Source organism: Amycolatopsis sp. NPDC023774, assembly GCF_040639695.1.
Classification (GTDB): Bacteria; Actinomycetota; Actinomycetes; order Mycobacteriales; family Pseudonocardiaceae; genus Amycolatopsis.
Window position 1 is genome coordinate 55808 of the sequence record NZ_JBFAAJ010000024.1, and the last position, 57671, is coordinate 113478.

Below are 57671 nucleotides of genomic sequence, written 5' to 3' on the forward strand. Positions count from 1 at the left end.
TGGATGAGGAACTTCGGCAACTCGGCGTCCGGGGTCGGCTGCCGGGGGTCGAACTGCCCACTCGGAAGGTGGTGAAGCGGTCGACGAAGCGGCGACAGGACACGCCGAACCTGCCTCGCCGGAAGGTCGCCAAAACCACCGTCGGAAGGGAGTACGCGGGCAAGTTCCGGCCGTCGATGTTCGTCACCCTCACGTGCGACACCTACGGCCCAGTCCGCGGTGATGGTGCCCCGGTCAATCCGACCGCCTATGACTACCGGCGGGCGGCTCGGGACGCGGTGCACTTCTCGGCACTTGTCGATCGGTGGTGGCAGAACCTGCGCCGCGTCGTCGGCTGGGACGTGCAGTACTTCGCCACGGTCGAGCCGCAGAAGCGGACCGCGCCGCACCTGCACGCGGCTATCCGGGGATCGGTGCCGCACGACGTGATCCGGCAGGTCACCGAGGCCACCTATCACCAGGTCTGGTGGCCGAAACACGACCACGTCGTCTACACCGACCGGCTCCCGGCCTGGGATGGGCCGGAACGTGGATTTGTCGACCCCGACACCCGGGAACCACTCGTGTCCTGGGTTGACGCGGTCGACCAGGTCGAGGACCCGGCGCACGTGGTGACCTTCGGGCGTCAGGTGCACTCCAAGGGCATCTTGGGCGGGACTGAAGAGGCCGGCCGCCACATCGGCTACCTCACCAAGTACCTGACCAAGTCGACCGGCGAAGTGGTCGAGGCCGACACGGCGGCGCTGGCCGAGCACCACGACCGGCTGCACGCCGAGCTGGCCGTCACCCCGTGCTCGCCCCGGTGCGCGGTCTGGCTGCTCTACGGGATCCAGCCCAAGGGCGCCACCGGCAAGACCACCCCGGGCTACTGCAAGGGACGCGCGCACCGGCGGACCACCCTCGGCCTGCCCGGTCGGCGGGTCCTGGTGTCGCGCAAGTGGTCGGGTAAGACGCTCGTGGACCACAAAGCCGACCGCAAGGCGTTCGTCATTCAGGCGCTCGCCGCCGTCGGGATCGAGAAACCACAACCGGACCCGGCCCGGCTCGTCTGGCGCAAGGTCGACTCCGGCGACCCGCACGTACCACCCCGACCGCACCTGGTCATGCACGCGATCGCCGAACGCATCACGTGGAAGGCCGAATACGACCGGGCACTACTGGCGGCGGCCGGACCGCCAGAAACTTCGGCAACTCGGGAGGCCGCATGACGGAAGGGGGCTCGATGGAAGCACAAGTCAAGGTGGTGAGTGTCGAGGGCCTGTGGTCGCCCGACATCCTCGCGACATTCCTCGGCATCCCGGCGAAGACCTTGCGCGACTGGCGTTTCAAGGGCTACGGCCCGTCGTGGATGAAGATCGGAAAGCACGTCAGGTACGACCCTGACGCGGTGCGTCGATGGCTCAAGACGCTCGACGAATCAGCAGAAGCGGCATAGCCGCACACCCCGGCGACGGCCTTCCCCGTGTCTCGGACAAGAGGCACGGGGATCGGTCGTCGCCCCGATAACCAGGAGGTGACATGAAGGGGCACGTACAGGATCGCTGGTGGCGGCAGAAGAAGGATGAGAACGGCAAGTTTGTCTTCAACGCCAAAGGTCATCCCGTCAGGGAGAAGACCGAACTCTTCGGCAAAGGCGAGCGTTACAAGGTCCGGTACTACGACCCGGAAGGCAACGAGCGCTCGAAGGCTTTCGCCGACAAGCAGCTGAGCAAAGCACGCGCCTTCCTGACCGCGATGCAACACGACGTGCTGACCGGCGAGTACATCACGCCGGAGTCAGGCGCCGAGAAGTTCCGTGACTACACCGCGCAATGGCAGAAAGGACAGTCAGCCGACGCCGGTACCCGGCAGACGGTGAACAGCCACCTCAAGACCGGAATCTTCCCGTTCCTCGGCGACAAGCCGCTCAAGGTCGTCGAGAAGACCGACACCATCCGGGATTGGCTCGGCTGGCTGGAGCGGCCGAAGATCGAGGGCGGACGCGGGCTCATGGCCTCGTACCGAGCGGTCCTCTTCGACACGGTCTCGGCGATCCTCCAAGCCGCAGCCGACGACAAGAAGATCCGCTCGAATCCCTGCCGGGCCAAGAGCATCAAACGGCCGAAGCCGGTGCAGCGCAAGGTGATCCCGTGGCCGGAATCGCGGGTGCATTCGGTCCAGCTCGCGCTGCCGCCGGAGTACACCGTCATCGTGCCGTTGGGTGCCGGCCTCGGGCTGAGGCAAATGGAGATCTTCGGCTTGAGCCCAGACGACATCGACCGCGACGAGATGATCGTCAACGTTCAACGGCAAATACGATGGATCGGCGGGCAACCGGTCTTCTCACCGCCCAAGGGAGGCAAGACCCGAGTGGTCCCGCTCGGCGCGGGCGTACTCGACGCCGTCGACGACCACATGTCGTTGCGCGAGCCCATGACGCTCACGCTCCCCTGGCTCGAACCTGGCGGCCGTCCCGAGACCGTTCGGGTCCTGATCAGCCGGGCGCTTCGACGGACCCGCAAGTACCGCAACAAGCCGGTCTGGCACGTGACCCAAGGGGCCAACTTCACCAAGAACGAGTGGAAGTCAGCGTTCGGGACAGCGGGGCTGGACTACGTGGACCGGCGCGACGGGATGCACGCCATGCGCCACTTCTACGCGTCGACGCTGCTCGCGCAAGGTGTGTCGATCAAGGAGGTAGCGGAGTACCTCGGACACCACGACCCCGGCTACACCCTCCGCATCTACACCCACCTCGTGCCGTCGAGCCACAAGCGTGCGCGGGCGGCGGCCAACAAGGTGTTCACGCCCCGCAAGGCCGGCCAGGCCGCCCCGGACGAATCCGCGACGGCCTGACGACGGCCTGAGAGGGCCAAACGCAACAAAACAGCAGGTCAGAGGCGTATAGATTTCTTGTTCATGAAGTTCTCGCCGGTGAAGCGCGGGTTGTTCTTGCGCAGGTCGGTGTTGTCGAAGTGGCTGGTCGAGCGGATCTGCCCGGTGAGGAAGCCGCGTCCCAGCGGTGAGTAGGGCACGAAGCCGATGTTCAGCTCGCGCAGCAGCGGCAGCACCCGTTCCTCCGCATGCCGGGCCCACAGGGAGTACTCCGACTGGACGGCAGCGATGGGGTGCACGGCGTGGGCGCGGCGGATCGTCTCCGGGCCGGCCTCCGAGAGGCCGATGTGGCGGATCTTGCCCTCGGTGACCAGTTCGGCCAGCGTCCCGACGGTGTCCTCGATGGGGGTGTTCGGGTCGACGCGGTGCTGGTAGTACAGGTCGATGTAGTCCGTGCCCAGCCGCTTGAGCGAGCCCTCGACGGCGGTGCGGATGTTGGCCGGGCTGCTGTCGAGCTGGCCGGCCGGCCGGCCGGTGTGGGAGATCATGCCGAACTTCGTCGCCACTACGGCCTGGTCTCGGCGACCCTGGAGCGCTGTGCCCAGGAGTTCCTCATTGATGTAAGGGCCGTAGACCTCGGCGGTGTCCAGGAAAGTGACGCCCAGGTCCAGTGCCCGATGGATGGTGCGGATCGACTCGGCGTCGTCCGTGCCGGCGCCCGTGTAGGCGTAAGACATCGACAACACGCCCAGGCCGATACGGGAGACATCCAGGTCCCCAAGCTTGATGTGCTTCATCACAATTCTCCGCTTCTGGCATTTGTCGGACTTGCTGGACAGGTGGAGGATCGCGGCCGACCCTGGGGTCGACGACGGAATGGTCCTTCCCATGGAGCGTGGAGGACCGCGCACCCCACGGGCGCGCCGACCGTCCAACCTTCGGCCAGGCCGCTGACCAGTCCTCACGGCCGGCGGTCGGCTTGGGCTCGGGTCTCGCGCTCGATGGCCACGGGCCAACTTTACTACAACTCATATAATTGCAACTAGTACTGTTCTAGTTGTAACTTAAGTCGTGTCGCCGCCCGGCGGCACCTTTCCGATCACGAGGCAGGACCATGGCCACGACGACCGAGTTTGACCGCGCACGGCTGACCAGCGCACCGCGCGTTCGTTCGCTCCGCCTGGGCGAACTGAAGATCACCTATGTCCCGGATGGGCTGTGCCTGTGCAAACCGCGCGGCTGGCTGACCGGCACCACCGACGCAGACTGGGCGGCCAATCGCGATCATCTCGACGACGGCGGCTTCCTGCCCGCAGCCATTGGCGGGCTGCTGGTCGAGCGGGGTGATCGGGCGCTACTCATCGACACCGGGTTCGGACCCGAGTCCTACCCCGACGACCCGGCCAACCCGACGATTGGCAGCATCTACGGCGGTGAGCTGTTGGACGGCCTGCGGCGGCTGGGCCGCGAGCCGAGCGAGATCGAGGCGGTCGCCATCAGCCACCTGCACCTCGACCACCTGGGCTGGGCCTGGAGCGCCGAGCCTGGCACCGATGCGCCACCGTTCGCGCACGCCACCCACTTCGTCGCGGCCCCCGAGTGGGACCGGCGCGACCTGGCCGCCGAGGCCGGGGCGACCGAGGAACGTCTGGCCGCCTTCGCGCCCCGCGTCCGTACGGTCGAGGACGGCAAGGAGATCTTCCCCGGCGTGCGGGCATCGTTCTCGGTCGGACACACCTTCGGTCACGCCACGTACACCATCACCGGCGGCGGCCAGCGGCTCATCGCGTTCGGCGACGCAATGCACGCGCCGATCCAGGTCACCCACCCCGAATGGGGCTGCGCGCTCGACCACGACCCAGCCGAAGCCACCGAGCACCGTCGCCGCCTGGTCGAAGAGCTGAGCCGCCCCGACACCATCGGCTACGGCAACCACTTCGGGGACGTGGTCTTCGGACGCGCGGAACGCCGACCCGATGGCCGGTTCACCTGGGTCCCCGTCGCCTGACCGTTCGCGTATCGGTGGCGCGGTGCCTGGAACCGGCCGCGCCACTATGCGCCAAGGGGGCGAGCGCGGACGCAGCCGCACGGCGCGTCAACGAGTAGATCTTATTCGCCGGGATCCGCCTCTGGCCCGCCTCGCGCTCGCCGCGACCGTGGTCCTCGGATCAACTGTCGGGGTGATGGCCCCGGCGGTCGCTGCAGACGTGCACCTTTCACGAGCAGCCTTCGATCTTGCGTAGGTCTGAGGTCGTGTTGCTGGCCGGCCGTTGGCGTGGCGAATGGCACATGGCTGGCGTCCCCGGTCGTCGTCGGCGTCAGGTGACCCACCGCCGGCGAGACGCCACGTCAGATCATGTCGTGGCCATGTTTTCTGTGTTCGCTGACGTGACGGTGAGGACGGTGTCGAGGTCGTGGGCGATGGCGTCTCTGTTGCGGGCCAGGCATTCGACGCGTTCGGTCAGCCGGGCTTGTTCGTGTTGCAGCGTGGCAATCATTTCCGGTGTTACGTAGGGCGCGTAGATGGTGTGCGGCTTGTCCAGGCAGGGCAGCAGCCGACGGGATGTGCCGGTCCGCTTCGCGAATTCCCCAATTCTCATGTGCTCAAGTCTTCGCCTTGACCTTCACATTGGTGTGAGTGTTCAAGACTCACGGATGGGCTGAGCGCGGCGGAAGTCACGCCGCGGCAGCCCGATGTCGCGGTAGGAGTCCCATCCTGCCGTGTCGCCACACCCCAACGATTACGACGGAGAAGCAATGAAACTCGGACTTCGGTTGCCCCAGAGGCTGGGCGTGGACCTGCAACATGACGTGGTCGAAGCCGCCAGGACGGCGGAGGCGGCTGGCTACGCCAGTTTGTGGGTGTACGAACGGCTGCTCTTCCCGGAGACGCCTGTCGAACCGTATGCCCCGCCGAACGTGCCGTGGCCGGAGTCCTCGCGGCAGGCTGCGGACCCCTTGGCAGTCCTCACGGCCGCGGCGGTGGCGACCGAGAAGGTGCGCCTCGGTACCTCCGTTCTGGTCGCGCCACTCCACACTCCCGTCCAGCTGGCGAAGGCCCTGGCCACGATCGACCAAATCAGTGGCGGTCGCGTGGTCGCCGGGATGAGCACCGGCTGGTCCAGCGACGAATTCCAGGCCGCTGGCACCAGCCGAGCGGATCGCGGACGCTTCCTCGACGAGACGCTGGACGTCTTCGCTGCCGTGTGGGGGCCGGACCCGGTGTCGTTCCGGGGGCCTCGCGTCGTCATCGACAACGCCTCGGTCCTGCCTAAGCCCGCCTCGAAAATCCCCGTGATGCTGGGCGGCGGTGGCGCCAACCTGGGCCGCAGCACCAGTTCCAGGGCTGTGCGGCGCATTGCCCAGCGTGCGGACGGCTGGCTGCCGCTGCTCAGCACACCGGGGCCGGCCGGGGCCGCGGAATTGCGCGCAAGCTGGGACCGGATCCGGGAAATGGCTGCCGGGTATGGCCGGGACACGAGCCGGATGGAGATGGTCGTGGTGGGGAACGTGACCTTCACCGACCGTCCAGCCGGAGCTGACCGCTCGGCGTTCGTCGGCACTCTCGACCAGATCATGGACGACATCCACACGGCCGCCGAGGCGGGCGCGGACGAGCTCATCGTGGATCTGAATCTGCAGGACTGGTTCACGAGCACTGGGCAGATGCTCGAGACAGCGGTGGAGATCCGTGAACGCGCCGCAGCCTCATGACCGTGTTGTGGCTGGTGGGCCCCCGAGCAGCCGGCACATCCACGCGATCGGATAGTGGGCCTTCTCCGCGTCGATGACGGCGCAGCGCTCGGCTACTGCGACGTCCGCGCGAAGAAGGCCGCGGCTTTTTTCAGGAACTCGTTTTCCATCCGCAACCGGCGGACCTCGTCTTCCATCTCCGCCACCCGGGCACGTTCGGACGGGCTCACCGGCCGCTCAGGTCCCGGGTTCTCCCGCCGCCACGCGTTGACCCAGTTGGCCAGCGTGCCCGCGTTGATCTCCAGATCGCGGGCCACCTCAGCCACCGACTTACCGGTCTCGATCACCATCTGCACAGCCTCAGCCTTGAACTGCGCACTGAACCTCCGACGCTGCTCGGGCATACACTCATCCTCTCAAACCAGAGGCCCGGTCCAAGATTCTTGGTACACCCCAAGGTGGAACGCGGACGGCCCGCCGGAATCCCGGCGGGCCGTCGCGTCGTGCTGCTGTCGAGTTGTCAATGCTGACTCGTCAGTTGGTGTCGGGGCCGGGGAGGTAGGCGCCGGGCACCTGGTTGGGTGGGTAGATCTTCGTGTCGCCCGGGTAGGGCGTCTTCCATTGGTGGGTCTGGTACCAGGTGTAGCGGTTCATCTGCTCGGGGTTCGAGTAGTCCGGGATCGCACCGTTGCCGGTGGTGTGCTGGCCGGCGAGCCAGGTCTGCCACGCTGCGGCGGTGGCCTGCATGTCCGCCGGTACCGCGACCTTCTGAGCCTCCGCCTTGTTCAGCGCGGCCGCCGCGGTGCCCGTCTGGCCCAGGGTGTCGAGACCGCACGACGGCGCGGTGGCGATGCCCTCGGTGAGCGGAACTTGGTTCCGCACCGTGGTGAACGGCGTGTAGTCGGGCTTATTGGTGAAGGCGTCGAACATCGGCGTGGCCGCGGCGAGCTTCTCGTTGAGCGGCTGCGCGCCGAGCATCTGCTCGATGGTGCGGACCATGTTGATCTGCGAGTAGTAGGTGCTCACGGTCTTGCCATGCACTGCGTACGGGCTGATGACCTGGACCGGGGCGCGGTGTCCGTCGACGTGGTCGGCACCGTCCTGGCTGTCGTCGTCGACCACGAAGATGGCCGAGTCCTTCCAGTACTGGCTGTGCGAGATCGTGTCGACGATCTGGCCGATGGCGAGGTCGCCGTCGGCCACGCCCGACTCCGAAGTGGTCGGCCCGCCGGTGTGGTCGCTGGAGAGCCACACCATGTTGAAGTTGGCCGGACCGTTCTTCTCGAAGTCCTGCTTCCACAGCTGGGCGCGGTAGACGTCCGGGATCGACAGGTCGAACGGCGGGGACTGCGGGTCAGCGATCGCGTTCAACGACGGGATCGCCGAGCCGTAGTTGCCCTTCAGCGCGGGGGCGGTCAGCTGGCCGGCATCGCCACCGTTCTGGACGCTCGTGGCCGCGCAGTAGTACTGCTGCCAACTGCCGGAGGGCCTGCCCTCCATGTACTCGAACTCGCCGTAGTTCCTGGCCGTCTTGCCGGCGTCCTCGACCCCGGTCCACAGGAACCCGGCACGCTGGTGACCGAGGACGTCCTCTTCGGTGTCGTAGCTGCGCTGGTACTCACCGGCCGAGGATTCGGTGTACTCGGGGTTGTCACCCTCCATGAGCCAGTTGTGGCCCTCGGCGGAGTTCGTCGCGGGGTCGTAGGTGTTGTCGTAGAGCCCGAACTGCGTGGCCAGCGCGTGCTGGTTCGGCGTGGTCTTCGCACCGAACTGCGTCAGGGCCGGGTCACCGTTGCCCCGTTTCATGTCGCCGAGGATCTGGTCGTAGGTGCGGTTCTCATTGATGATCAGGAAGACGTGCTTGATCGTCGACGGATCGCCGATCCGCGCCGGCACCGGCACGGCCGCCGCTTTGCCGCCGTTGGACTGCCGGACGTCGTTCTTGCCCCAGCCGTTCTGGGCGAAAACCGTGTCGGTGTACTTGCCCGCGATGTCCTTGTCGCTCGGCATGGTGAAGCGGGTCAGCGACGCGGTGGTGCTGTGCGTGCCGTGGCCGGTCACCGGGACGGTGCCCGGTCCCTTGGACGTCGTGATGGCCGGGCCGAGCGCGTCGACACCGCGGGTGTTGGTGACCACGATCTGGCCGCCGACCGTCGCCACGTCCGACGGGTAGTAGTCCGTCGGCAGCAGGCCGATGTAGCTCACCGGCTGCTGCGGCGTGCCGTCGTAGCGGTAGACCGCGACAGCGTTCGCCCGGCCGAGGGTCACCAGCAGGTGCCCGTCGGCGGTCAGCGCGATGCCGGTGGGCTCATAGCCGACATTGGACGACGGCCACGGCTTGGTGTCGATCGTCTGCACGACCTGACCCTTGGTGGTGTCGACGACCGAGACGGTGTCGCTGTTGGTGTTGGCGATGAACAACGCGTTGTTCCTGACATACATCGCGGTGGGGTGCAACCCGACCGCGATCGATCCGACCGCCGCCGCTGGGTTCGCAGTGTTGATGACACTGACCGTGCCGGTCGTCGAGGCGCCGGTGTAGCCGTTGGCGGGCACCTGGGTGCCGTACGAGTCCATGGTGGTGTCGCCGGCCTGGGCCTGGCGGCCACCCTCGTTGCTGACGTAGAGCTTTCCGCCCACGAAGGTGAGTTCGCGCGGCGCGATACCGACGTGCCAGCTCCGCTCGACTGCACCGGTGGTGGGGTTGAGCGCCACGACCGTGTTCTGCCCGTTGAGCGCGGCGTACAGGGTGGCGCCGTCAGGCGAGTACTTGAGCTGGCCGACCAGCGCGGAGTTGGCCACCGTACTGCGGTCGTTACCCGAAAGGTGGGTGCCCGACGTCGGGATCGGGAAGCGGGTCGGCGTGCCGAGGGTGCCGTCGGCGTTGACCGGGAACCGGGTGATGGCGTCCTGCTCGGGCAGCCAGAGGAACTTGCCATCCGGCGAGTAGGTCGGCCCCTCTTGTCCGACGGAGCCGTCGGAGAGCTTCTGGTTGGCCGCGGACGCGGTGCCCACGGTCCAGATCAGCTTGTAGTTCTTCAGGTCGAAGACCTGCAGAGCGACCGACTTGTCGGTGCTGCTCGCCGCGAGGAACCGTCCGTCGGGGCTGACCGTCGAGCCCATGAACTTGCCGAACTGGGTCATCAACCGGGCGCCGATCGGGTTGATGAGTTGGTTGTCGGAGACCTGCAACCCGTTGCGGTACTGCGTACCGACCTGGTTGTCGCCCAGCGGCGCTGTGGTGGCGGCGGCCACTCCCGTGCCGATCGTGAGGACACCGGCCAGACCGGCCAGCACGATGCGGAGCCGTGGGCCGTTCTGGCGCGAGAGCCCGAACCGGGCTCGCGAGCCTTCTCTGCGTTGTCTCGTGACTTGCATACCTGTCCCTTTCTACCGGGCCAGCAGATCGTCCAGAGCACCGAACTGGCACATTTCGAACTCCCACAGAGGGTCGCGCGCACCACCCGCTGGGACACGGCCCGCGAAAGCTGCCGGCCTCCTGAAGATCGCGACCATCGGCGATCCATCACCCCACCTGGGGTGCCGGCCCGACTGGGGGGTCTCCAGGGCGCCGCGACCGGCCTCGGCAGCCGAGCAGTACCCGTCGCGGCGTCGCCTGACCGGCCTCGTCCGGCGCGACCAGACCAGGTACGTGGCATCCCGCGACATCGAGGTTCAGCCCGTTACAGGCGACGACCTCGTCGAAACAATTGTGGTCTCCGCGTGTTATGAGCGGATTTATGCATTTGGGCCCTCTACTGTGATCTGCGGCTTGAAGAAACCTAACTACACTCCATGGAATCGGCAGGGCGTACCAGGTGAACCTTGGGTAACGTGCCAATGACATTGAATGAACGAACTTCGCGGGTTAATCGTGACTATTGACAGAGAGGTCATGACGCTGGCCGCATGGCTCAAATGGTAAGAAGGACAATCGAGATCACCAAAGATACAGTAAAGCGCTGATCAGGTGATCGTGATCAGTCAAGGGTACGGAGACGGGCACACTGTCCGAAATGTCGCGACAATGCCTTAAAGGCGATACGGCACCCTGCGGAATGACTGATCCACTTGACCGAGACCGTTGGAAAGGCAGTACAACGCATCGGCAATGAACGTCTGATCGCAGTCGATGCGTCGGGGGCTGTGGCGCTCGTGCGGCATGACGACGCAATGGACGGCCTCCTCCGGGCAAGGCGCGACGGTGTCGACGAGCAGCAAGTAGTGGCCTCCTGGGATGAAATCGTTGCTTCCCGGTCAGTGCGTCGTCGTCACGCTTCGCGCTGCTGTGAGATGTCGGTGGCTTCGGCGTTCATGCCGCTGCCGTGCCGAGTCTATTGAGGCCTTCGAGCACGCGCTCCATCACGGGGCAGCCGCCGCAAGTCATCGCCTCGAGACGGCCGTCCGCGCGATCGGTGCTCGTGTTTGAGCGCGCCGGAGGTTCGCCGGCAGGTCGGGCAAGCTGGCTGGACTCAGGTGCCGGCGAGCTGGACAGGTGCGGCGTGGGGTCGCCTGCCAGCGTCGCGATCGCCGGTAGCGGATAGAGCTGCGTGGTCGGCGCTTCCGGGCTCGATGGGCCCACTGGCGTCGGGAGCTCTTCTACCCGCGGCAGCAGGATCGCCGAAGATTTCGCGGTTGTCGGTGGTGGCCTCATCGGTCGTCGGGTAGCCGAAGTTGTCCGCCCCGCCGAGTTCCTGCCCCTTGGCGGGGATGTCGCCCTGGATCTCGTGGGCACCGGGTAGCGGCGATGTAGTAGATCGAGGCGTTGTCAGGCGACTGAAGCCGTTGTATTTGCCCGGCGCCATCGGGAGCGACGGATTCGTCGTTGATCGGGAACCCGAGCGCGGCTGGGCCACCGAGTGCCTGTTAGTGCACGAATCGGGCCACTCATCAGCTTCACGCCGACGGCAGCGGAGCCATCGAGCGCACCGTGCTCGTAGTTCTGGCCCCGGCCGCCGGCGACGGTCAACTCCTCGCCGGCAGGCGCGCGCAGAGCCGACGCCACCCCATCCATCACGAGGTACGCGTCACGGCCGCGATGACGGCGTCGCAGGCGAGAACCGCCGCGCGCGAGGGGCGGGGCTGAGGGCGAAGAGCATCACGTGCAAGACGATGGCCATCGCGGCCCTGGCTGCGGCGAACCACAGGCGTACCGGCCAGTGGGCGATCAGCATCGGCAGAGTGGTGCGGCGCGCGAGCCCGAGTTGGTTGCGCGCCAACGGATTGCGTCATTCGTCCCGAAATGAGGTGAAGGACACAATTGCCGCCATCTGGGGCAATAGTCGGTGCTCCTTTCGGAGGGGACTTGTGCGCAGCTGGTCCAACGAGTTTTCGGACTGTTTCTCCGCGTATTGACACAGGTGGTTCAACGTTCATACGGTCTTGGCGTGAAGCGCCGATGCCGAGATGCGACAACGTGGACGAGTTCCGAATCCTGTCCACCGTTTTGCCGTGAACATTGACGGTTAATGGGCTTCTCGCGCCATCCGGGAGTTTGCCAAAAAAGATCCGTTTGAAACTCATGTGGAGCAGCGCGTTTCGTTTCGCGGTTTCCGGCTCCGAGCGAGCAGTGCCAACCAAAAATTAGTGGTTCCTCCGCGTCCTCAGTAAAGGATGTTCCATGACGACGAAGTCTGAATCCTCCGAACCCACCAGCCGCAGAGCTCTGCTGAAAACGGTGGCCACTGCCGCCGTCGTACCTGCGGCGACGGGGCTGTTCGGCGCCACCCTGGCGGGCTCGGCCAGTGCCGCCGAGTCCGACACGCTACCGGAATTCGCACCGGTTCCCGCCGCCTCGGCCGGGCCTGCGCTGAACGCGGACGGCTACTACGTCGGCCGGATCGAAGGAAACCTCTACTGGGTGACCGATTCGTTTTACCAGGCCATGTTCCTGACCACCGCTGAAGGAGTCGTGGTCGTCGACGCTCCGCCCACGATCGGGCACAATCTCTTGCGGGCTATCGACGACGTCACCAAGGTCAACGGTATGCCCAACAAGGTCACGCACCTGATCTACTCCCACTCCCACGCCGATCACATCGGCGCCTCGGCGATTCTGGGCTCGGACGTGGTGCGCATCGGGCACACGGAGACCCGTCGGCTGCTTCGCGCCGACGGAGATCCCAACCGGCCGGCCCCGACGGAAACGTTCGACGACCGCTACGTGCTCAAGGTAGGCGGTGAACGGCTGGAGCTCACCTACCACGGCCCGAACCATTCGCCCGACAACATCTTCATCCACGTACCCGACCACGAGACTCTCATGGTCGTGGACGTGATTTTCCCGGGTTGGGTGCCGTTCAAGAACCTCGCCGTTTCCCAGGACATCCCCGCTTGGGTGAAAGCGCACGACATCGCCATGGCATACCCCTGGAAAACCCTGGTCGGCGGGCACCTCGGACGCCTCGGTGCCCGCGCCGACGGTTACCTCCAGAAGCAGTACCTCGCAGACCTCGACCAAGCGGTCCGTGACGCGTCGGAAACGGTCGACCCCACGCCCTACTTCCAGAAGTACGGACCGAGCGGCAACGCGTGGGCGATCTTCAAGACCTACCTCGACGCCGTCGCCCGCCAAGCCGCCGAGCCGGTGATCGCCAAGTACACCGGCACGCTGGCCGCCGCCGACGTCTTCACCGTGGACAACGCCTTCACACTGCTGGAGTCCCACCGGATCGACAGCGATCTCCTCGGCCCCTTCGGCGTCCACCCGTGATGGCGGCCCCGCGTAGGTGGGGTCCCTGATCACGAACGTGATCCACGCGCGGACGTCGCCGTCGCGCAGCGGCACCTGCTTGACCCTCGGCCTGATCACGCGGCTGTCGCACCAGACCGTCACCGAGCGCACCACCGGCGTCGCGAGGCACCTCGACGCGAAGTGCCACTGACTCGATTCCGGCGTCGCTCGTGCTCACGGCCAGCTTCAGACGTCCACCACGGCGGGGGAGCGCGCCGGCTTTGCGGGCCGCCGGAATCCGTCGAACGGGCCAGCGTGATCAGGAGGTGCCTTTTCCAGCGGGGATTGCCGCGCAGGGTCGCGGTCGCGATGAGCGCCTTCCGCACCAGCCGACGCCGAAGCCGTAGTCCTGCTGTCGGGCGCGCAGCGGGGGATCACCGTGACCGCCCTGCTGGCCCGCGAGACCCGAGCCTCTGCTCGGCTCGGGTCTCGCGGACGTCCTCGGCTTCACCAGCCTCGCGGAGGCTTCGCGGCTTGTCGTTGTCTGTGGCGGTCGCGCTGGTCGTCGCCACGGTGGTGCAGATTGGTGCTGGGGGAGCCGCTTCCCGAGAACTTCACCATCGCCAAGCCGATCCCGTTGGCCCGGGCACTGAGCGGATCGACCTTGGTCCACCTCACGGTGGCAGGCCCGGTGCTCCGGTTCTTCGACGCCGCGGCCAACCGGCTGCTGCGTACCGTCGGCATCGAACCCGTCGAGGAGCTGCCGCAGGGCACGACCGAGCAGGACCTCCAGCGGATCATCGGGGAGTCGCACGCCCGGGGCCACCTCGACGATGAGCTGTCCCAGTTGCTTGACCGCGGCTTGAACTTTCGCGGACTGGTCGTCGAGCAAGCCATGACGCCGAGAGTCGAGGTGCACACGGTGCGAGCCGACGAGCCGGTGTCTCGCGTCGTGGAACCCATCGACACCGGAAACTCCCGGTTCCCGGTCATCGGCGAGAACGTCGACGACCTCGTCCGTGTGGTCGGGCTCGCCGAGGTGCTCACCGTCTGGCCTGGCGAGCGCGCGGCGACGCCGATTCGCCAGGTCGCCCCGGTGCCGGTGCCGGTGTTGGTGCGGGAACGGCTGCCGCTGCCCGCGGTGCTCGAACGCCTGCGCGCCGAGCACCGCCGGCTGGCCTGCGTCCTGGACGAGTACGGCGGGTTCGCCGCCGTCGTGACGCTGGAGGACCTCGCGGGGGAACTGGTCGGGGAGGTCCAGGACGAGGACGACCCCGACGACGGCGCCATCGAACGCTGTCCCGACGGGTCGTGGGCGGTCCTCGGACGGCTGCGGATCGACGAAATCGCCGACGCAACGGGGATTGCACTGCCCGAGCACGACGAGTACGAGACCATCTCCGGGCTGGTGCTGCGCGGTCTCGGCCGCGCGGCGCAGGCGAGCGACGAAGTCGCCCTCTCGCCACCCGGCTCCAGCGATGAACCCGCGTAGCAGGTCGTGGTGATCCGGGTCGACTCGGTTCGTCCGGCACGTGCCCCGCGCCGTGCAGTTGAGCATCCGCCCGGCACCGAGCCAGACGGGGGAGGAGGTGCGATGAGCACCGGCCGGTTGCGCTGTTCGGTTGTTCGCGCTCGTGAGGCTCCAGGTGGTGCACGGTACCGAGCTGCCACGCTTGCCGCAGACGTCTCCGGGCTGGCCGCTGATGACGGGGCCGTTCTACATCGCGGCCGCCGGGTCGGTGAGCTACCTGTTCGCGAACGTGTTCGACCCATCGGTCGGCTCCCAGTCCTTTACCCTTGCGCGGCTTGACGATGTTGCCCTCCCGATTGCAGCTCGCCGCCGCCGGCTTCACGGTCAGCACGGCCTCGCTGCTGGGCGCCCTCACCGCCGCGGTTGCCGCCCTGGTCCTCGCCGCGGTGGACATGCTGGGTCTCCCCATCGCCGCGGCGACCGGGCCGAGCGGGGCTGCGGCGGCTAAGCAGACAGCCTGCGGCGTCGAGTCGAGCCTGCCGAGAACGTGCGCCAGGTTGGGTTCCAGCGCGGCCGATGCCCGCCTCGCCCCAACGTCGTTTCGTAGCCTGGCCCCCAAACGGCACGTCATCACATGACCTGGCGCAGCTCACCCGCAGCTACGCCAAGTCAAGCGGCCGGGCCTGACCAGCGCTCGCGTTGTTTATCAGCGTCTTCCACCGCGAGGCCTACGCCGGCCATCGCAGCCCGGGATGGCCGAGATCGGTCGCGGTGGCCGGTGATCTCTGGTTGCGCACGGGCGACACCGCGTGCGCGTCCTCCCGACGCGGGCTCCACCGCACCGGAACCTCGCCGCCAACTGACATCGCGCTGCTGTGCTGGGATCGCCATCGAGCTGAAATGGGTGTAAGCAGGAGGCCTCGAGTCCGACGGTGGAGGTGCCGGATGGGCGAGGGTGAACTTCCGCTCCACGACCCGTCCGGGCGGGTCGAGATTCTCGACGAGAACGAACGAACCCGCGTCGTACGGCTGTTCCTCCCCGGGCGGACCGTGGTCGGCAAGCAGCCGCTCGGGCCGGACGCGCAGCGGCGGCTGCGGCACGAGCGGGCGGTGCTGGAACGGCTTCGCGGTGTCGCGGGTGTCGCGCAATTGGTGGAGGCGCCGCGGTTTCCGGGCTCAATCGTGCTGGCGGACGCGGGCGCACGGAATCTGGCGGGACTCTCGGAGCCGCTGCCCGTCGGAGTCTTGGTCGACGTCGGTCTGGGGTTGGCCAGGGCCGTCGCGGCTGTGCACCGTCGCGGGGTGCTCCACCGCGACATCACGCCGGCGAACGTGGTGATCTCTTCCGACGGTGCGCCGTGCCTGGTGGATTTCGCGTTGGCCACGTCTGTCGCCGAGGGCGGTGACCGGTCCGCCGATCGCGGCGAGATCGTCGGGACGCTGGCGTACCTGGCGCCCGAGCAGACCGGCCGCACCGGCCGTCCGGTGGATCGGCGAACCGACCTGTACTCGCTGGGCGCGACGCTGTACGAACTGGCGACGGGCGCGCCGCCGTTCGGCTCGGGCGACCCGCTGCGGCTCACTCACGACCACCTTGCGCGAGTCCCGACGCCGCCGAATGAGGTCAACGCGGCGCTGCCGCCGCCAGTCTCCGAGATCATCCTGCATCTGCTGGAGAAGGAGCCGGACAATCGGTACCAGACCGCGGAGGGCCTGGTCTACGACCTGGAACGGGTACGGAGCACCCGGGCCGGGCCGGCGACGGGTTCACTCCGCGTCGGTGAGCACGACTTCCCGCCCGGGCTGGCCGCGCCGCCCCGGCTGGTGGGGCGCGACGCCGAGGTGGCCGTGTTGCAGGCGGCGTTCGAGGATGCGCTCGGGGGCCGGTGCCGGGGGATGCTGGTCAGCGGCGCGGCCGGGGCGGGAAAAACGACCCTGGTCGATGAGTTGCGGCCGACGGTGGCGAGCCGGGGCGGCTGGTTCCTCGCGGGCAAGTTCGACCAGTACCGGAGAGATCTGGAGTTCGACGGGCTGTACCAGGCGTTCCGCTGCCTCGGCCGGCTGCTGCTGGCCGAGCCGGAGAGCGAGCTGGATCTGGTCCGGCGACGGATCGCTGACGCAGCGGGCTCCAACGCCGGTCTGATGACGGCGGTGGTGCCGGAGTTCGCCGCCCTGCTCGACGTGCCGCCCGATCCCGGCGACCCGCTCACTGCGCAATCGCGGGCACAGCACAACAGCGTTCAGGTCCTGCGGGCGGTCGCCTCACCGGAGCGACCGGTGGTGCTGTTCCTCGACGATCTGCAATGGGCGGGGCTTGGCCCGCTCGGGTTCGTCGACCTGCTGCTTGACGAGGAGCCGATCGCCGGCCTGCTGTTGGTGGGGGTGCACCGAGACGAGGACGTGGACTCCGCACGGCCGCTCGCGGCACTGCTTTCCCGCGCCCGGCCCGGCGTGCGGTCCCTGCGGCTGGGCGAGCTGCCCCTCCAGGGGGTGGCCGCCATGGTCGCCGACATGCTGCACGCCGACGCAGACGCGGCGGCGGGCCTGGCCGAGGTGCTCGCGCCGCACACCTCCGGCAACCCGTTCGAAACGGTGCAGCTGCTCAACGCGCTGGGAAGAGAGGGGATGCTCACTGTCAGCGGTACCGGCTGGCAGTGGGACCCGGCAGCGGTGCGGGCGCATCTGGGCCGGTCAGAGGTCGGCTCCCTGGTGGCGGCTCGGGTCGAGGCCCTGCCGGCGCCGTCCCGAGCGTTGGTGGAGGCGATGGCCTGTCTAGGCGGGCGCGCCGAGCTGAGCCTGCTGGGCACCGCCACCGACGAACCGGAAGCCGCGCTCCACCAGCACCTGTTGCCCGTCCTCGACGAGGGCTTTCTCGAAGTCGAGGGCGGGGAGGTCCGGTTTCCGCATGACCGCATCCGCGAGGCCGTGGTTCGCCGGCTCGGCCCCCACCGGCGAGGGGCCCTCCATCTGGCCATGGCCCGGCGGCTGGCCGGGGTGCCGGAGCTGTTCGCCGCCGCCGCCGAGCAGTACCTACCCGTCGCCGACGCCGTCGGCGACGCCGCCGAGCGAACACAAGCGGTGAAGCTGCTGCGCCGCGCTGCCTGCCAGGCACGGTTGATCGGGGACCACGCGCTGGTGCACGCGCTGCTGACCGCCGCACTGCAGCTGGTCGACCCGGAGACGATCGGCACTCGGGTCGAGCTGCACAGCGGCCGCCAGGCCGCCTTGTACAGCCTGGGGCGCCTGGACGAGGCGGCCGACGAGTACCGCAGGATCGTCCGACTGTGTCCCAGCGCCATGCAGCGTGCCGACGCCACCTGCTTGGAGGTGCGCAGTCTGACCCACCGGAAACGTTTCAGGGAGGCGATCGAGCTCGGCCGGGAGTCCTTGCGTGACTGCGGCATCATCGTTCCCACGACCGACCGGCTCCCCCTCGAGCTCGACGGTCAGTTCGACCACCTGTACCAGTGGCTGGACCACACCGGCCCCGCCGACGACCTGAGCCGGCCGGATCTGGCCGAGCCCACCTTGCTCGCCGCGTCCCGTCTGATCAACGTGGTTCTGCCGCCGGCCTACTTCGTCCCCGATGTCGCCCTGTACGGGTGGCTGAGCCTGGAGGCGTTGCGGATCTGGCTCGGACACGGGCCCGGCCGCACCCTGATCGGGCCGGCGAGCCACGCCGCCATCGCCGCGATGGTGTTGCGCGACGACTACGCCGCCGCATACCGCGCGATGCGCCGGCTCCTGGAGCTGGGCGATGCCCGCGGCTACGAACCCGACACCGCTCCAGTGCGCTCGGCGTTCGCCAGTGTCTGCTGCTGGTTCGAGCCGATCGAGAACGCCGTCCGAACGGCCGAGTGTGCCCGGGAAGCCCTGATCGCAGCGGGCGAGCCGGCCTGGGCCGGATACGCCTACGCGCCTGGCGTGGCGGGACTGCTGGAGTGTGCCCCCTCGCTGGACGACTACGTCGCCGAGGTGGATGCCGGCCTGACCTTCGTGCGCCGCACAGGTAGCGAACAAACCGCTCAGTGGCTCGAGAGCTATCGGTGGCTGGCGGCTGTCCTGCGCGGCGAAAGCCCAGTTCAAGCCGGTGACCCCATCCCCATCGCCAGGTATGCCGACAACCCTTCGGCGCTCCTGTTCGCCCACCTGGCCCGAGCGGTCGCCGCCGCCGTCTTCGGCGATCCGGCCGGCCTGGCGCGGCACACCGCGGCCGCGATGCCGATGCTCCAGGCGACCTCGGGCTTCTACCCGTCCGCCCTGGCCCGCCTGCTGCGGGGGCTGGCCCTGGCCGGCCAGGCCCGCGCCACCGACGGCGACGAACGTGCGGCGCTGCTGACCGGCCTGGACGAGGTGACGAGCTGGCTGGCCGCCCGCGCCGTCGACGCCCCGGACAACTTCCTGCACCTGCTGCGGCTGCTCGAGGCCGAACGGGCCTGGACGGTCGGCGACTTCCGCGCCGGCGCCCTGGCCTTCGACACCGCCCGCCGCGAGGCTGTCCGGCACCAACGCCCGTGGCACCGAGCCCTGATCACCGAGCGCGCGGCCCGCTTTCACCTAGCCCACGGCCTTGACCACACCGGCCAAGAACTGCTCATCCAGGCCCGCCAGTGCTACGCCGCCTGGGGAGCGACCGCCAAGGTCGCCCAGCTCGACTGGGCCTACCCCACCTTGCGACCCGGAACCGACACCACGCCAGGGCTCGGCGGCGAGCTCGCCGACGGCCTCCCTCAACGCTCGGTCATCACCACCGGCGCCCTCGACCTGCTCGGTATCCTGTCCGCCTCCCAGGCGCTGAGCTCGGAGACCAGCATCGGTCGCCTGCGCGCCCGTGTCGTCGACGTGCTCTCCGCGCTGACCGGAGCCACCGCCGTGCAGTTGCTTCACTGGAGCGACGATCTCAATGACTGGCTGTTGCCAACCCCCGGTAGCGACGTGGTGGACACCCTCGACGAACATGCGGCCCCGCTGTCGGTGGTGCGCTACGTCCAGCGGACGGGCGAGCCGCTGGTGGTCACCGACGCCACCCGCGACGAACGTTTTGCCCGCGACCCGTGGTTCGCCGACCTCACGTGCTGCTCGCTGCTCGCGGTGCCGATCCTGAGCCGCGGCGTCCTGCGAGCCGCTCTGCTGCTGGAAAACCGCCTGATCCGCGGCGCGTTCACCGCGGAACGGCTTGATGCCGTCAAGCTCATCGCGGGCCAGCTCGCCGTTTCGCTCGACAATGCCCAGCTGTACACCCAGCTCACCGCCTCACGGGCCCGCATCGTGACGGCGGCCGACCAGGCGCGCCACCGCATCGAGCGGGACCTGCACGACGGCGCCCAGCAGCGGCTCGTCTCGCTCGCGCTGCGGCTACGCGCGGCCGAGGCGGTGGAATCCGGTGAACTCGCCACCGATCTTGGCGAGCTCGCCGCCGAAGCCGTCAGCGTGATCGACGAGCTGCGGGAGATCGCGCGCGGCATTCACCCGGGAATCCTGGACACGGGAGGGCTCCAGCCCGCCATACGCACGCTCGGCCGCCGCTCACCGATCCCGGTCGACCTCGAGCTGCCCCCGCTGCCGAAACTGCCCAAGCACGTCGAGGTCAGCGCCTACTTCATCGTCGCGGAGGCACTCACCAACGCGGCCAAGCACTCGCGGGCATCCTCGATCGCCGTGAGCATCCGTTCCGACGCGGCGAACGGCGTACTGCGCATCGCGGTACGCGACGACGGCGTCGGTGGCGCCGAGCTCACCAGGGGCACCGGCTTGCTCGGCCTCAAAGACCGCGTCGAGGCGATCGGCGGGCGGATCCTTCTCCAGAGCCCACGCGGATCGGGCACGAGCCTGCAGGCGAAGCTCCCGCTCGACGGCACGGACTTGTCATCCACCATGGAAATCGATGCAGGGGCGATCAACTCGCCGGAGTGATGGTGCGCCGGCGCTCCCACGCGAGCGCAACGCCGAGTTCGCCGGCTCCGCGGGCCTGCAGCTGCGCTGCGCTTCTCCTTTGACCACGCCGTTGGCGCGGCGCGGGCAGGGTGCGCTTTCCCCTAGCTTGCTGGGATTCGGCAGGTCCTTGAGCGGGGTCAACGGCTGCTCATCCGCCTGTTCGGGATGTTCAACCGCTGCCGGATCAGCTGCCGGTCCTCCGCCTCGACGGCCTCGATCATCTCGCCATTCGGCGACCGAGCCGGACCTCGTGTGTTGCATCATCGGTGCGCAGGTACGCCCGGGGACGATCGACCCTCGCCCAGCTGATCACAGTCCGTGAAGGGTGATCGCGGCAGGGTCACCGCACCGCGAGTGCCACTTCCTGATCGATGATGCGGTAGTCGGAGGAGAGGCCCCCAGGATCCACCCAGGCCTCGATCCGTTCCCCCGCAGCGCACCTGATGGCGTGGTTCCGTTGTCAGCGGCGAACTCCGCCCTGTCGCCGCGGCAGCCCGCCACGTGCCATGCCGCGCGCGCCGGCAGCGCGGTGACATCATCTCCCGTCGGCCAAGGACTTGAGGACATCGGCTGAACTCGCCGAAATCGCCTAGCCCGACCGGTACCCCTACGAAGTCGACTCCCGCAGGTCCTGCGGGAACCCTTCTGGCGCCCGGGCCGCCATCGGCCTGACTTACCAAGCAGGAACCATGTTCTGGGCTGGTACCTGCGCGACCTCAGACACCAGCCCAGAACTGTGTTAGCAGCCGCACGCGACTGAACGCCACCAGGACGCCTGTAACGCCGCCTCGCGTTCAGCCCCGGTTCGCTCCGGCGGATCAGTACCAGGAAGGTCCCGCAAGCCGGCCGAAGCGGTCAAGATCGCGGACGAGCGGGGCCGGCTTCAGTACATGTCCCGCCAGGGCGCAGCTGCCAGGCCCGATCGGTCAGCCCCGTGTGCCGGCCGCGGCGCGTTCGGGACGGCGGAGACCGGTGAGATCGACTTTCTTGACGATGTTGCGGTCCACCACGTTGTTCCCCAACGCGAACTGCGCCCAGGTCCCTGCGAGCTCCTGACGGCTGCGCTCGCTCCACTCGCGGGCCAGGTCGCTGCGCGACTTGTGGAAGTTCAGCGCGAACCCCTCGCTGTGCAGCCGGAGGATCGAGAAGCCGCCCGGGTACTCCTTGGCCGCGGCGACTTCCTGCAGGGTCACCTGCGGTGTGGTCGGGCTGACCGTGTGGTGGTTGCGGTGGGTGTGTCCCGCGTGGTGGAGGAAGACGCCCGGGGTCTTCGCGTAGGTCTCCAGGATCGACGCGGCCTGGGCGGCGTCCAGCGAGCTGCTCGACTTGATCGGCTTCGACGACTCCTGGACGACCAGCGGGTGGTGACCGAACACGAGGGTCGGCTGGTCCTTGTGCTCGGCCAGGTCTTTCATGAACCAGGCGTACTGCTCCGCCGCCAGCGCACCCGCGTCGCCTCCGCCACCGGCCTTGTCGTAGGTGTCGAGTCCGATCACGTGCAGACCGGAGAGATCGGTCGAGGAGAAGGCGACCTCGTCGTCGGCGAAATAGCGGTCCTGGAAGCAGTCGTTGCCCTGCCAGCGACCGACCCGGCAGTTCGCGTATGGGTCACCGACGTGCGCCCTGTCGTGGTTGCCGCGCGTGACGAAGTAGTCCTCGCGGTACTTGCCGAACCGGTCGAGCAACTGACCGGCTCGGCTGAGGTCGCCGGGTACGGCCTCGGCGGAGATGTCACCAGCGGCCAGGAGGTACGTCGGGTCGAAAGTCCGGACGTCGCGCACCAGGGATTCGAGCATGACCTCGGGATACGGCGGCTCGCCCGGGACCTGGACGATCGGGATGGCCGACGGGTCCCCGCCGACGAGGCCCGCCTGCGTCTCGCCCATGTGCAGGTCGTTGCACAGCACCACGGAGAATAGGTAGCGCCCCGGCGGCGGGTGCGGCGTGGTGAACGAGAATGGACCGCCCGGCGTGCCGAGGCCGTAGTCGTTGGTGCCGACGGCGTTGCCGGCGATGAGCGTGAACACCATGGGAGCGGCCAGCTTCCCGCGGGAGCGCGCCTGGTAGTAGTACGTCTGGCCCGGCTCGAGGTCGGTCAGCTCGACGTGGTGGTATGGGGTAAGTTCGCGCCCCTGGCCGGCGACTCGGTTGAGCCGGCGGGGGTTGGTGCCGTACCAGACCTCGCCGTCGGCGGGCAGCGGCATCATCCTGCCCGGGCCGTCGTTCGTGCCGGCCTCGCCGGTATACCAGGTCACCACGGCCCGGTCCTCCGTCAGCGTCACCAGTTCCAGGTTGACCGGCACGACCTCACCGGTCCCGGCAGCGCCGGTGGACGCGTAGCTTCGAGCGGGGTCGATCACTCTCAGCAGCGGTATTGCTGCAGTGGCGATCGCACTCCAGCGGAGAATGTCTCGACGGGTCACATCACAACCGGGCATGCGAAAAAGTTATGCGCGGGAAGTGACATGATCATTGGGGCTGGTCAACTTCACGGTTTCCCGACGGCAAAAATCGCGGTGGTGTGAGGTGGCCAGAGCAATCACTCAAATATGCCAAACCGGACATCTCGATCCCGGGGCGGCGGGGCAGGTCCGATTTCGTTCCCCGTTCATGCCGCGCCGCCGAATCTGCGACATACTCTGCGTCTGACCAGGCAATACCAGTGGCTGTGATTAATACGTTCACCTCCGAACTGTCTCCAACGGTTTCTTTCGGACTGGCTCGAAACCGCTCGCGTTCTCGAATGCCGGACGACATCCCGGCATTGCGATCGCCATTCCCGAGCAGGAGAGGCGCCAAAGCTCGGCCTCCCAGCCTTCGGGCCGACCCAGTCGACGAGCCGACTCACGCCGGCTTGACGAACCACGACAACCCCCGCTACCCGGCCAGAGCGCGGGATCCTGCCCGGACCAGACCCATAGGGCGCCTGGGCAAAGCTGGGGATCGCGACGATCACATACGCACGTACTGCTCGATGTCTTCTCGGAACTCGGTGATGGCCGGGTCGGTGAGTGTGGGCCGAGTGTCGGCGATGGCGGCGAGGTAGTCCTCGGTGCTGGCGGGGGAATCGTAGCCGTGGACGACTTCGCGTTCGAACGCAGCCTGAGCACCCTTGCGGGCGGCGAACTCGATGTCGGCGGGCGTGAACATCTCGCTCGCCACCACCAACCGGCGCAGCTCGACATTTTCGGCCGCGGGACCCAGGTAGCGCCGCCAGATCGCCGCCCGTGCCGCCGGGTCTGGGGGGCCGACCGGAATGACGTAGTCGAACCGGCCCGGGCGCAAGAACGCCGGATCGAGAGAGCGGACGGAGTTGGTGGCGCAGATCAGCAAACGGTTGTCGTGGTCGCGAAAGCCGGGGATCAGTTTGAGCAGCTCATTGGTGACGCCGTGGCCAGGATCAACGGCCAGCCCGGACCGGACGCCGGCTATCTCCTCGACTTCGTCGATGAACAGCACAACGCTCTCGAGCCCCGCCAGATCGGCGAACACGTCCCGCAGCGAATTGGCCAGACCCCCTGCTCCCACCGACGCGAGCCTGGAAGGGAACAGCTCCACGAACGGCCACTCCAGCCGGGAGGCAACGGCTTTGGCGAAACTCGTCTTGCCGGTGCCCGGCGGACCGAAGAGTATGACTGCCTTCGGTGGCGTGACGCCATGCCGGTCTGCCACCGTGGGCTCGGCCAGCGGCAGTACTATCCGCCGCTCGATGGTTTCCTTCTCCTGCTCCATCCCGGCGAGATCGGTCCACAGGCCTCGCGGGAGAACCCGCCCACCGAGCTCCGCGAGCAGCCCGGCGTCGCTGGCACCGAGATGCTCGACCTTCTCGTAAAACACCAATCCAGCGCGAGCGAGATAGCCGGAGTTCTCCAGGGCCGTGGCTCCCGTCGCGCCGGGAGGCAGCAGTGCGCTGATCCGGCGAATCCCCTGCGCCCGCAGTCGCCGCTCGAGCTCGCCGACCAGGGAGCTGCCGATCCCGCGGTTACGCCACATCCGGGCGAGCGCCACCCCCACGATCCACGCCCGCTCCCCCTGGGCCTGCGCGACTGCCATGCCCACCACGTCATCGCCGACTGCCGCGACCACGACGAGTTCGCCGGTCCGGGTTGCGGCAATGACCTCCGAAATCGGAAACACCGGAGGCGAATCGTCCGCCTGCCGGTCCTGATCCCAAAGCTGGATGACGCGGTCCAGATCGTCGTCGTGGAAGTCCCGCAATCGCCACGTCGGCACCATCACCACCTTACCGGCAACTCACCATCGCGCCCACACCTTCGGGACGCAGTTGATCGCCGCGCTGCCCGTACGAGCCACGGTGCGCTCGCCGGACCGTGGCCGTGGTGCGGTCCTGGTAGAGCACCGGTGTCAGGTGAGTCGGACCGTGCCCATGACCGCATGGCCGGGGATGCCGGCGGTCGCGGACTTGCCGGGACGCGGCACCCCGGCGATCCACAGCTGCCCGGTCGTCGCCGTCGCGAGGCCGAACGCGACGGGCACGTTCCGCATTCGGAAGCCGACCGTGCCGCCGTCGGGCAGGACAGCCCGGCCCTGGAGGCGGACGAGACCACGGCCGTTGATCGAGACCATCCGGTCGAGCACCACGGCCAGCTCGGTCCAGGTGTCGGCCGCGAGTGGAGCGCGCAGCCGAAACACGCGGACCATCAAAACCAGCGCTAGAACACCGACGAACGCCGCGACGAACACTGCCCCGCCTCTGGCCGGTTGAAGGGCCGGCTCGTCCGGCAGATCCGCCGACGCCCAGCCCGCGAGGACGGCGACGACGCCGTATACCGCCGCCGGGTACCAGCACAGGCGTGCGACGTAGCGCCGATAGGCCGTGAGCACCGGATCGAGCCGCGGCGAGGTCGGCTCCCGGGAGGCGACCGGCAGTACCCGCGCACCGGGCAGCGGGCCGTCAGTGATCCGCGCCGCCCCGAGAACGCCGGACCCCGGCAACGTGACCATTGCCCGCTCACCCACCCGCAGCAGCCACAGCCGGCGCTCGCCGGCCAGCTGCACCCGCAGCGGTGCAGGCATCCTGGTGCGCAGCCACCGGCCGTCGGGCAGGCGGACGCCGACCTCGCGACCCGCGAGGATCACCCCGTCCGGCGCGCAGTCGACTGGTTCGAACCGGGCCCCGAGAAACGGCACCGCGCGGCGGAGTGTGGTGAGAATGGCGATGGCCGCGACCAGGGCGACGCCGAAGAACACGACGAGGAAGAGTGGCGCGGCGACACCCTTACCGGCGAAGAACAGGGCTATCCCGCCGATCACGAACGGCAGCGGGAAAAACAGGCTCGCAGCCGCACGGCGGCGCGCGCTCGTGTGGAGCTCGCCGAACACCGGTAGTGCACCGGCCGGCACGGCGGGGTCGGGCTCCCAGAGCCGGACGCGAGCGGATTCCGGACGAGCGGTCATTTCTCTCCCCACGGGCGCATAAGGTCACCCGATCTTCGGTACCCAGGCGAGCGGCGTTACATCACACCACTTTCCCAGCACACGGAAGTCAGGTTAGGCAGCTCGAGTGACAGCTCGGCGCCGTGGCCGGTCACCCTTCGTTGTGCGCTCGAGCCGCCTGCGGACGCAGACCCGCAGCGGTGATGACGCGCCTCGTGGCCGTCATTGCGCCGCTGTCGGCGCCGAGGCTGCGGTTGGCGTGCGCGTGGTGGGCGGTGACAGAAACCAGGCACACCAGCTGTGGACTGTCGCGCACATGAGCGACCAAACCCCGACGTCGCCCACGGCGCCTGGTGACAACCAGCGTGCACAGGCACAGTCGCGTTGGCTCAACGGGTGGTGAACACGACCGGCAGGGCGAGCCTACGGAGATGCTGACGCGACACCGGGCAGGGCATGTTGAGTTCGGCGGGCTCGCGCGATCCGGCTTACGGTCAGCGCGACGAGGCCCACCGGCGGGGTCGCACTGGGTGCGCGGTGACCGGCTGATGCAGGCACTCCGCGCGACGAAGCGCGGCGCCGGCTACCCGTGGACGACCACGCCGATCGAGGACACCCGTAGGCCGCGGGTTCATTGAGTAGTTGGTGCGGCCGAAGGTGAGAACCCTTGTACTGCCAGGGGAGTGGCATGGCCGGCGATGAGCAGTCATCGACGATGCGCGGATCGCCGCCGGTGCTTCGAGGGCTGCGTGGGTGGCGCCCGAGCGCGAGATCGCATGACGAGTGTTCCATCGCATTGGTCTCGTGGCCCAGGCCGACGTCGATGAGGACTTCGTCTTTGCGTTGCTTGTTCCAGACCTGGTGTCCGGTGCAGCGGGGGTTAATCAGGATGACGCCGACGGCGCCCTTGGCCCGAGCGCGGCCGGTGCGGTGGCGGTTGCGAGCCGGGTCGTTCCTCGACGGACAGGGGATGTCGTCGCCGGTGAACCCCTCGGCGATCGCGAATTTGCACGGCATTCCGTTCAACAACAGTAGGATCGCCCGCCGCAGCAGCGTCGAAGGCAGGTCCTCAGCTCGTCCACGCTTTGCAACTTGTGGACTGTTACCGCAGTTGTGGACGACGACGGATGTCTGCCGGCTTCGACGGATCCTCGCGCTCGTCGCGTTCTCCCGTCTGGACTGTGCAGGCACATGATCGAGGCGGTCGCGCGGCTCACGTCCTGGCGGAGCGACCGGGCACCGCACCGAGGGAGGAGTACGGCCGCCGGTCGCGGAGGGACCCTGACCGAGCAATGAGACGCCTGGAGTTCGGTCCTACTGGCTAGCGAAACGCCGCACCGTTTGGCGTCGCGGTACCTGGCGCATCCAGGTCTGGCCGGCCGGTCGGTCGGGGCGATCTCTGGTCTGGTCCCGCCAGGGGAAGCTCGAGGTGCAGGCTGGTGCCTGCGCCGGGTGGGCTTTGGAGGTGGAGTCGGCCTCCGATGGCTTCGGCGCGGTCTTTGAGGCCGAGCAATCCGGTCCCCCGGGTGAGGTCGGCGCCACCGACGCCGTCGTCGCGGACCGTGATGCGCAGGACGCCGGTCGCGGGGTCGGGATCGATGGTGACGGCGACCGAGGATGCGCGTGCGTGTTTGGCCGCGTTGGTCAGGGCTTCGGCGATGATGAAGTAGGCGCTGAGCTGGACGGGCTCCGAAAGGGGTGGCAGCGAGTGCAGGTCGAGTTCGGCCGGGATCGGTGAGCGGCGGGCCAGCGCGCGGACGGCCGGTGCGAGTCCGCCGGTGGCGAGGATGCCGGGGTGCAGGCCGTGGGCGATTTCGCGTAGCTCGTCGAGGACGCCGGTGGTTTCGGTGGCGAGGTTGTCGAGTTCGGTGGTGAGGTGACCGGTCCCCGGTGGCATTTCGGCTTGGATTGCGCGCAGGCGCAGGGTGAGGGCGACCAGCCGCTGCTGGGCGCCGTCGTGCAGGTCGCGTTCGATGCGTTGGCGTGCTTGGTCGGCGGCGGTGACGATGCGGGCTCGGGAGGCGGTGAGCTGGGTGTAGAGCTGGGCGTTGTCGAGGGAGACGGCGAGTTGGGCGGCGATGAGTTTGACGGCGTCGAGCCGGTCGGTGGTGAACGCGCCGCGGATCAGGCGGTTTTCCAGCAGCAGCGCCGCTCGTAGGGTGGCGCGGCTGAGGATGGGTACGGCGAGAAGCGAGCAGCCGGGGAGATCGGCGAAGCACGGGTCGTGGGCGAAGCGGTCGTCGTGGGTGACGTCGTCGACCACCAGTGGTGTCTCGGTCCGGCGGAGGTAGCGCAGCACCGACATCGGCACCGCACGGTCGTCGCCGGGGGTGCCCGTGAGTTCGGGCAGCAGCCAGTTCTGCTGGTCGTCGCTCCACAGCAGCAGGCGGACGCCAGTGGCCCCGGTCATCGCGCTGAGCACCTCGACGACGCGCGTGTGCAGTCGCTCGATGCTGGTCTCGGAACTCAGTGCCTGGGACGCGGAGAGAATGCCGAGCAGGTCGAGGGTGCCCGTGGTGACCGCGCCGGGTTGATTGGGCAGCTCACCGGGCTGGTTCACGGCCGGCCCGAGGCTCACCTCGAAGTGTCGTCGAAGGGTGGGGTAGGCCCAGTCGAGTTGGGTGACCTTGGCGCTCGCGCCCCAGGCGGCGTAGTGCCGGCGGGCCTGGGCGAGCAGTTCGCGACCGGCGTGGTCCAGGCCGCGGGCCAGGTGGAAGCGCGCGGCGCGCTCGGTGATCAACGCACGGTGCCAGGGCCGGGGGCGGCGGGAGACCTCGCTGCGGGCCGCATCGAACGCCAGCTCGGCGGCCTGCACATCACCCGCCGCCCAGGCCCGCTCGGCCTCCACCCACCGCAGCAGGTGCAGGAAGTTGTCCGGGGCGTCCGCGGCCCGGGCGGACAGCCAACCCGTCACCTCGTCCAGTTCGGACAGCAGCGCGGCGCGTTCGTCGCCGTCGGCCGCGCGGGCCCTCTCGGCGAGGGCCAGCCCGTGCAGCGAGCGGACCACGGCGGTGGGGTAGAAGCCGGCGGCTACCGGAAGCAGCCGCATTCCCGCGGTACTCTCCCGGCCCAGACCGGCCAGATCCCCCGAGACGGCGGCGGCGATCGCGCGGGCGAGATACGCGTGGAGAAGCGCGAGCGGGTTGTCGGTGAACCGGTCGAGCGTGATCGGGTCGGCCGGGCTGTCGCCGCGGAGCACGTCGGCCAGCCACCGGTAGGTCTCGAGCACCTGCCCGGTCTGCTCGTTGCCGGTCCGGTGCACGAAGTTCAGTCCACCGTCGACCTCGGTGAGGAGGCTTTCCAACGAGGGGGCGCAGTCCGCCAGGGACCGCACGGTCAAGAGGTAGGTGTACCCGGCGTTCGTCAGGTCGCCGCCGGCGATCAGCCCCTCCCGGGCCCGCTGAGCTTCGTGGACTGCGTTTTCGATCGGCTCCAGCCAGCAACTGAAGAGGGCGGACCTGTGGCGCGCCCGGGACATGCCGGGCTCGGCGCCACGGGCCTCGGCCCACGCCAGGAGCCGCCATGCCGCCCGGTACCCGCCGACGTAGTCGCCGCGCTGCGACACGGCGCAGTAGGCGGCGGCGCCGGCGGGCCCGAGCAAGGTGGGGCCGGGGCCGTGCTCGATCCAGATCCGCAAGCCTTCCAGCCCGACCCACGCGACCAAGGCGAAATCGGCGGCGAAGTAGGCCGCCAGGAACGCAGCGTCGAGCACGTGAGTCGCAGCCAGGAGCACGGAGTCAGTGAGGTCCGGTCGGGCCTGGTCGTCGGCGGGGTCGCTGTGCTCGAGCCAGTGGTGCAGCGCGGCGAACCCCCGGTCGAGTTCGGCGGGGAGCCGCTCCGTCGACGGGACGTCGAGCCCGCACTCTCGCAGCGACTGCAGGCTCAGGCTGATCGCCTCCCCGAAACGGCCCCGGTAGCTGAGGCTGCGCACGTGAATCGCGATCGCCCGCGCGCGGTCCGGTGTGCTCGGGCAGAGCCGCTCGATCTCCTGGTACTCCTCGTCGGCCTCCACCAGGCGGCCCAAGCTGAACAGCGCCGCCTGCCGGGCCGTGCGCAGCTCGAGCGCCACGGCGGTCTCGGCGGGGCCGACCAACTGCAACGCGGCCATCAGGAGCGCGTTCACGGTTGTGTGATCGCCGATCAATGCGGCCTGGTCGGCCGCGCGCCGCAGCAGCTCGGTCACCACTCGCCGCTCGCCGGGGTCGTCCACCGCGTCGAGCACCGGCAGGTACTGCTCGGCGGCGACCGCGAACAGGTCAGGTGCTCCGGCCAGCCGTCGTGCCACGGCCAGTTGCAAGGCGCTTCGCCGCTGTGGACTGAGCCCGCGCAGGATGGCCTCGCGGATGCGGTCGTGGCGGAACCGCACGGCGCCGCGCTCGAGCACGAGCAGGCCCTCGTCGACGGGCGGGGTCAGGCGCTGTGCGACCACGTCCGCCTGCTCGCCGGTGGCGGTCTGCAACAACGCCGTCTCGACCCGCCCACCCACGCAGGCCATCGCCTCGACCAGCTGCCGCGATGGCGGCGGCAGGGCTTGGATCCGCGACGTCAGCAGGTCGCCGCCCTCCTCCGGGCCCAGGTGGGCGCGCACCGCTGCGGGGTCCCACTCCCATCCCGCGGAGGTGGCGGTGAGGACGCCGTGGTGAGCCAGCGCGGTGAGCAGCTGCACGGTTTCGTAAGGATTGCCGCGGGTGCGTGGCGCGATCACCTCGACCAGGCCCGCCGCCGCCGCTGCGTCGGCGTGCAGCATGTCGGCGACCAGGGTGATCAGGCTTGGGGTGGGCAGGTTCTCCAGGTGCAGGTACCGCACACCGGTCCGGTCGCGTGATGGCGACAGCGTCGGTGGCTGTGCCGTTTGCCCATCGTGGTCGCGGTGCACGCCCACCAGCAGCAGGCCGGGGATCGGGTCGGTGTCGAGCAGGAGGTCGACGAAGCCGAGTGGGCCGGGGCCGGCCCATTGCAGGTCGTCGAGGAACAGCAGCACCGGCCGGTCCGGGGAGGCGATCGCGCGCAGAAGCTGGACGCTGTTGTGCTGCGCGCGCACTTGTGCGGTCAGCGGGTCGCCGGGGTCGGGCGGCACGGCCAGCAGCGCGGCGAATTCCGGCACGACCGCGGTGAGCAGGCCCGCGTGCGGCCCGACCGCGGCGGTGATCCGTTGCCGGAGCTGGGCCAGCTCGCTCTCCGGCTGGGCCAGCAGCAGGCGGCCCAGCGAGCGGAACGCCTGGAACACCCCGTCGAACTCCAGGTCGCGCCGGTACTGATCGAACTTGCCGGCAAGGAACCAGCCGCCTCGGCTGGTGACCGCCGGCCGTAGCTCGTGGACGAGCGCCGTTTTGCCGACCCCGGCCGCGCCGCCGATCAGCACGCCCGGGCACCGGCCCGCCAGCGCGCCCTCGAACGCCGCCTGCAACGCGGCCACCTCGGTGTCGCGCCCCACCAGCCGTACCGGGGCGACGGGCAGGCGCGGGAAGTCGTGGTGCCCGATCGGGATCGGTTCCGTCGCGCGCCCGGCCTGGGCGTCGCGCAACCGTTCCAGGTCGTGGATGACACCCTCGGCGGTCTGGTAGCGGTTGTCCGGCTCCTTTTCCAGCAGGTGCAGGATGATCTCGGACAGCGGGGCCGGCAGGGCCGGGTTCACCTCGACCGGGGGTGCCGGCACCCGGGCCAGGTGGTCGTGGACCAGGCGCAGCGGGTCCCCGGAGCCGAACGGCGGCGCGCCCGTCGCCAGCTCGTAGAGCGTGGCCCCCACGGCGTAGAGGTCGCTGCGTTGATCCACCGGACGGCCGGTCCGCCCGGTTTGCTCGGGTGAGAGGTAGGCCAGTGTCCCGACGATGTCGCTGCGGCCGGGGGAGGGCGGAGCTGGATCGGGGAGGGAGGTGGCGAGCGCGAAGTCGAGCAGGCACGGGGTGCCGTCGGGCGAGAGCACGATGTTCGCGGGGGTGATGTCGCGGTGCACCACCCCGCGCCGGTGCATCGCCGCCACGGCTCGGGCCACCCCTAGCCCGACCCCGAGCAGGACGTCGACGGGAAGCGGCTGCGCTCGTCCGGCCAGGTTTCGGTCGCCGGCGTCGGCCAGCACGATCGACCCCGCACAGCGTGGCGCGTCCAGCAGCTGCGCGACATTCGGGAGCCCGCGAAGCCGTTCCAGCATCGCGCGCTCGTGCCGCAGCCGCTTGGGTGCGTCCGGGCCCAGCGGCTGCTTGCACACCACGGTCCGCTCGCCGAGGGACATCCGGCAGACGCGCGTGTGCTCGGTCTCGCTCAGCACGGCAACCTGCGCGGACGAATCCCGCCCCGGCCGCCCACCAGTGTCCATCCGACACCTCCACGACCCACCGCGACTCCTGCCTACACCTGTTCCGGCCCGATTTCGACCCCCTCACACGAAGGTGAATCTATTTCTGGTTCGTCGCTCTTTCCGAGTTCACGGATTCCGCTCGGCGAGCAGCCGCAGCCGTGCCGGCGGACGCTGGCGTCGCCGTGGGCGTTTCAGGCCGAACGCACGAACAGCTCGAACTCGTGATGCCGGCAAGTTGTCGCGTCGAGGCTCGTCGATCGGGTCCGGGTACCAGGACGCGAATTCGCCGCCGAAGCGGTTGGCAGCCAGTCTGGGGCGCCTTTCGGAAAGTTCCTTTCCGAAGAACTGCTGACCGTTCACGCCGTCGGGGAAACGGATGAACCTGACCGGCCGGTGAGCAGGACATGGAGCAGTACCGGTGCGATCCGCAAGTAGTAGTTGATCACCTTGACCCGGAGTAAGCCGTCGTGGAGCGGGTGGGCAGATTCAGGTCTTTCTCGGTCGTCACGGCTGGGCTCTCACGCCTTCGGCTTGCCGGGCCAAAGAGGTTCGGGGAGGACCGTGCAGAAGCTCCTCGGTCACGACCCGCCGAGCACCACCGTCCCTGCAGTTCGTGTGGCACGCGTTGGCGGATATCGCGGTGTGGCTGCCGATCAGTTGACGATCGGGCACGTTGAAACACTCATCCGGGGCGTCGAGACGGACAAGCGAAACGGCACCAGATGGTCGTCGACGCGACCGGCTGCACGCCGAGTGCCTGGTCACAGCGCTGGCCGGCGTCCCGCTCATCGGAGTGGTGTCTTGTCGCTCGTCCGCGACCGCCCCCGTACGCGGGAAGAAAGACCGTCTGCCGCGGTCGGCCCACGTAGCATCGGGCGATGTTGTCCACCGGAAACGTCCAAATCTCGGACCTGCTCAACGTGACGCCACCCTGGATCCCTGAAGGTGCGCACGTGATGACGCAGCTCATCGAACTTCCGCCCGCGGATGCGGGACTGCCGCCACACCGCCATTCCGGACCCGTGTTCGGGTACGTACTGGAGGGCAAGATCCTTTTCGAAATCGAGGGCGAGGAACCTCGCGAGATCGCCGCCGGCGAGCCGTTGTGGGAACCCGGCGGCGACGTCGTCCACTACCAGATGGCAAACCTGGAACCGGATTCCTGGAGCCGGTTCTTCGCGGTCTGCATCTGCGCCCCGGACGTCGAAATGATCACTCTGCTGGAGCCGGAAGAGATCAAATCCCGCGATCACCTGCGTCATCCCAGCGCCAGGCAGCACGAGGAGTAACCCGACTCGGCCCAGACGGCAATCGCAGCGGCACGTGACGACGCCGTGCAGGTCTCGGAACCCTCGACCTGGGTGGCCCACACCTACCGTTGAATGAGCTGGGTCGCATCACCCTTGCCGCCGACGGCGACAGCAGCACGGTGACGGTCGACAACAATGCGGGCGTATTCGGCGCCGTAACTGACGCCGTTGCCGCCTCGCTGCGGACGACCCAGGGAGACGGCCTGCAAGTGCGCCTGCATCAACCGGCCACCCGCGGGGGCCGGCCGGATCTGGCGAGACGACGTCGTCGCCGATTGCCGGCGACGCATCACGCGTAGCCGTTTTGGCGTGCGGGAGACGGTTCGCCATGCGGCACATCCCCGGGGCCCGCCAGGCATTCGCGCACCGAGATCTGATCAAACGAGGTGACTTGTGCTCAAGGAGAAGAACATCCCCGCCTCGGACCTCGAGCAGGCCAGAGCGATCAAAACGGCTCCGCAAGGAAAGAGTTCCTGACGTGACTACGCCGGCGGGCCGGATCGAGATGCGGACCGATGCGATCGGCGCCGGCAGGGGCGCCGGAATCGCTCACCCCGCACGAAATGATCATTTCCGGTCCCGATGGCGGCCTGCGTCTGCGTGTCCTCCGCCCACCGGGCGACGTGCGTGCCGGTGATGGTCAATATCCACGGCGGCGGACGGGTCATCGGGCTGCCCGAACGGGACGACCTCATCTACCAACTGACAGCGAGCACGTATGGCGTCGCGACGGTCAGCGTCGACTACCGGCTTGCGCCGGAGAACCCCTATCCCGCACAGCTCGAGGACTGCCTCGCCTCCGTCGAGTGGCTGTTGGAGCACGCCGAGACCGAATTCGGCACCGACCGGCTGGTGATAGCCGGAAGTTCCGCCGGCGGGCACCTCGCCGCGATGACCTTGCTCCACCTGCGCGACGAACTGCGTGCGATCGACCGGCTCGTCGCTGCGAGCCTGGTGTCCGGCGTCTACGACGTAAGCCTGAGCCTCGCCGCACGCCTGGCCACGACGGAAACTCCCGTGCTCACGGCACAGTACCTCCAGGGCACCGCCGAGACGGTGTTCCCGATCGGATTGAAATCGTGGCACAGTCCGCGGTTCTCACCCTGTATGCCGATCTCGCGGGGTTGCCACCCGCCTTGTTCACGGTGGGTAGTCTCGACCCGCTGCTTGACGACTCGTTTTTCATGGGTGAGCGATGGAAGGCGGCCGGCAATGACGCCGAGCTGGGCATCTGGCCGGCGGCACCGCACAAGTTCTTCGGCAAGGTCCCGCCGGTGGGCAAGCACGCCCAGGCCCGGATCAATTCCTAGCTCGACGCGCGCCTCGACGCGTGACTGCGAGTCAATCCAGCGAACAAAACTGATCTTCTGAAGGAGCGACCGTGTCGGAAAAGCCTCTGCACATCGACATCCCGGTGAAACTGGCCGAGGTCAAGGCTGTGTTCAGTGTGGGATCTCTGGATTTCGAAGGTGACCTCCCGGCGTCCTTGTTCCACTTGGGGCTCATCGCGGGTGACGCGGCCGACTGGGGTGCGAGCTCGGATGTCGTGGTCGTGTTCCACACCAACGCCGGGCACGTCACGTTGCACGACGCGGCCTACAACGCCGACCGGAACATCTCGACCGGCAACCCCTACCGGCAACTCGTCGCCGATCTTGTCGCCCGTGGCGTGCGTGTCGAGCTGTGCGGGGCCACCGCGAAGGCGCACCACTGGGACAACGAGGACCTCCTGTCCGACATCCTGGTGAACACCGACGCCATGGCCAGGACGATCCAGCTCGTCCAAGAGGGATACATCAAGATCACCGAATCCTGAACGACACCCACCCGGCGAATTCGGACCGCCTCGGTGTGCCCTGCGGCGAACGGTCGCCGCCGCCATCACCGACGCACAAGAAGGCGTGGCCTGCACCATGTGCACCGCGGCCCTCCCGATCCGGCGGTGCCAGGAACAGGTACCGCCGGAGGCCGAAGAGACGTAGCCGCCCTCGTCGCTGCGGGCGAGCAGGCCGGCGAGCCACCCCCTCGGCGTCGGCGTCGGTCAGGCCGTCCGCCCGACGACGAACATCTCGTGCGCAGGAGTGAACGGGCCCCCGAGGCCGGTCGCCGTGGTCGACCGTGCCGAGCTTGACGAACTTCTCGTCCGCGCGGGCAGCCACGCGGACGGTGGTCGGGCCGCCGCGACTCGAGGCCAGCACGAGCGCGCGACGGTCGGCGGTGAAGCCGGTGGCCGGTAGCTGGACCTGGGAGCCTTCTGTTCAAGCGAACTCGGCGCATATTCTGACCACCATGCGCCTCGCCGATGTCCCGCTCCCTGACAATCCCGCGTGCGTACACGCGCTCGAAGTGGCGAAGGCCTACAGTTCGCCCGCCCTGGTCAACCACTCGATTCGCTCGTATGTGTGGGCGGCTGCCTACGCCACCGGCCAGGGCATCGGCTTCGACGACGAGTTGCTCTTCGTAGCGGCGCTGCTGCACGACCTCGGCCTGGTCGAGCAATTCGACAACCACGCCAGACCGTTCGAAATGGCGGGCGGCGACGTCGCGTGGGTGTTTGCGGCGGGTGCCGGGTGGCCGGTGCCGCGGCGCGGGCGGCTGGCCGAGGTCATCGTCCGCCACATGTGGGACGAGGTGGACCGGGACGAGGACCCGGAAGGCTTCCTGCTGGCGCGGTCCACCGCCGTCGACATCGCGGGGCGCAACGCCGACGACTTCTCCGCGGAGTTCCGCGCCGAAGTGCTCGCGCAGTACCCGCGGCTGACTCTGGCTGCCGAGTTCGTCGGGTGCTTCGAGGACCAGGCCAAGCGCAAGCCGGACAGCTCGGCCGCCGTCACGATCGGCCGAGGCCTCGCCACGGTGATGGCCCAGAACCCGCTCGAACACCTCTGAGCGTCAAGCGTCGCTTCGCTTCCATCATCTCGTCTCCGGGCCCGATCCAGATCGTGAACAGGCCCGCTGTGAACGCGAGCGACACCGATAGCCCGGCAATCGGGTACGGACCCAGCGTGCCGACCAGCACCTGGGTGCCGACCCTGCCCACGCCCCCGTGCCGCCCGCTGCACTACGAATGACATCGTCCGCAAAACCCGCAACGGCCTCGCCCGCGGCCACACCGGCGGCCGGCCCCGCGTCGTCGACGCCGACAAGCGCCGCATCATCCTCGCTCGGCACGCCGACGGCGAGTCCATCCGCACCCTCACCCACGCCACCAAGGTGTCCGTCGGCACCGTCATCGCCGAGCAGGGCACGACCAGCGGCTGATCACCGCTGGTCAGCCATATCCGCCCGATTTTCAGCGAGTACCAGTCGGCAACCCGGCGGTCGGGTCGGGGCAGTGCCGCAGGTTGGCGGCTGCGGGCCGTGACGCGGATCAGCACCCCTGCCCGTATCTTCGGTGAATCGGTCTCCGGCCGCGCGTAGTGTCCCAGCATGGACCCCGACAGCCAGCACGGCCTGCGCGGAGAGTCTGTTCCGGAATTGCTGGGACACTACGCGGCGATCCTGCAGGAGTTGCGCCGGCGGGGCGTGGTGAGGACTCGGAAGGCGCCGCTGGGTGACTATGCCGAGTGCCTCGCCGCGCGGGTCTACGACGGGGAGCTGGCTCCGAACTCGGTCACGTCCTACGACCTGCGGGCTGCGGACGGGCGGCGGATCCGGGTGAAGGCCAGGACCATCCACCCGGACACCCGAGGCGCGTTCTTCGCGCCCTTCCGTTCTTTCGATTTCGACGTCGCCGTCTTGATCGCCGTCGACAGCTCCAGCTACAACGTGCTTTGGGCCCGCGAGGTGCCGGCCGCCGACATCGAGGCCGCCAGCCAGTACTCGGCGCACATCAACGGGCACCGGATCTCGATCACCGCTGGTGCGCGGCTCGGCACAGATGTCACGACGCAATTCAGCGCCGTCCTGTCAGCGCAACCTCCCAGAACGTGACATTGGCGCGGACACGGCAAGCTTTACAGTCCTGCGGTAGCACCGATCAGGCGGCTGCTGCTGCCGCCTCTCGTGCTGACGTTGTCGCTCCTGCTCCGGCGCACCACCCGATCGGCCGGTGTCCTGCTGGTCGTGACCGTCGCCCTGACCTCCGTGGCCTACGCCGTGTCCGGGCCGACCATGGACTACCTCGGCCGTTTCGCCGACCACGGCGTGCCGGTGCTCTGCCTCGGCGCCGGCCTGACCGCCGGGGCACTGGGCGGACGGTGGCTGACAGCCCTGGCGGGCGCCGTCGCCGTCGTCTGGTCAGCCGTCGCCGGCGCGACCGCACCCGACCTCCGCATCATCGCCAACTACGGACCCGACCTGCCGCGCGCACACGTCGCGATCGGCAAAGGCCTTGGGACGGCTGAAGTGCCGCAGCAAGCACGCACGCTGCCTGTCGGCGACGCCGGTGCGACTCCTACTACAGCGGCTGGCAGGCGATCGACTACATCGGCCTCAACGACCCGCAAACCTCCCGAGGCGCCGACCCAACCGCCGTGATCACGAAGGCCCACCCGACAGTTCTCATCATCACCTCGGGAAGCCCCCAGATCCCGGAACCCGCTACGGCGTCCGCAACTTCGAGGCCACCGCCGGCTACCAGGAAGTCGCGCTGTGCAGATGCGGAACGGCTACTTCCACACGGTGTGGGCGTTGCCCAGTTCGCCGGCACCGTGCGCGACCACGTGCAGGCGGCCGTCACGGCGGCTGCACCGCTCAACGCCCCGGCCACTACGACGAGTCCGTCGACCGCTGGCTCGACCGCCTCGAACATCAGCTGCCGGGCCTCTGACCCGATCCATCCACCAAGGTCTCAGCGCTGCACCGCGGCGACCAGCAGGTTCCGCTGCCTCCCACCCAGGCCACGGACCCGTCGGGCATCGGAGATCCCGACCTCGTCCATCAGCCGCTGCGCGGAAACCGGGCCGAACCCAGGAAGGGACCGCAACAGCAGCCGCACCCGCGTCCGGGCGGCCGCACCGTCCGGATCGGCAGCGGCTTGTTCCAAGACGCCAGGCAGCGTGACGACGCCGTCCTTCACGGCCGCCAACAGCGCGGTCCTCTGCTGGCGCAGCAGCTTCGCTTTCTCCAGCGCGGATTCGCGCTGCTCGGCGGTCAAGGCCGGTACAGGCATCATCGGCTCCAGAATTACAAGGGGTAGGGCCGGTGTACTCACGGCCAACCCGAAGCTACCCAGTGCCGGGCCGGACAAACCGCCTGAACGCGAAAAACCCCTCCGCGGCCTGACCCGCCAGGCCGGGCCGCCGGCTGCCAAGAGCGGCGACCACGTGGCAGCGGCCGACGAGCAGGCCCGGCTCGCGGCGCTGCAGCGGATTGTCGGCGTTGCTGCCGCTCGCATCGGTGTGGGTTCTGCCCGGCCAAGCGCGATCAATGCTGCTTTGCACGTGCTGGGCGTCATCGAATCGCCCGCGACCGCGATTCCGCAGTTACCGTTGAACGACGACGAGGTCGCCGCGGTCACGACCGCGCTGGGCGACGCGCGTCTGGGTGGAGAAGGTTCGGCCTGGCGGCTCAGCCAGCCACCCCGAACCCGTTGCGGGACCGAAGCTCCTGAGAGAGGCTTCCGGCCAAACCGGACAGTTCCGCGGCCGTCTCCAGCAGTCGTGGTGCGAGTTTCTCCATGCGTTCGTCGGACAGCTGCAGGCTCGGGCCGGCGATGCTCACGACGCCCAAGGGGGCTCCGGTGCCGGGTTCCAGCAGGGGAGTGGCCATCGCGGAGATGCCTTCCTCGACGCTGTCGTGGACCCGGGCCCAGCCCTTGTCGCGCGCTTCCTGAATGCGAGCCTGGACCTCGGCCAGGCTCGTGGGTGCGTTGTGCCCGGCCGGGTACCGTTCATCGAAGTCCTGTCGGGCGACCAGGCGCAGCGCGTCGTTGTCGTCGAGCCCGGACAACCACGCGACTCCACTGGCCGTCGACGCGAACGGGACCTCGGAACCGTGGTCGGGATCGTAACGAAGTCCCGCGCGGGCGCCTTGCGACTTCGCGACCCACAGGAGCTGTTCACCGTCGACCAGGCCGAGGCGGACAAGCTGGCCGGATTCGGTCGCGAGCCGAGCGAGCACTGGGACGGCCAGCTCGAAGATTGTGCTGCTGGCCAGGTGCTTCAGGCCCAGGCTGACGATCCGCAGGGTCAGCGCGTAGTTGCCCGACTGCTCATGCTGTCGTGCGAAGCCGTCCTCGACCAGGGTGACCAGGATGCGGTGCGCCGCGCTCTTCGGCAGGTCCACGGCTTCGGCGATGCGGGTGAGCGGCAGCCCTTCCGGGGTTCCCACCAGGCACTGCAGAACCCCCAGGCCGCGTGACAATGCCCCTGCCGCCATAGCTCCCCGCTCTCCGCCGCACCCAGTCCGGCTGCTGTAGCCGAGTGGTCACCGCACGCTCGGTCTGCTCATCGATCGTTGACATCTTATCAGAACGATGTTCCACTCTTGAAGCCCGTTCCAAATCGCACGCATCGGAGCGCTGCGACACCCAAGGAGCCGACGATGACTCCCATCGCCACCGTGCTGCGCAGGAGCAACGCCCGTTTACCTCGCGCCGGGGAATTCGCCCCCGCTGTCGCCGGAGCGGACAGCTGTGCGGTGGGACTACGGATTTCGCGAGCACGTGCTTGTTTCCGGCGTCCGCTACGGGCGGAACTGGCGTAGCGCGTCCTCGCCTGACCGTCGCGGCCATCGCCTCGGGCGCCAAGCGCCGAATCCGCAACCGGCGTCCGTGCCGCATCCGGCGGTTTCCACGGTTATCGAGCCGCATCGCGGTGCACCTCTTGCAGTTTTCTGTCGAACAAAGGAGTTCCGATGTCTTCGTCGTTGTCGGCAAAGGACGCCCTCGTGCCGAAGGGCGATGCCCCGCAGGCAGCCGGGGGCGGGGGGCGAAGCAAGGCAGCCGGCCGTAAGAGGATGCGGCGGAGGATCTGGAGCGTCGTCCCGATCGCCACGTTCCTTGCCATCGTCGGGCTCTGGGCGCTGATCGTCGCTGTGCTGGACATCCCGAACTACCTGCTGCCGAGCCCGTGGGCGGTGTTCGAGCAGATCGTGACGGGTTGGCCGGTTCTCTGGGAGAACGCGCAGACGACCATTGCCGAAATCCTCCTCGGTTTCGGCATCTCGATCGTGATCGCGATCCCGCTGGGGTTGCTGGTGGCCCGGTCGCTCGCGGCCAGGCAGATCATCTACCCGCCGGTGATGCTCGTGCAGCTCGTGCCGAAGGTCGCCGTCGCGCCGCTGTTCGTGGTGTGGCTCGGGCTGGGCTTCAGCTCGAAGCTCCTGCTGACCGTGCTGATGACCTTCTTCCCGTTGCTGGTATCCAGCATCAGCGGCTTTTCCATTTTGGACAGCCGCTTCCTGTACCTGACGCGATCCATGGGTGCCAGCGGCTGGCAGACGTTCCGCTTCCTGCGGTTCCCTGCCGCGCTGCCGGTCATCTTCTCAGGTCTCAAGACGTCGGCGACATTGGCCGCCACCGCCGCGATCGTCGCGGAATTTGTGGGGTCCAACAGCGGGCTCGGGTACGTCTTGCTCCAAGCCACCAACACCCTCGACTCCACCACGGTGTTCGCGGTCCTGGTGCTCCTGACGTTGCTCGGAGTGATCCTCAATTACGTCGTCGAACTGATCGAGTTCCTGCTGACTCCGTGGCAGCGCGCCAAACTCACCTGAACCGGTGCCCGAAAACGTTCTCCCTTCCCCCAACGAAAGGTCTTTTCATGCATGCCGCCTTCAGAAAGGCCCTCGCCGTCGGTGTCGCCGTCGGTGTCGCGGCGCTCAGTGTCGCCTGTTCGTCCGACGGTTCCGGATCGTCGTCGGGTTCGGGCGGAACACAGATGACCTTCCAGCTGAACTTCCCGCCGGGCGGTTCGAACTCCGGGTTCGCGGCGGCCGTCGAGGAGGGCTACTACAAGGCCGCCGGCCTTGATGTGACGATCGTTCCCGGCACCGGGTCCTCGCTCACCGCGCAGATGGTCGCCTCCGGGCAGGCCAAGATCGGCTACGCCGACTCCACCGCCACTGCGCAGCTGATTGCCAAGCAAGCGCCGCTTTCGGTGCTGGCCACCGTGTACCAGTCGAACCCGAATGCGGTCCTCGCTCTCCCGGGCAGTGGCATCCGCTCGGTGCGCGACTTGAAGGGCAAGAAGGTGGGAACCCCGGTTCCGTCATCGCAGGCGACGATGCTGCCGCTGTTCCTGGCGGCCAACGGCCTGTCCTCGAACGACGTCAACCTGGTCAACCTGGCGCCGACGTCACTGGTCCAGTCGCTGCTGCAGCACCGTGTCGACGCCATCCTCGGCTCCACCGACGCCTACCAGGTCCAGCTTGAGCAGCAGGGCGCCGGGCAGCTGTTCGTCGCGCCGTTCGCGACCAACGGCGTGCCCACGGTCAGCACGTCGATCTTCGCCAACAAAGACTGGGCCTCCTCTCACGCGAACGACGTGAAGGCGTTCGTGAAGGCGTCGTTGCAGGGCTGGCACCTCGCTGCCACGAACCCGGACAAGGCGACCGCGGACGTGAACAAGCTGTGGGGTGCTAAGGCGGACAAGGCCTCCGGCGAGGAGCTCAAGGCGATCATCGGCGCGAACCTCTTGTGCGCCGGAGGCGCGAAGTTCCTCGGCAAGGCCGAGCCTGCTCAGTGGACCAAAACACAGGATCTGCTCTCGCAGGTCGGATTGCTCCCCAAGGGGATCGATCCGACGAAGTACTACACGTATGACTACCTACCGGCTGACCTGCAGCCGTGCCCAGTCAAATGAGGTCCGGCGTGACGATTCCGCGAACAGCACCCGCACTCGAAAGGTTCCGCCCATGACCGCTGCACAGTCTGCCCCGGAGGCCCGGGCGGCGAGTACCCCGATCGTCATCGACGGCGTCGGCAAGGTCTTCGGCGAGGAGACCGACAAACCCTTCGAGGCTGTGCGCACCGTGTCGATGGACATAGCCCCGGGCGAGTTCGTCTCGGTCGTCGGTCCCTCCGGCTGTGGCAAGAGCACTCTGATGCTTATGGTCGCCGGCCTCCTGGAGCGGTCGGCCGGCACCATCACCGTGGGCGGTGAGGTCGTGTCCGCTCCGATCACCGACGTTGGCATCGCGTTCCAGGACCACCTGCTGCTCGACTTCCGCACGGCGGAGAAGAACGTGCTGCTGCAGGCCGAGATCCGCGGCTTGGATCGGACCCGGCTGAAGGCCCGTTCGGACGAGCTGTTCGAGCAGCTGCGCCTCACCCATGCCAAGTCCCGGTACCCGCGCCAGCTCTCGGGCGGCATGCGCCAGCGCGTGTCGCTCATCCGGACGCTGGTGCACGACCCTTCGGTGATCCTGATGGACGAGCCGTTCGGCGCGCTCGACGCGCTCACCCGGCTGCAGGTGCGCACCGACCTGGAAGCGCTCTGGCTGGAGCGGCGGCCGACGGTCGTGTTCATCACGCACTCCGTGGAGGAGGCTGTGGGCTTGTCCGACCGGATCTTCGTGATGAGCCCAAGTCCAGGAGAGATCGTCGACGAAGTGGTCGTCGAGCTGCCGCGGCCCCGGCCGATCGTGCTGGGCGAGTCGCCCGAGTTCTTCGCCTATGTCGATCGTATCTACAAGCAGTTCCAGCGAATGGGTGTGTTGCACGGGATCGAGGTGCCTGCCGCGGGCCGCGACGCGTGACGGGCCGGTTCCGGTGCTCGCAGCGGTGCGGGCACCGGACCACTCCGGGTCAGCCCGGTACGCCGAGTCCGGCGCGGGCGCGGATCTCCTGGGACAGACTGCCGGCCAGGCCGGAAAGTTCCACGGCCGTTTCGAGGAGGTGGGGCGCGAGCTCCGCCATGCGCTCATCGGGGAGCTGGAGGCTCGGCCCGGCGATGCTCACCACGCCCAGGGGCGCACCGGTGCCGGAGTCCACCAACGGGGTCGCCATCGCGGAGATGCCTTCTTCGACGCTGTCGTGGACGTGGGCCCACCCGCGTTCACGGGCTTGGTGGATGCGGGACTGGACCTCGGCCAGGCTGGTGGGCGCGTTGCGGCCCGCAGGGTGGCGCTCGTCATAGTCCTGACGGGCGACCAGGCGGAGGGCTTCGTCGTCGGTGAGGCACGAAAGCCAGGCGACTCCGCTGGCGGACGAGGCGAAAGGGATCTCCGAACCGTGGTCGGGGTCGTAGCGCAGGCCGGCGCGGGAGCCCTGCGATTTGGCCACCCACAGGAGTTGCTCGCCGTCCACGAGGCCCAGGCGAACCAGCTGACCGGACTCGGCCGCGAGGCGCGCGAGCACGGGCACGGCCAGTTCGAAGATGGTGCTGCTCGCCATGTGCCGCAGTCCCAGGCTCACGATCTTCAACGTGAGCGCGTAGTTGCCCGATGGCTCGTGCTGCCGCACGAATCCTTCGTCGACGAGGCTGACGAGGATGCGGTGCGCCGCGCTTTTGGGGAGGTCCTGCTCCTCGGCGATGCGAGCCAAGGGCAGGCCTTCCGGGTAGCCGACCATGCTCTGCAAAACGCCCAGACCGCGCGACAATGCTCCTGCTGCCATCGCTCCTCGCTCTCCGCCGCACCGACGTCCGGCCAGCGTAGCCGAGCGTTCCCTTCGCAGCGCTCGGTGTGTTCTTCCCCCTGATTGACAAAAAATCAGAACGATGTTCCACTTTTGAAGACCGTTCCAGTTCTGCGGAGCGGCGTCACTGCGAATGACGAAGGAGTCGGAGTGCCCGCCACCGAGACCGTGCTGAGCCAAGGCAGTTTCCTGCACTTGGAGACCGGTGAGTTCGTGCGGGTGGCAGCCGACGCCGGGTTCGATGCGGCGGCGGTGTGGCGGCAGGCGCCGGGGTATCGCGGGGCACGTGTCACGGCGAACGCGGCGGCACAAGCGGGTGTCCGCATCGACACGCTGTGCCGCGGCGGTTTCCTGAATCCGGCCGGGCACGAAGAGACCCTGCTCGCTCTCGGCGAGGCGGCCGAGTTGGACGCGGGCGTGCTGGTGGTGATCGCCGGACCGCCGCGCCCCGGCGACCCGCGCTCGGCCGAAGCGGAGCTCGATGCTGCGCTGGAGCTCGCCTTGCCGGCAGCCGAGCGGGCCGGCGTGGTCGTGGCGCTGGAGCCGTTCCACCCGGTGCTGGCGGCCGACCGGTCCTGGCTGGTTACGCTCGCGCAGGCCGTTGACGTCGTCGAGAAGTTTGATTCGCCGTTTCTCGGCATCGCCGTCGACAGCTACCACCTGTGGTGGGATCCCCGGCTTGCCACCGAGGTGCGTCGGGCCGGGAACCGGGTCGCCGCCGTGCAGATCGCCGACTGGATCGTGCCCGAACCCGGCCGGTTGCCGCCACGAGGCCTTCCGGGGGAGGGGATCATCCCGCTCCGCGAGTTCGTGCGGCTCACCCGGGAAGCCGGGTACGCGGCGGCGCTCGAGATCGAAGTACTCGGCGACCGGTTCCGGTCGCAGCCGCCGATCGAGGCCGCCCGTTCGCTCAAGACCGCTCTCGACGACACCGCCGTCGGGACAGAGGAAGGAAGTCACGAATGAGCAAGGAGATCCCCCGTCAAGGATTGCTGTACGAGGACCTGTCGGTCGGTCTCTCGTTCCGCAGCCCGGGCCGCACGATCACGGACGCCGACGTGATCGGTTTCGCCGGGCTCACCGGGGACTACTCCGAGGTGCATACGAGCGACGTGTACGCGAAGGCCAGCCAGTTCGGGCGGCGGATCGCGCACGGCATGCTCGGGCTGGCGTACGCGCACGGGTTGATGTGGCCGCGCACCGAGATGCTGCGGGACACCGCGATCGCGTTCCTGGGCATCAAGGAGTGGCGGTTCATCGCGCCGATCTTCATCGGCGACACGATCTTCGTGAATTACTCCGTCGCCGGGATGCGGGACTCGAAGTCCAAGCCAGACCAGGCGATCGTGACTTTCGACGTCGAGGTCGTCGACCAGGACGAACGCGTCTGCCAGCAGGGCCAGAAGGTCGAGCTGCTGTCCAAGGTGCCGCTCGGCGGCGTCGTCGCGAGCGCAAAGGCCGGCGACTGATGACGGCTCGCTTCACCGGCAAGCGTGCGCTGGTCACCGGCGGGGCCCGCGGGATCGGCCGGGCGATCGTCGAGCGGCTCGCGGCGGAAGAAGCCGAGGTCGTGGTGGCCGACGTTGACCTCGGGCAAGCGCAGTCCGTCGCCGATACGTTGCGGGAAAAGGGATGCGTCGCCGAGGCGCGTGCCTTGGACGTCGCGGACCCCTCCTCGTTCGCAGCGCTCGGTGACAGACTGAACGTGGTGATCGCCAACGCGGGCATCCAGACCTTCGCGCCCGCGAGCGAACTCACAGTCGCCGATTGGGACCGTGTGCTCGACGTCAACGCTCGAGGAGCCTTGCTCACGTTGCAACTGGCATCCCGGTGTCTGGGCGGGGGTGGTGCCGTGGTTGCCGTCGCGTCGATCCAGGCGCTGTTGCCCAACGCGCTGTCGGCAAACTACGCCGCGTCGAAGGCCGCGGTGCTCAGTCTGACCAAGTCCTTCGCCGCCGAGCTCGCACCGCGCGGGATCCGGGTCAACGCGGTGGCGCCGGGCCGGATCGACACCGCCCTGTCCGACTTCGGCAGCGAGCAGGTCGGGCGCATCACCGGCCAGGACGCGGCGGAAGCGCTGGAGCGCCGGCTCTCGACCAACCCGCTAGGCCGGATCGGCCGGCCGGACGAGGTGGCCGCCACGGTGGCGTTTCTCGCGTCCGGCGACGCGTCCTACATCACCGGCGAGTGCGTGAACGTGTGCGGTGGGGACGTGATGGTGTGATCTCACTCGACGCGGCGCCGTCCGGCCGCGACCGCTCCAATCTGCACCTGTCTCCGGAAGAGGCGGTCGCGCTCGTTCCCTCGGGCGCAACGGTGGCGGTCGGGGGCACGGGATCCCTGTTGCAGGTGCCCGAAACGCTGCTGGCGGCGCTCGAGCGGCGCTGGGAGGACGGCGGCTCGCCCAACGATCTCACCGTCGTGCACGTGATGGGGCTCGGCGACCACGAGGGCCGGGGCGTCGACCACGTCGCGATCCCCGGGCTGGTGCGCCGGTTCATCGGGTCACACTTCGTGCTCTCGCCAAGGGAGCAGGGCGTGATCGCGCGGAACGAGGTCGAGGCGATCGGCCTGCCCGCCGGCACGATCTCCTTGCTGTACCGGGAGATCGCCGCGCGTCGGCCGGGGCTGTTCACCGACATCGGGCTCGGCACGTTCGTCGACCCGCGGCAGCAGTGGGACCGGATGAACGACCGGACCACGACCGGCCTCAGTGAGCTGGCGACCATCGCCGGCGAGGAGTGGCTGTTCTACCCGCGGTTCGACCTGGGCGTCGCGCTGTTGCGTGCCACCGAAGCCGACGTCGACGGCAACATCGGGATGGACGACGAGGCGGCGTTCTCGGACAATCTGGCGATCGCACAGGCCACCCACAACAGTGGCGGCCTGGTCCTCGTCGAGGTGAAGCGGCTGGTCGACCGCGGTGAGATCCCGGCGAACCGCGTGCGCGTTCCCGGGCCGCTGGTCGATCACGTCGTGCTCACCGACTACCCGAACCAGACACCGATCACAGTCACCGACCCGCGCCGCACCGGCACCTTGCCGAACCGCCCGACGGCGGTCGAGGCACTGCCGTTCGACCACCGCAAGGTGGTCGCGCGCCGCGCGGCGATCGAGCTGCACGAAGGCGACCTGGCCAACCTCGGTGTTGGCATGGCCAACGGCATCAGCTACGTCGCGCTGGAAGAGGGCTTCCTCGACCGCTTCACTCTCACCGTGGAGCAGGGGATCTTCGGCGGCCTGCCCGGCGTCGGCCTCGACTCGGGCACCGCGATCAACCCGTCGGCCATCGTGGACATGCCGAGCCAGTTCGATCTCTACGACGGCGGAGCGCTCGACTTCGCCGGGCTCGCCTACGCCGAGATCGACCGCCACGGCAACGTCAACGTCGCCGCGGCGGGTGGCAAACCCATCGGGCCGGGCGGATTCATCGACATAAGTCAGAAGGCCCGCACGATCGTCTTCTGCGGAACCCTGTGCGGCGGGGGCCTCGACGTCGGCCTCACCGACGGGCAGCTGGTCATCACGAAGGACGGCCGCTACCCGAAGTTCGTCGACGAAGTCTCCCACATCTGCTTCAGTGCGGAACGCGCCCACCGGCAGGGGCAACGAGTGCTCTACGTAACCGAACGCGCGGTGTTCCGGCTGGCGGCCGAAGGCGTGGAGCTCATCGAAATCGCACCGGGTGTCGACCTCCAGCGGCACGTGCTCGACCGCATGGGCTTCGTACCCGTCATGCGGTCGGAGCCGCGGTTGATGGATTCCCGGTTCTTCCGGCCCGAGCCGGCCGGGCTGAAACCACGCCCGCGCCGCGACGCCAAGAGAGAAAGGCCGAAGCACTCATGACCGACGCGTTCGAAGGCATCCGCATCCTCGACTTCACCCAGCTCGAGCAAGGCCCGTCGGCCACTCAGGTGCTGGCCGATTTCGGGGCCGAGGTGATCAAGGTCGAGCGGATCGACGCCGGCGAGATCGGCCGGTTCCAGCCGCCATTTCTGGCAAACGGGTTCAGCCCGCACTGGTCTGCGACCAACCGCAACAAGAAGAGCATCAGTGTCGACGTGAAGTCGCCGGAGGGCAAGGCTCTCATCCACCGGCTCGCGAAGGACGCCGACATCGTCGCGAGCAACTTCCGGCCCGGTGTGATGGACCGGCTCGGTTTCGGCTGGGACGATCTGTCGAAGCTCAACCCGCGCATCATCGTCGCCTACGCCTCGGGTTACGGACTGTCGGGCCCGTACGTGCACCGCCGCGGCCAGGACCTGGCGGCCCAGTCGATCAGCGGCCTGATGGCGCTGACCGGCAGCCAGGAGACCGGCCCGGTGCCGGTCGGCACGTTCATGATCGACTACTTGGCGTCCATGCAGTTCGCGCAGGGCATGATGATCGCCCTCGCCGCCCGGGAGAAGACCGGCCACGGTCAGGTGGTGGACTCCAACCTGCTGAACGCCGCGATCACCAGCCACCTGCAGGAAGGGACCACCTACCTCAACACCGGGCAACGGTTCGACCGGCCGTCTGCCGGCGTCGCCCACGCCCACAACACCGCGCTGTACGGATACTACGAGGCCGCCGACGGTCTGTGGTTCACCCTCATCGGCGAGTTCTACGTCGACCAGCAGTGGCAACGGGCCGCCCGCGCGTGCGGGCTCGAGCCCGCACAGGCCGACGACCCGCGGTTCCAGACGATCGAGGGGCTGCGCGAGCACACCGAAGAGACCCACCGGCTGCTCGCCGAGGCGATTCGAAAGTTCCCGCGCGACGAGATCATGGCCCGCTTCGAAGCCGAAGACGTGCTCGTTGCGCCGGTGCACGAGTACGACGCCGTCTTCGACGACCCCCAGGTGCGGCACAACGGCCTCATCATCGAGTCCGAAGTAGACAGTGTCGGCCCGGTGAAGTGGGTCGGCATGCCGATTGCGCTTTCGGCGACGCCGGCCCGGCTCCGGCACGTCCCGCCGAAAATCGGTCAGCACAACGACGAAGTCCTCGCGGCCGCCGGCCTGGCCACCGGCGAGATCGCTCAGCTCAAAGCCGCCGGTGTCGTCGGCACCGAATCCGACCGCGAACGGGCCGGCGGCGACCCCGCCTGGTCCTGACCCCCAGCAAGGAGATCCCCTCAGTGACGACCCTGAACTCGACCACGCTCGTCCTCCCCACCCCGGACGGCGGCACCACACGGCACGTGATGCACGAGGCCGTCGACTACCCGCGCCACCCGGCGCCCTTCACCTCGCGCACGGTGCTGGCCGCCGCCCACGTGGTAGCCGACACGCGCGCCGACTACCAGCCGGGCCAGGAACCCCCCGTCGACTGGGAAGCGACGATCGCGTTCCGGCAGCACCTTTTCTCCTACGGCGTCGGCATCGCCGAAGCCATGGACACCTCCGAGCGCGGGCCCGGGGGCCTGAGCTGGCGGCAGGCTCAGGAGCTCATCCGCCTCGGCGTTCGTGCGGCGCTCGACGCCGGCGCGGCGGTGGTCGCCGGCGCGGGCACCGATCAGCTCGCGGCCACGAACCCGGCCCTGAGCCAGATCGTCGAGGCCTACCTGGAGCAGCTCGAGTTCGTGCAGGCCCAGGGGAGTGCGGCGGTGCTGCGGGCGAGCCACGCGCTCGTGTCCGCCGCGAAGACCCCGGACGATTACCTCTCCGTGTACCGGGACGTGCTCGCCAAGGTCGACAAGCCGGCTATCGTGCACTGGCTCGGCACCGGCTTCGACCCGAGCCTGGCCGGCTACTGGGGCCACACCGATCCGCTCGCCGCCATGGACGTCGTGGTGCAGATGGCGCGCGACAACGCCGACCGGCTCGAAGGGATCAAGTTCAGCCTGCTCGACCACGAGCTGGAGCAGGAATTCCGCCGGCGCCTTCCCGTCGGCGTGAAGGTGTTCACCGGCGACGATTACGGCTACACCGACCTCCTGCTCGGCGACGGCGAGCACCACAGCCACGGTCTGCTGGGCGTGCTCGACCCGATCGCGCCGATCGCGTCGGCCGGGTTCAAGGCACTCGACGCCGGTGACGAGCGCGGCTTCACCGAGACGATGAACCGCTCGATCCCCTTGGCCGTCAAGATGTTCGAGGCACCGGCCGACCGCTACAAGGTCGGCACCGTGTTCGTCGCGTGGCTCTCGGGCCACCAGGACCACTACCGCATGGTCAGCGGGCGCGAAGGGATGCGGTCCCTGCGCCACCTCACGGAGCTGTTCGTCCTGACCGACGAGCTCGGCCTGTTCCCCGACCCGGAACTGGCGGCCCACCGCATGCGCCTGCTGCTGGCCACCGAGGGGATCGAGTGAACCCGCGGACGCTGCCGCCGGTCCGAAGCGTCCCGGCCGACGACGTCGTGCGTGCGCTCGCGGGTGCGCGACAGGTCGCCGTGCTCGACGACGATCCCACCGGCACGCAGACCGTGCGCGACCTGCCGGTGCTCACCCGCTGGACGGTCGAGGACATCCGCTGGGCGCTGCAGCAGGGCCGACCGGGGTTCTTCGTGCTTACCAACACCCGCAGCCTCTCACCCGAGGATGCCGCCTTCCGTGATCGCGAAGTTGCGCAAGCGTGCCTGGCCGCCGCCGAGCAGGAGAACGTGTCCCTCGCATTCGCCAGCCGCAGCGACTCGACCCTGCGAGGCCACTTCCCACTCGAGACCGACGTGCTCGGCGAGGTCGTCGCCGCCCACGGCTCGGTGGTCGACGGCATCCTGCTCGCCCCGGCTTACGTGGACGCCGGGCGGGTCACGATCGACGGCACGCACTGGCTGCGGACCGCCGACGGCCTGCAACCGGTGGCCGAGAGCGAGTTCGCCCGCGACGCGACTTTCGGCTACCGCTCGTCACGCCTGGCCGAGTGGGTCGAAGAGAAGAGCGCCGGGCGCATCCCGCACGGCGACGTCACCGAGCTGACCCTCGATGTGATCCGCACCGAAACGCCCGGCGCTTTGCGGGCCCGGTTGGACCGACCGCACGGTGGGCAGGTCGTGGTGCTCGATGCCGACGAGGATGACGACCTCCGCGCGACGGTGCTCGCCATCCTCGCCGCCGAGCAGGACGGCAAAACGTTCCTCTACCGCGTCGGGCCGTCCTTCGTGCGCGCCCGCCTCGGCCAGGCCGCGCACCCTCCGATCGACGACGAGACCCTCGCGCAGCTGGTCGACGGCGACGCACACGGGCTCGTCGTCGTCGGATCCCACGTGGGACTGACGAGCCAGCAGCTCGAGCACCTCGCCACGCGGCGCCGGTTCACCACCGTCGAGCTCGACGTGCCGACAATCCTCGACGACCAGCGCGCCGAGGAGCACCTGCGGGACGCGGTCACGACCGCCACGACGGCGCTCGCGGACACGATCGTCGTCCTGCAGACCTCACGGGCTCTCGTGACCGGAAACGACGAGGAACACAGCCTGGAGATCGCCCGGCGGGTGAGCGAAGCGCTGGCACGGGTCGCCGGCGAAATCGTGGCCGGGCGCCGACCGTCCTACGTGGTCGCGAAGGGTGGCATCACCTCCTCGGACGTGGCGACCCGTTCGCTCAGGATCGATCGTGCCTGGATCCGCGGCTCGTTGCTGCCCGGAATCGTCTCACTCTGGGAACCGGCTTCCGGACCGGCGCAGGGCCTGCCCTACGTGGTATTCGCGGGCAATGTCGGCGGCGAGACGTCACTGGCCGACGTCATCGATCGACTGGAGAAAGCATGAGCACGCGCATCGTCATCACCGGTGGCGCCGGTTTCCTCGGCGCAGTCCTGGCCCGCCGCTTGCTCGAAGCCCCGATCGGACTCGGCGGGGCAGCACCGGAGGAGATCGGCGAGCTGGTCCTGGTCGATCTGTTCGATCCGCCGGCCGACCTCACCGAGGACGAGCGGGTCCGGGTCGTCACCGGTGACCTCACGGCCGCGCTGGCCGGCCTCGGCCCGGTCGACGCGATCTTTCACCTCGCCGGCGTGGTGAGCGGTGCGGCCGAGGCCGACTTCGACCTGGGGCTGCGCACCAACCTCGACGCCACGCGGTCGCTGCTGGAGTACGCGCGCGGGCTGGCCGTGCCGCCGGTGCTGGTGTTCTCCAGCTCGCTCGCGGTGTTCGGCACCGACCCGGCCATCGGCCCGGTCGGTGATGTCGACGACAACACCCTTCCCCGGCCGCAATCCAGCTACGGCATCCAGAAGTTCATCGGCGAACAGCTCGTAGCCGACTACACGCGCAAGGGGTTCGTGCGCGGCCGCTCCGTGCGGTTGATGACGGTGTCGGTGCGGCCGGGCAAGCCGAACGCCGCCGCGTCGAGCTTCCTGTCCGGCATCATCCGCGAGCCGATCGCAGGTATCCGCGCGGCGTGCCCCGTACCGCGCGACACCCCGATCGCCCTGTCGTCGCCGCGCAAAACCCTGGCGGGGTTGTTGTGCGCCGCGGAAGTCGACGATGCCACATGGGGCAGTCGCACCGCGATGAACCTGCCGGCTCTCACGACGACTCCCGAGGAGATGGCCGCGGCGCTCGACCGTGTCGCCGGGGCCGGCACCAGCGACCTCATCGACTGGACCGACGACCCGGCTGTCGGCGCCATCGTGCGCAGCTGGCCCGCCCGCTTCCACACGCTGCGCGCCGAGAAACTCGGCCTGGAGCCCGAACAGTCCTTCGACGACATCGTCCGCGCTTACCTCGACGGCTTGAAGTAAGGAAGCCAAGCACCATGACAACGGCAACGAAACCCGTGTTCCCCACTGCCGGAGGTCGGGCATGACCATCCGCGATCTGGAGCCAGAAGTGTCGGTCCACACCGCAAAAGAGGTGCGCCGCGTCGGCTTGGCCGGCGGGATCGGCACGCTCATCGAGTACTACGACTACGCCTTGTACGGCTACGTCTCGGCCATCATCGCTCCCTTGTTCTTCCCGGGCAAAGATCCGGTGGCGTCCCTGCTGGCGGTCTTGGCCGTGTTCGCCTTGTCGTACGTGATCCGGCCGATCGGCGGGATCGTGTTCGGCTGGGTCGGCGACCGGTTCGGCCGCAAGCGAGCCCTGCTGGTCACCGTCGTCGGCATCGGACTCGCGAACACCGCCATCGGCGTGCTGCCGACCTACGCCATGGTCGGCGTGCTGGCACCGATCCTGTTGCTGATCGTCCGGCTCGCTCAGGGCTTCTTCGCCGGAGGTGAGGTAGGCGGCGCCGCGACTGTCATCGCCGAAGCCGCACCGCCTGGCAAAAAAGCTCGCTACGGCGCGTTCACACCGATGGGCACCAACGCCGGCTTCGCGATCGCCTCGGCCGCCATCGGAATCGTGTCCGGAGTGCTCGCCACCGAACAACTGAGCTCCTGGGGCTGGCGCATCCCGTTCCTCATCGGCCTGCCGCTCACCGTCGTGTGCTACCTCGCCCGGCGCATGCTCCCCGACATCGACCGCAACGTCGCGACCACTCGGCACGGTTTCCCCCTGGCGTCCGCCCTAAGGGACTACCCCGGCGCCCTGGTCAAAGCCACCGCGCTCGGCGTTGGGGTGCAGGGCGCGGCGTACATCGGGTCCACGTTCATTTCCATCTACCTGGTCACCAACCTGCACTACGCGAAGTCGCCCGTGTACTGGATCACGGCGGCGGTCACCCTCGTCGCGGTCGGGCTCATGCCCCTCACCGGCCGGCTCGCGGACCGCATCGGCCCGCTCAAGGTCGCGGTGATCGGGCTCGTTGGCTACGCCGTCATCACTTACCCCGGCTTCCTGCTGATGGACATCGGCAACCTCGGGCTCGCCGCACTCGGCTACGTGCTCATCATGGTCAACATGGCGTTCCTCCAGGTCGCCTCCTACACCGTGACACCCCAGTTGTTCCCTGACGAGGTCCGCTACACCGGCACTGCGCTGGCCACGAACATCTCCGTCGTCATCGCTGGGGGCACCGCGCCCTACATCGGCACCTGGCTGGTCAGCGCGACCGACGACCTGCGCTCGCCGTACTACTTCGTCCTCACCACGTCGGTCATCGGGCTGATCTCGGTGGCGACGATGCGGAAGAGGCGCCACCTGACGAAACCGACCGTGGCCGCCTGACGGCGCTGCCAAGCCACGGGTGGCGGCGACCGCTGTCGACGCGGTCGCAGCCACCCGTCACCACGTAGAAGGGTCCACTACCGATGCGAGCGGCACTCGACGAACTGGTCGCCCGGCGGCTCGCCGAACACGCGGCCGTGCCCGCCTTCACCTGTTACGGAGCCGACACAGCGCTGGCGGTCGTGAGCGCCGCGGAGGACCTGGCTCTGCCGGTGATCTTGCTGGTCGCGCCCTCGTCCGCCGCTGCGGACCGCGGGCCGCGGCTCATCCGGACCCTGCGGGGCATCGCAGACGACTCGACCGTCCCGGTGTGCGTGCAGCTTGACCACGCGAAAGACGACGTGCTGATCCGCGATGCGATCGAAGCCGGGGCTGACGCCGTGCTCGCGGACGGCTCCCATCTGCCGCCGGACGAGAACGCCACCTTCGTCCGGACCGTGCGTACATTGGCCGCGCGCGACGGCGTGGTCGTGGAGGCTGAACTGGGCAGCATCCCCGGTACCGAGGATCACGCCGCGACGCACACCGCCGACGACACCGGCAAAACCGACCCCGACCTGGTCCGGTCGTTCCTCGGGGCGTCGGGGGCTCAGCTGCTCGCGTGCGGAGTCGGCAACGTGCACGGCCGCTACCGCGGCGTGCCCACGATCGACTGGCCCCTGCTGGCCCGGATCCGGGCAAATGCCGGCGCAGTTCCGCTTGTCCTGCACGGCGCTTCAGGCTTGCCGGCCAAGGACTTGCGGGCGTGCGGCGCCGCCGGCGTCGGAAAGGTCAACGTCAACACCGAGCTGCGCACCGCGATGCTGGCCGCGGTCGAAGACCGCATCGGTCCAGCCCGGGCCGACGGCGAAGACATGCTGACCTTGACACGCACGGTCATGGCCGCGGCCGGTGCCGTCTGCCGCGAGGTTCTCCTCACCTTGAGCGGCCGTCGCTGACACAGCAGGCCGGTTGGCCTGGACTGGCCTGGCGTTCGTCCCGCGCCCTGGCGCACCGTCGCACAGGCCGACGGAGAAACGAGCTGTCCTAGTCGGACGGACGTGCTGCGGAAGATCGCGGATCCATCGTGCCCCGCATCAGTCCTCAATGGAGAGGATGAGATGAATGGATGCGCGACGAACACCGGCTGATCCGGACATTTCCAGCGGCCAGAGGTCGCCACTGCGGGGCCGAGTCGTGGCCGCCAGCATTGACCGGTGTCGCGATCCCGGTGACCGCCAGCCAGACGTCAGTCGCGGCCGTGTCCCGCCATTGTTCGTAGGGACTCGAGCCCGGCGAGTGCGACGACTGCGGCCAGGCGTGCTGATACGCGGGACTGCTTTCCCCGGTGCATAGCAGGGTTCAAATTTCCGTAGCGTTCCCGCGACGGTCAGTTCGACGATACGTACGGATGGCCGAGACCAGATCTCGTGACCCGCTCTCCAGCCCGAGTCCCGGCAGTTGCCGCTCCCGCCGCGCCGAGCTCGATGTCGGTTTCCGGGCCGACGAGGCGTGATCGGGTCGTCATTGGCCTCCTGCCGGAACGGGAGCAGACCCGGTAGTGCCGCGGTCATCGCTGTGCGGCCGAGGAGGTGACGCGGGGATGGCGTTGTCGATGAGGACGGCGGCGATGGCGGCAGCGGTGGAGAAGGATTCAGTGTTGAGGACTCGGGTGCGGGCCGAGGCGCCGTCGATGAGCAGCGCCAGTTGTTCGCCGAGTTGTTCGGGGTTGGTGGCGCCGGCTTCGCGGGCGGTTTCGGCGAGCCGCGCGGCGATGGCTTTCTTGTAGTCGCGTGCGTACTCGGATGCCGGGTGTCGGGGGTCGTGGAGTTCGACGGCCGCCGCGATATAAGGGCACAGGGGCGTGGACGCGGGTATCTCGAAGGCGGCGAGGAGTCGTTCGCGGGGTGTGAGGTCGGTGCGGTCGAACACTCCGGGCATGACGTCGGGATCGAATCGGCGCAGGTATTCGGCGACGAGTTCGTCTTTGCTGGTGAAGTGCTGGTAGGCCGTGCGCTTGGACACCTGGGCCGCGGCGCAGAGTTGGTCCATGCCGGTGCGGTTGATGCCCTGATCGCGGAACAGTTGCTGTGATGCGCTGAGGATGCGCTCGCGCGCACCCCTGCCGCGGCGTCGGCCCTGGGGGCCCTTCTCCAACTCCGTCATACCTTCAGTATAGGTCGTTCGGTACTGACCGGTGTACGTAGCTTGCACCCCAGCTGGCCATCGGGTACGTTACGTACACAGTTCGGTGTACGTAAGAACCGAAGTGATTCGGACACCCATCAATTCAACGGAGTGATCGTGGGAAAGCTCGATGGCAAGGTAGCGGTGATCACCGGTGGATCCACCGGCATGGCACTGGCCGGCGCCAAACTGTTCGTCGAGGAAGGAGCGCACGTCTTCATCCAGGCCCGGCGGCAGGAAGCACTGGACGACGCCGTCAAGCTGATCGGCCGCAACGTCACCGCCGTCCAGGGTGGCGCGGCCGAACTGGACGACCTGGACCGCTTGTACGACACCGTCAAGCGGGAAAAGGGCACGATCGACGTGCTGTGGGCCAGCGCCGGGATGGGCGAACCCGCCGTCCTCGGCGAGATCACCGAGGAACAGTTCCACCGCGCCTTCTGGCTCAACGTGCGCGGCACCCTGTTCACCGTGCAGAAGGCACTACCGCTGATCAACGACAACGGCTCGATCTTCATGACCGGATCCAACGCCTCCCTCGGCGCCTTCCCCGGCTGGAGCCTCTACGCGGGAAGCAAAGCCGTCCAGCAGGCCTGGGCCCGCGTCTGGCTCAACGAACTGCGCGACCGCAAGATCCGGGTCAACGTCCTGACCCCCGGCCAGGTCGCCACCGCCAAACAGGAAGAACTGTTCGACGAGGCAACCAGGGTCGCATTCGAGTCCCTCATCCCTCGCGGAAAGATGGGCCGCCCCGAAGAAATCGCCACCGTCGCCCTGTTCCTCGCCTCCGACGACTCCAGCTACGTCAACGGCCTGGAACTGGTCACCGACGGCGGCACCACCGCCATCTGATCCACACACCAGGAATGCCGCGGGCACACCCTACGACAACCCAGCCGCCACAACGAATTTACCTCGAAAGCGGACATACGCAGCACGCCGAAGCGTTGCGCGGGCGCCGAATTTGCGTGCTGTCGATCATTCGTCGACACCGGTCGCGGTCTACCGGTGAAGCAGTGTCATTCATGAAGCACAGCTCTGGAGGAACTGCATCCTGCTCGACGCGGACTAAAAGGTTGCCGAGGTGACGATATTTGGCGCCCGCCGCCGCCCGCCGCCGAGATGCAGGTTCACCTCGCGCCTCTCGTCGGCATGCAGCCCTGGGAACCGAGCACCGAGGGAGAGTGACGATCACAGGATGCCCTCGTCCTATGTCCCTGACCTGACTCCGCTTTTTCGAATGGCGGCAGGCTCACGCATCCCAATCGGCCGGCGGAAGGCGAGCCGGAGGTGCTGAGAAAGGCACGGCAGTCCGCTCAGAAACGCCGCGGCCGACGCCCTGTGCCTGACCCGGCACGAAC

The 57671-nt window shown here is 68.5% G+C and carries 43 protein-coding genes and 2 pseudogenes (1 of these 45 cut by a window edge); 32 read left to right on the forward strand and 13 right to left on the reverse strand.

What is annotated here, in order from left to right:
- The 3 genes from AB0F91_RS34905 to AB0F91_RS34915 form a co-directional block, all read left to right on the forward strand.
- Window positions 1–1208 carry the 3' portion of a replication initiator gene (locus tag AB0F91_RS34905; protein WP_360604580.1) on the forward strand. It extends 388 nt beyond the left edge of the window, so the window shows 1208 of its 1596 coding nt (coding positions 389–1596); its start codon lies beyond the left edge, outside the window; its stop codon occupies window positions 1206–1208.
- Window positions 1205–1435 (forward strand): helix-turn-helix domain-containing protein, encoded by a 231-nt coding sequence (locus AB0F91_RS34910; protein WP_360604582.1) that lies wholly within the window; start codon window positions 1205–1207, stop codon window positions 1433–1435. Before AB0F91_RS34905 ends, AB0F91_RS34910 begins: the two co-directional genes overlap by 4 nt.
- 83 nt (window positions 1436–1518) lie before the next feature.
- A complete protein-coding gene (locus AB0F91_RS34915; RefSeq protein ID WP_360604584.1) occupies window positions 1519–2835 on the forward strand; it encodes a site-specific integrase in 1317 nt (438 codons plus the stop codon).
- Window positions 2836–2900: 65 nt separating this feature from the next.
- Here the strand turns inward: AB0F91_RS34915 and AB0F91_RS34920 are convergent.
- Window positions 2901–3611 (reverse strand): annotated as a pseudogene (locus AB0F91_RS34920) (aldo/keto reductase); the annotation flags it as partial.
- A 317-nt stretch (window positions 3612–3928) separates the two neighbouring features.
- Between AB0F91_RS34920 and AB0F91_RS34925 the strand changes: the two are divergent.
- Window positions 3929–4822: an MBL fold metallo-hydrolase gene (locus tag AB0F91_RS34925; protein WP_360604586.1), complete on the forward strand. Its 894-nt coding sequence runs from the start codon at window positions 3929–3931 to the stop codon at window positions 4820–4822.
- A gap of 346 nt (window positions 4823–5168) precedes the next feature.
- Here the strand turns inward: AB0F91_RS34925 and AB0F91_RS34930 are convergent, their stop codons facing one another.
- Window positions 5169–5414 carry a hypothetical protein gene (locus tag AB0F91_RS34930; RefSeq protein ID WP_360604588.1) on the reverse strand — a complete coding sequence of 82 codons (246 nt, stop codon included), beginning with the start codon at window positions 5412–5414 and terminating at the stop codon, window positions 5169–5171.
- Window positions 5415–5571: 157 nt separating this feature from the next.
- Between AB0F91_RS34930 and AB0F91_RS34935 the strand changes: the two genes are divergently transcribed.
- Window positions 5572–6528, forward strand: coding sequence for a TIGR03619 family F420-dependent LLM class oxidoreductase (locus AB0F91_RS34935; RefSeq protein WP_360604590.1), 957 nt, complete (start codon window positions 5572–5574; stop codon window positions 6526–6528).
- Between the two features lie 92 nt (window positions 6529–6620).
- On the opposite strand, the gene AB0F91_RS34940 is transcribed toward AB0F91_RS34935, so the two are convergent.
- Complete coding sequence (locus tag AB0F91_RS34940; protein WP_360604592.1) at window positions 6621–6911, reverse strand: transposase; 291 nt, start codon at window positions 6909–6911, stop codon at window positions 6621–6623.
- Between the two features lie 130 nt (window positions 6912–7041).
- The gene (locus AB0F91_RS34945; RefSeq protein WP_360604594.1) at window positions 7042–9885 is read right to left on the reverse strand and encodes an alkaline phosphatase family protein; all 2844 of its coding nucleotides are present in this window, start codon (window positions 9883–9885) and stop codon (window positions 7042–7044) included.
- Between the two features lie 693 nt (window positions 9886–10578).
- On the opposite strand from AB0F91_RS34945, the gene AB0F91_RS34950 reads away from it, so the two are divergent.
- Complete coding sequence (locus tag AB0F91_RS34950) at window positions 10579–10848, forward strand: hypothetical protein (protein ID WP_360604596.1); 270 nt, start codon at window positions 10579–10581, stop codon at window positions 10846–10848.
- A gap of 131 nt (window positions 10849–10979) precedes the next feature.
- On the opposite strand, the gene AB0F91_RS34955 is transcribed toward AB0F91_RS34950, so the two are convergent.
- The gene (locus AB0F91_RS34955; protein WP_360604598.1) at window positions 10980–11363 is read right to left on the reverse strand and encodes a hypothetical protein; all 384 of its coding nucleotides are present in this window, start codon (window positions 11361–11363) and stop codon (window positions 10980–10982) included.
- 764 nt (window positions 11364–12127) lie between these two features.
- On the opposite strand from AB0F91_RS34955, the gene AB0F91_RS34960 reads away from it, so the two are divergent.
- The 5 genes from AB0F91_RS34960 to AB0F91_RS34980 all read left to right on the forward strand — a co-directional run bounded on the left by AB0F91_RS34960 (window position 12128) and on the right by AB0F91_RS34980 (window position 20564).
- On the forward strand, window positions 12128–13219 hold the full coding sequence (locus tag AB0F91_RS34960) for an MBL fold metallo-hydrolase (protein WP_360604600.1): 1092 nt from the start codon (window positions 12128–12130) through the stop codon (window positions 13217–13219).
- A gap of 16 nt (window positions 13220–13235) precedes the next feature.
- Window positions 13236–13391 (forward strand): hypothetical protein, encoded by a 156-nt coding sequence (locus AB0F91_RS34965; RefSeq protein WP_360604602.1) that lies wholly within the window; start codon window positions 13236–13238, stop codon window positions 13389–13391.
- A 375-nt stretch (window positions 13392–13766) separates the two neighbouring features.
- Window positions 13767–14672 carry a transporter associated domain-containing protein gene (locus AB0F91_RS34970; protein ID WP_360604705.1) on the forward strand — a complete coding sequence of 302 codons (906 nt, stop codon included), beginning with the start codon at window positions 13767–13769 and terminating at the stop codon, window positions 14670–14672.
- 314 nt (window positions 14673–14986) lie between these two features.
- Window positions 14987–15289: a hypothetical protein gene (locus tag AB0F91_RS34975; protein ID WP_360604604.1), complete on the forward strand. Its 303-nt coding sequence runs from the start codon at window positions 14987–14989 to the stop codon at window positions 15287–15289.
- Window positions 15290–15350: 61 nt separating this feature from the next.
- Window positions 15351–20564: an AAA family ATPase gene (locus AB0F91_RS34980; RefSeq protein ID WP_360604606.1), complete on the forward strand. Its 5214-nt coding sequence runs from the start codon at window positions 15351–15353 to the stop codon at window positions 20562–20564.
- Between the two features lie 947 nt (window positions 20565–21511).
- Here the strand turns inward: AB0F91_RS34980 and AB0F91_RS34985 are convergent.
- The 3 genes from AB0F91_RS34985 to AB0F91_RS34995 all read right to left on the reverse strand — a co-directional run bounded on the left by AB0F91_RS34985 (window position 21512) and on the right by AB0F91_RS34995 (window position 26003).
- The gene (locus tag AB0F91_RS34985; protein WP_360604608.1) at window positions 21512–22945 is read right to left on the reverse strand and encodes a metallophosphoesterase family protein; all 1434 of its coding nucleotides are present in this window, start codon (window positions 22943–22945) and stop codon (window positions 21512–21514) included.
- Window positions 22946–23537: 592 nt separating this feature from the next.
- Window positions 23538–24821 (reverse strand): GNAT family N-acetyltransferase, encoded by a 1284-nt coding sequence (locus AB0F91_RS34990; RefSeq protein ID WP_360604610.1) that lies wholly within the window; start codon window positions 24819–24821, stop codon window positions 23538–23540.
- Between the two features lie 129 nt (window positions 24822–24950).
- Complete coding sequence (locus tag AB0F91_RS34995; protein WP_360604612.1) at window positions 24951–26003, reverse strand: hypothetical protein; 1053 nt, start codon at window positions 26001–26003, stop codon at window positions 24951–24953.
- A gap of 783 nt (window positions 26004–26786) precedes the next feature.
- Here AB0F91_RS34995 and AB0F91_RS35000 point away from each other — a divergent pair.
- Window positions 26787–27017, forward strand: a complete 231-nt coding sequence (locus tag AB0F91_RS35000; protein ID WP_360604614.1) for a hypothetical protein — start codon at window positions 26787–26789, stop codon at window positions 27015–27017.
- Window positions 27018–27303: 286 nt separating this feature from the next.
- Here AB0F91_RS35000 and AB0F91_RS35005 read toward each other — a convergent pair whose 3' ends face one another.
- Window positions 27304–32295, reverse strand: a complete 4992-nt coding sequence (locus AB0F91_RS35005; protein WP_360604616.1) for an AAA family ATPase — start codon at window positions 32293–32295, stop codon at window positions 27304–27306.
- An 860-nt stretch (window positions 32296–33155) separates the two neighbouring features.
- Here AB0F91_RS35005 and AB0F91_RS35010 point away from each other — a divergent pair.
- The 6 genes and pseudogenes from AB0F91_RS35010 to AB0F91_RS35035 all read left to right on the forward strand — a co-directional run bounded on the left by AB0F91_RS35010 (window position 33156) and on the right by AB0F91_RS35035 (window position 38066).
- Window positions 33156–33566 (forward strand): cupin domain-containing protein, encoded by a 411-nt coding sequence (locus tag AB0F91_RS35010; RefSeq protein WP_360604618.1) that lies wholly within the window; start codon window positions 33156–33158, stop codon window positions 33564–33566.
- A gap of 603 nt (window positions 33567–34169) precedes the next feature.
- Window positions 34170–34897 (forward strand): annotated as a pseudogene (locus tag AB0F91_RS35015) (alpha/beta hydrolase fold domain-containing protein).
- A 71-nt stretch (window positions 34898–34968) separates the two neighbouring features.
- Window positions 34969–35403 carry a DsrE family protein gene (locus tag AB0F91_RS35020; RefSeq protein ID WP_360604620.1) on the forward strand — a complete coding sequence of 145 codons (435 nt, stop codon included), beginning with the start codon at window positions 34969–34971 and terminating at the stop codon, window positions 35401–35403.
- 473 nt (window positions 35404–35876) lie between these two features.
- Window positions 35877–36476, forward strand: coding sequence for an HD domain-containing protein (locus tag AB0F91_RS35025; protein ID WP_360604622.1), 600 nt, complete (start codon window positions 35877–35879; stop codon window positions 36474–36476).
- A gap of 540 nt (window positions 36477–37016) precedes the next feature.
- On the forward strand, window positions 37017–37520 hold the full coding sequence (locus AB0F91_RS35030; RefSeq protein ID WP_360604624.1) for a hypothetical protein: 504 nt from the start codon (window positions 37017–37019) through the stop codon (window positions 37518–37520).
- Window positions 37521–37652: 132 nt separating this feature from the next.
- Window positions 37653–38066, forward strand: coding sequence for a hypothetical protein (locus tag AB0F91_RS35035; protein ID WP_360604626.1), 414 nt, complete (start codon window positions 37653–37655; stop codon window positions 38064–38066).
- A gap of 313 nt (window positions 38067–38379) precedes the next feature.
- On the opposite strand, the gene mihF is transcribed toward AB0F91_RS35035, so the two are convergent.
- Window positions 38380–38703, reverse strand: coding sequence for an integration host factor, actinobacterial type (mihF, locus tag AB0F91_RS35040; protein WP_360604628.1), 324 nt, complete (start codon window positions 38701–38703; stop codon window positions 38380–38382).
- Window positions 38704–39098: 395 nt separating this feature from the next.
- Window positions 39099–39908 (reverse strand): IclR family transcriptional regulator, encoded by an 810-nt coding sequence (locus tag AB0F91_RS35045; RefSeq protein ID WP_360604630.1) that lies wholly within the window; start codon window positions 39906–39908, stop codon window positions 39099–39101.
- Window positions 39909–40385: 477 nt separating this feature from the next.
- On the opposite strand from AB0F91_RS35045, the gene AB0F91_RS35050 reads away from it, so the two are divergent.
- The 3 genes from AB0F91_RS35050 to AB0F91_RS35060 all read left to right on the forward strand — a co-directional run bounded on the left by AB0F91_RS35050 (window position 40386) and on the right by AB0F91_RS35060 (window position 43229).
- On the forward strand, window positions 40386–41246 hold the full coding sequence (locus AB0F91_RS35050; RefSeq protein WP_360604632.1) for an ABC transporter permease: 861 nt from the start codon (window positions 40386–40388) through the stop codon (window positions 41244–41246).
- Window positions 41247–41410: 164 nt separating this feature from the next.
- Window positions 41411–42334 (forward strand): ABC transporter substrate-binding protein, encoded by a 924-nt coding sequence (locus tag AB0F91_RS35055; RefSeq protein WP_360604634.1) that lies wholly within the window; start codon window positions 41411–41413, stop codon window positions 42332–42334.
- Window positions 42335–42386: 52 nt separating this feature from the next.
- Window positions 42387–43229 (forward strand): ABC transporter ATP-binding protein, encoded by an 843-nt coding sequence (locus tag AB0F91_RS35060; protein WP_360604636.1) that lies wholly within the window; start codon window positions 42387–42389, stop codon window positions 43227–43229.
- 49 nt (window positions 43230–43278) lie between these two features.
- On the opposite strand, the gene AB0F91_RS35065 is transcribed toward AB0F91_RS35060, so the two are convergent.
- Window positions 43279–44088 (reverse strand): IclR family transcriptional regulator, encoded by an 810-nt coding sequence (locus tag AB0F91_RS35065; RefSeq protein ID WP_360604638.1) that lies wholly within the window; start codon window positions 44086–44088, stop codon window positions 43279–43281.
- A 171-nt stretch (window positions 44089–44259) separates the two neighbouring features.
- Here AB0F91_RS35065 and AB0F91_RS35070 point away from each other — a divergent pair, with 171 nt between their 5' ends.
- The 10 genes from AB0F91_RS35070 (at window position 44260) to AB0F91_RS35115 (ending at window position 55082) form a co-directional block, all read left to right on the forward strand.
- Window positions 44260–45075, forward strand: a complete 816-nt coding sequence (locus AB0F91_RS35070) for a sugar phosphate isomerase/epimerase family protein (protein ID WP_360604640.1) — start codon at window positions 44260–44262, stop codon at window positions 45073–45075.
- Window positions 45072–45578: a MaoC/PaaZ C-terminal domain-containing protein gene (locus AB0F91_RS35075; protein ID WP_360604642.1), complete on the forward strand. Its 507-nt coding sequence runs from the start codon at window positions 45072–45074 to the stop codon at window positions 45576–45578. The genes AB0F91_RS35070 and AB0F91_RS35075 overlap by 4 nt, the downstream gene beginning before the upstream one ends.
- Window positions 45578–46333 carry an SDR family NAD(P)-dependent oxidoreductase gene (locus AB0F91_RS35080; protein ID WP_360604644.1) on the forward strand — a complete coding sequence of 252 codons (756 nt, stop codon included), beginning with the start codon at window positions 45578–45580 and terminating at the stop codon, window positions 46331–46333. Before AB0F91_RS35075 ends, AB0F91_RS35080 begins: the two co-directional genes overlap by 1 nt.
- Entirely contained in the window at window positions 46330–47955 is a 1626-nt protein-coding gene (locus AB0F91_RS35085) for a malonate decarboxylase subunit alpha (RefSeq protein ID WP_360604646.1), read from the forward strand. Before AB0F91_RS35080 ends, AB0F91_RS35085 begins: the two co-directional genes overlap by 4 nt.
- Entirely contained in the window at window positions 47952–49208 is a 1257-nt protein-coding gene (locus AB0F91_RS35090) for a CoA transferase (RefSeq protein WP_360604648.1), read from the forward strand. Before AB0F91_RS35085 ends, AB0F91_RS35090 begins: the two co-directional genes overlap by 4 nt.
- A gap of 23 nt (window positions 49209–49231) precedes the next feature.
- Window positions 49232–50407: a DUF993 family protein gene (locus tag AB0F91_RS35095; RefSeq protein WP_360604650.1), complete on the forward strand. Its 1176-nt coding sequence runs from the start codon at window positions 49232–49234 to the stop codon at window positions 50405–50407.
- Window positions 50404–51804 (forward strand): four-carbon acid sugar kinase family protein, encoded by a 1401-nt coding sequence (locus AB0F91_RS35100; RefSeq protein ID WP_360604652.1) that lies wholly within the window; start codon window positions 50404–50406, stop codon window positions 51802–51804. Before AB0F91_RS35095 ends, AB0F91_RS35100 begins: the two co-directional genes overlap by 4 nt.
- Complete coding sequence (gene denD, locus AB0F91_RS35105; protein ID WP_360604654.1) at window positions 51801–52778, forward strand: D-erythronate dehydrogenase; 978 nt, start codon at window positions 51801–51803, stop codon at window positions 52776–52778. The genes AB0F91_RS35100 and denD overlap by 4 nt, the downstream gene beginning before the upstream one ends.
- 61 nt (window positions 52779–52839) lie before the next feature.
- Window positions 52840–54144 (forward strand): MFS transporter, encoded by a 1305-nt coding sequence (locus tag AB0F91_RS35110; RefSeq protein WP_360604656.1) that lies wholly within the window; start codon window positions 52840–52842, stop codon window positions 54142–54144.
- Window positions 54145–54227: 83 nt separating this feature from the next.
- On the forward strand, window positions 54228–55082 hold the full coding sequence (locus tag AB0F91_RS35115) for a class II fructose-bisphosphate aldolase (RefSeq protein WP_360604658.1): 855 nt from the start codon (window positions 54228–54230) through the stop codon (window positions 55080–55082).
- A 565-nt stretch (window positions 55083–55647) separates the two neighbouring features.
- On the opposite strand, the gene AB0F91_RS35120 is transcribed toward AB0F91_RS35115, so the two are convergent.
- The gene (locus tag AB0F91_RS35120; protein ID WP_360604660.1) at window positions 55648–56289 is read right to left on the reverse strand and encodes a TetR/AcrR family transcriptional regulator; all 642 of its coding nucleotides are present in this window, start codon (window positions 56287–56289) and stop codon (window positions 55648–55650) included.
- Window positions 56290–56427: 138 nt separating this feature from the next.
- On the opposite strand from AB0F91_RS35120, the gene AB0F91_RS35125 reads away from it, so the two are divergent.
- A complete protein-coding gene (locus AB0F91_RS35125) occupies window positions 56428–57162 on the forward strand; it encodes an SDR family oxidoreductase (RefSeq protein ID WP_360604707.1) in 735 nt (244 codons plus the stop codon).
- The last annotated feature ends 509 nt before the right edge of the window (window positions 57163–57671 follow it).

Bases quoted from the DNA above. Each gene is read 5' to 3' on its own strand.
- AB0F91_RS34910 (WP_360604582.1), top strand. From the start codon at position 1,205: ATGACGGAAGGGGGCTCGATGGAAGCACAAGTCAAGGTGGTGAGTGTC.
- AB0F91_RS34915 (WP_360604584.1), top strand. From the start codon at position 1,519: ATGAAGGGGCACGTACAGGATCGCTGGTGGCGGCAGAAGAAGGATGAG.
- AB0F91_RS34925 (WP_360604586.1), top strand. From the start codon at position 3,929: ATGGCCACGACGACCGAGTTTGACCGCGCACGGCTGACCAGCGCACCG.
- AB0F91_RS34930 (WP_360604588.1), bottom strand. From the start codon at position 5,414: ATGAGAATTGGGGAATTCGCGAAGCGGACCGGCACATCCCGTCGGCTG.
- AB0F91_RS34935 (WP_360604590.1), top strand. From the start codon at position 5,572: ATGAAACTCGGACTTCGGTTGCCCCAGAGGCTGGGCGTGGACCTGCAA.
- AB0F91_RS34940 (WP_360604592.1), bottom strand. From the start codon at position 6,911: ATGCCCGAGCAGCGTCGGAGGTTCAGTGCGCAGTTCAAGGCTGAGGCT.
- AB0F91_RS34945 (WP_360604594.1), bottom strand. From the start codon at position 9,885: ATGCAAGTCACGAGACAACGCAGAGAAGGCTCGCGAGCCCGGTTCGGG.
- AB0F91_RS34960 (WP_360604600.1), top strand. From the start codon at position 12,128: ATGACGACGAAGTCTGAATCCTCCGAACCCACCAGCCGCAGAGCTCTG.
- AB0F91_RS34990 (WP_360604610.1), bottom strand. From the start codon at position 24,821: ATGGTGCCGACGTGGCGATTGCGGGACTTCCACGACGACGATCTGGAC.
- AB0F91_RS34995 (WP_360604612.1), bottom strand. From the start codon at position 26,003: ATGACCGCTCGTCCGGAATCCGCTCGCGTCCGGCTCTGGGAGCCCGAC.
- AB0F91_RS35005 (WP_360604616.1), bottom strand. From the start codon at position 32,295: ATGGACACTGGTGGGCGGCCGGGGCGGGATTCGTCCGCGCAGGTTGCC.
- AB0F91_RS35010 (WP_360604618.1), top strand. From the start codon at position 33,156: ATGTTGTCCACCGGAAACGTCCAAATCTCGGACCTGCTCAACGTGACG.
- AB0F91_RS35025 (WP_360604622.1), top strand. From the start codon at position 35,877: ATGCGCCTCGCCGATGTCCCGCTCCCTGACAATCCCGCGTGCGTACAC.
- AB0F91_RS35030 (WP_360604624.1), top strand. From the start codon at position 37,017: ATGGACCCCGACAGCCAGCACGGCCTGCGCGGAGAGTCTGTTCCGGAA.
- mihF (WP_360604628.1), bottom strand. From the start codon at position 38,703: ATGATGCCTGTACCGGCCTTGACCGCCGAGCAGCGCGAATCCGCGCTG.
- AB0F91_RS35045 (WP_360604630.1), bottom strand. From the start codon at position 39,908: ATGGCGGCAGGGGCATTGTCACGCGGCCTGGGGGTTCTGCAGTGCCTG.
- AB0F91_RS35050 (WP_360604632.1), top strand. From the start codon at position 40,386: ATGTCTTCGTCGTTGTCGGCAAAGGACGCCCTCGTGCCGAAGGGCGAT.
- AB0F91_RS35055 (WP_360604634.1), top strand. From the start codon at position 41,411: ATGACCTTCCAGCTGAACTTCCCGCCGGGCGGTTCGAACTCCGGGTTC.
- AB0F91_RS35060 (WP_360604636.1), top strand. From the start codon at position 42,387: ATGACCGCTGCACAGTCTGCCCCGGAGGCCCGGGCGGCGAGTACCCCG.
- AB0F91_RS35065 (WP_360604638.1), bottom strand. From the start codon at position 44,088: ATGGCAGCAGGAGCATTGTCGCGCGGTCTGGGCGTTTTGCAGAGCATG.
- AB0F91_RS35075 (WP_360604642.1), top strand. From the start codon at position 45,072: ATGAGCAAGGAGATCCCCCGTCAAGGATTGCTGTACGAGGACCTGTCG.
- AB0F91_RS35080 (WP_360604644.1), top strand. From the start codon at position 45,578: ATGACGGCTCGCTTCACCGGCAAGCGTGCGCTGGTCACCGGCGGGGCC.
- AB0F91_RS35090 (WP_360604648.1), top strand. From the start codon at position 47,952: ATGACCGACGCGTTCGAAGGCATCCGCATCCTCGACTTCACCCAGCTC.
- denD (WP_360604654.1), top strand. From the start codon at position 51,801: ATGAGCACGCGCATCGTCATCACCGGTGGCGCCGGTTTCCTCGGCGCA.
- AB0F91_RS35110 (WP_360604656.1), top strand. From the start codon at position 52,840: ATGACCATCCGCGATCTGGAGCCAGAAGTGTCGGTCCACACCGCAAAA.
- AB0F91_RS35115 (WP_360604658.1), top strand. From the start codon at position 54,228: ATGCGAGCGGCACTCGACGAACTGGTCGCCCGGCGGCTCGCCGAACAC.
- AB0F91_RS35120 (WP_360604660.1), bottom strand. From the start codon at position 56,289: ATGACGGAGTTGGAGAAGGGCCCCCAGGGCCGACGCCGCGGCAGGGGT.